This is a genomic window from Ruegeria sp. ABV3_008 (assembly GCF_056161185.1).
This window is the reverse complement of the sequence record NZ_JBSWYP010000003.1, coordinates 225,115-282,785: the sequence shown is the minus strand read 5'-3', so window position 1 is coordinate 282,785 and position 57,671 is coordinate 225,115. Positions and strand designations below refer to the sequence as shown.

The 57,671-nt window shown below is 52.5% G+C and carries 52 protein-coding genes, 1 tRNA gene and 1 pseudogene (1 of these 54 running past the window's edge); 29 read left to right on the top strand and 25 right to left on the bottom strand.

Translation table 11 applies throughout. The annotated features are described in order from the left end of the window. On the top strand, nucleotides 1-319 hold the 3' end of the coding sequence (locus ACXAH8_RS07980; protein ID WP_475217394.1) for a YeeE/YedE family protein. The gene continues 743 nt to the left of window position 1, outside the view; the window shows 319 of its 1,062 coding nt (coding positions 744-1,062); its start codon lies beyond the left edge, outside the window; the stop codon is at nucleotides 317-319. Between the two features lie 441 nt (nucleotides 320-760). Further along, complete coding sequence (gene mgrA / locus ACXAH8_RS07975; RefSeq protein WP_475217569.1) at nucleotides 761-1,792, top strand: L-glyceraldehyde 3-phosphate reductase; 1,032 nt, start codon at nucleotides 761-763, stop codon at nucleotides 1,790-1,792. Between the two features lie 595 nt (nucleotides 1,793-2,387). Here the strand turns inward: mgrA and ACXAH8_RS07970 are convergent. The 9 genes from ACXAH8_RS07970 to ACXAH8_RS07930 form a co-directional block, all read right to left on the bottom strand. Next, nucleotides 2,388-2,969, bottom strand: a complete 582-nt coding sequence (locus tag ACXAH8_RS07970) for a molecular chaperone TorD family protein (protein WP_475217392.1) — start codon at nucleotides 2,967-2,969, stop codon at nucleotides 2,388-2,390. After that, on the bottom strand, nucleotides 2,966-5,431 hold the full coding sequence (gene torA / locus ACXAH8_RS07965) for a trimethylamine-N-oxide reductase TorA (protein WP_475217391.1): 2,466 nt from the start codon (nucleotides 5,429-5,431) through the stop codon (nucleotides 2,966-2,968). Before torA ends, ACXAH8_RS07970 begins: the two co-directional genes overlap by 4 nt. A 10-nt stretch (nucleotides 5,432-5,441) precedes the next feature. Continuing rightward, complete coding sequence (gene torC, locus ACXAH8_RS07960; RefSeq protein WP_475191888.1) at nucleotides 5,442-6,629, bottom strand: pentaheme c-type cytochrome TorC; 1,188 nt, start codon at nucleotides 6,627-6,629, stop codon at nucleotides 5,442-5,444. Nucleotides 6,630-6,659: 30 nt separating this feature from the next. Beyond that, complete coding sequence (locus ACXAH8_RS07955) at nucleotides 6,660-6,833, bottom strand: periplasmic nitrate reductase, NapE protein (RefSeq protein WP_411353637.1); 174 nt, start codon at nucleotides 6,831-6,833, stop codon at nucleotides 6,660-6,662. A 543-nt stretch (nucleotides 6,834-7,376) separates the two neighbouring features. Then, a complete protein-coding gene (locus ACXAH8_RS07950; protein ID WP_475217389.1) occupies nucleotides 7,377-7,721 on the bottom strand; it encodes a hypothetical protein in 345 nt (114 codons plus the stop codon). Between the two features lie 290 nt (nucleotides 7,722-8,011). After that, nucleotides 8,012-9,625 (bottom strand): mechanosensitive ion channel family protein, encoded by a 1,614-nt coding sequence (locus ACXAH8_RS07945; RefSeq protein WP_475217387.1) that lies wholly within the window; start codon nucleotides 9,623-9,625, stop codon nucleotides 8,012-8,014. Then, on the bottom strand, nucleotides 9,622-10,944 hold the full coding sequence (locus tag ACXAH8_RS07940) for a mechanosensitive ion channel family protein (RefSeq protein ID WP_475217385.1): 1,323 nt from the start codon (nucleotides 10,942-10,944) through the stop codon (nucleotides 9,622-9,624). The genes ACXAH8_RS07945 and ACXAH8_RS07940 overlap by 4 nt, the downstream gene beginning before the upstream one ends. 198 nt (nucleotides 10,945-11,142) lie before the next feature. After that, entirely contained in the window at nucleotides 11,143-11,508 is a 366-nt protein-coding gene (locus ACXAH8_RS07935) for a cupin domain-containing protein (protein WP_475191875.1), read from the bottom strand. Between the two features lie 78 nt (nucleotides 11,509-11,586). Beyond that, a complete protein-coding gene (locus ACXAH8_RS07930) occupies nucleotides 11,587-12,759 on the bottom strand; it encodes an AI-2E family transporter (RefSeq protein ID WP_475217383.1) in 1,173 nt (390 codons plus the stop codon). A 258-nt stretch (nucleotides 12,760-13,017) separates the two neighbouring features. Here ACXAH8_RS07930 and ACXAH8_RS07925 point away from each other — a divergent pair, with 258 nt between their 5' ends. Next, nucleotides 13,018-14,079, top strand: coding sequence for an HlyD family secretion protein (locus ACXAH8_RS07925; protein ID WP_475217382.1), 1,062 nt, complete (start codon nucleotides 13,018-13,020; stop codon nucleotides 14,077-14,079). Continuing rightward, nucleotides 14,069-15,112, top strand: a complete 1,044-nt coding sequence (locus tag ACXAH8_RS07920) for a hypothetical protein (RefSeq protein ID WP_475217381.1) — start codon at nucleotides 14,069-14,071, stop codon at nucleotides 15,110-15,112. Before ACXAH8_RS07925 ends, ACXAH8_RS07920 begins: the two co-directional genes overlap by 11 nt. A 371-nt stretch (nucleotides 15,113-15,483) precedes the next feature. On the opposite strand, the gene ACXAH8_RS07915 is transcribed toward ACXAH8_RS07920, so the two are convergent. Together ACXAH8_RS07915 and ACXAH8_RS07910 are read right to left on the bottom strand one after the other, a co-directional pair. After that, nucleotides 15,484-15,900: a c-type cytochrome gene (locus ACXAH8_RS07915; protein WP_475191867.1), complete on the bottom strand. Its 417-nt coding sequence runs from the start codon at nucleotides 15,898-15,900 to the stop codon at nucleotides 15,484-15,486. Between the two features lie 418 nt (nucleotides 15,901-16,318). Beyond that, entirely contained in the window at nucleotides 16,319-16,657 is a 339-nt protein-coding gene (locus ACXAH8_RS07910; RefSeq protein ID WP_475217379.1) for a c-type cytochrome, read from the bottom strand. A gap of 320 nt (nucleotides 16,658-16,977) precedes the next feature. Here ACXAH8_RS07910 and ACXAH8_RS07905 point away from each other — a divergent pair, with 320 nt between their 5' ends. The 3 genes from ACXAH8_RS07905 (at nucleotide 16,978) to ACXAH8_RS07895 (ending at nucleotide 19,168) form a co-directional block, all read left to right on the top strand. After that, the gene (locus ACXAH8_RS07905) at nucleotides 16,978-17,526 is read left to right on the top strand and encodes a DUF6512 family protein (RefSeq protein WP_475217377.1); all 549 of its coding nucleotides are present in this window, start codon (nucleotides 16,978-16,980) and stop codon (nucleotides 17,524-17,526) included. Between the two features lie 104 nt (nucleotides 17,527-17,630). After that, nucleotides 17,631-18,668: a PLP-dependent cysteine synthase family protein gene (locus ACXAH8_RS07900; protein WP_475217375.1), complete on the top strand. Its 1,038-nt coding sequence runs from the start codon at nucleotides 17,631-17,633 to the stop codon at nucleotides 18,666-18,668. A gap of 20 nt (nucleotides 18,669-18,688) precedes the next feature. Beyond that, nucleotides 18,689-19,168 (top strand): hypothetical protein, encoded by a 480-nt coding sequence (locus ACXAH8_RS07895; RefSeq protein ID WP_475217373.1) that lies wholly within the window; start codon nucleotides 18,689-18,691, stop codon nucleotides 19,166-19,168. A gap of 308 nt (nucleotides 19,169-19,476) precedes the next feature. Here ACXAH8_RS07895 and ACXAH8_RS07890 read toward each other — a convergent pair whose 3' ends face one another. After that, nucleotides 19,477-20,376, bottom strand: coding sequence for a sterol desaturase family protein (locus ACXAH8_RS07890; protein WP_475217371.1), 900 nt, complete (start codon nucleotides 20,374-20,376; stop codon nucleotides 19,477-19,479). A gap of 371 nt (nucleotides 20,377-20,747) precedes the next feature. After that, nucleotides 20,748-22,388, bottom strand: a complete 1,641-nt coding sequence (locus tag ACXAH8_RS07885) for a L,D-transpeptidase family protein (RefSeq protein WP_475217567.1) — start codon at nucleotides 22,386-22,388, stop codon at nucleotides 20,748-20,750. Nucleotides 22,389-22,552: 164 nt separating this feature from the next. On the opposite strand from ACXAH8_RS07885, the pseudogene ACXAH8_RS07880 reads away from it, so the two are divergent. From ACXAH8_RS07880 to ACXAH8_RS07845, 8 genes and pseudogenes are all read left to right on the top strand, one after another. Beyond that, a pseudogene (locus tag ACXAH8_RS07880) lies at nucleotides 22,553-22,813 on the top strand (transposase); the annotation flags it as partial. Nucleotides 22,814-23,378: 565 nt separating this feature from the next. Continuing rightward, nucleotides 23,379-23,678 (top strand): hypothetical protein, encoded by a 300-nt coding sequence (locus ACXAH8_RS07875; protein ID WP_113790467.1) that lies wholly within the window; start codon nucleotides 23,379-23,381, stop codon nucleotides 23,676-23,678. A gap of 243 nt (nucleotides 23,679-23,921) precedes the next feature. Further along, a complete protein-coding gene (locus ACXAH8_RS07870) occupies nucleotides 23,922-24,341 on the top strand; it encodes a hypothetical protein (protein WP_475217369.1) in 420 nt (139 codons plus the stop codon). Between the two features lie 55 nt (nucleotides 24,342-24,396). After that, nucleotides 24,397-25,011: a hypothetical protein gene (locus ACXAH8_RS07865; protein WP_475217367.1), complete on the top strand. Its 615-nt coding sequence runs from the start codon at nucleotides 24,397-24,399 to the stop codon at nucleotides 25,009-25,011. 408 nt (nucleotides 25,012-25,419) lie between these two features. Then, nucleotides 25,420-25,593 carry a hypothetical protein gene (locus tag ACXAH8_RS07860; RefSeq protein WP_475217365.1) on the top strand — a complete coding sequence of 58 codons (174 nt, stop codon included), beginning with the start codon at nucleotides 25,420-25,422 and terminating at the stop codon, nucleotides 25,591-25,593. A 118-nt stretch (nucleotides 25,594-25,711) separates the two neighbouring features. After that, nucleotides 25,712-26,356, top strand: a complete 645-nt coding sequence (locus tag ACXAH8_RS07855) for a protein-tyrosine phosphatase family protein (RefSeq protein WP_170408627.1) — start codon at nucleotides 25,712-25,714, stop codon at nucleotides 26,354-26,356. Between the two features lie 19 nt (nucleotides 26,357-26,375). Next, the gene (locus ACXAH8_RS07850) at nucleotides 26,376-27,809 is read left to right on the top strand and encodes a hypothetical protein (protein WP_475217362.1); all 1,434 of its coding nucleotides are present in this window, start codon (nucleotides 26,376-26,378) and stop codon (nucleotides 27,807-27,809) included. 61 nt (nucleotides 27,810-27,870) lie between these two features. Further along, entirely contained in the window at nucleotides 27,871-28,740 is an 870-nt protein-coding gene (locus ACXAH8_RS07845) for a metallophosphoesterase family protein (protein WP_475217360.1), read from the top strand. On the opposite strand, the gene ACXAH8_RS07840 is transcribed toward ACXAH8_RS07845, so the two are convergent. After that, on the bottom strand, nucleotides 28,741-29,559 hold the full coding sequence (locus ACXAH8_RS07840; protein ID WP_475217358.1) for a DUF4956 domain-containing protein: 819 nt from the start codon (nucleotides 29,557-29,559) through the stop codon (nucleotides 28,741-28,743). It abuts the gene before it with no gap. Nucleotides 29,560-29,739: 180 nt separating this feature from the next. Here ACXAH8_RS07840 and ACXAH8_RS07835 point away from each other — a divergent pair, with 180 nt between their 5' ends. Next, nucleotides 29,740-30,648, top strand: a complete 909-nt coding sequence (locus ACXAH8_RS07835) for an SdiA-regulated domain-containing protein (RefSeq protein WP_475217356.1) — start codon at nucleotides 29,740-29,742, stop codon at nucleotides 30,646-30,648. Nucleotides 30,649-31,492: 844 nt separating this feature from the next. Here the strand turns inward: ACXAH8_RS07835 and ACXAH8_RS07830 are convergent. The 3 genes from ACXAH8_RS07830 to ACXAH8_RS07820 are packed head-to-tail and all read right to left on the bottom strand — an operon-like array spanning nucleotide 31,493 to nucleotide 36,309. Further along, nucleotides 31,493-32,617: an ABC transporter permease gene (locus tag ACXAH8_RS07830; RefSeq protein WP_475217354.1), complete on the bottom strand. Its 1,125-nt coding sequence runs from the start codon at nucleotides 32,615-32,617 to the stop codon at nucleotides 31,493-31,495. Beyond that, a complete protein-coding gene (gene rbbA / locus ACXAH8_RS07825; protein ID WP_475217352.1) occupies nucleotides 32,618-35,317 on the bottom strand; it encodes a ribosome-associated ATPase/putative transporter RbbA in 2,700 nt (899 codons plus the stop codon). Continuing rightward, nucleotides 35,314-36,309: an HlyD family secretion protein gene (locus ACXAH8_RS07820; protein ID WP_475217351.1), complete on the bottom strand. Its 996-nt coding sequence runs from the start codon at nucleotides 36,307-36,309 to the stop codon at nucleotides 35,314-35,316. The genes rbbA and ACXAH8_RS07820 overlap by 4 nt, the downstream gene beginning before the upstream one ends. A gap of 270 nt (nucleotides 36,310-36,579) precedes the next feature. Between ACXAH8_RS07820 and ACXAH8_RS07815 the strand changes: the two genes are divergently transcribed. Beyond that, nucleotides 36,580-38,283: an alkaline phosphatase family protein gene (locus ACXAH8_RS07815; protein WP_475217348.1), complete on the top strand. Its 1,704-nt coding sequence runs from the start codon at nucleotides 36,580-36,582 to the stop codon at nucleotides 38,281-38,283. A 525-nt stretch (nucleotides 38,284-38,808) separates the two neighbouring features. On the opposite strand, the gene ACXAH8_RS07810 is transcribed toward ACXAH8_RS07815, so the two are convergent. Then, on the bottom strand, nucleotides 38,809-39,294 hold the full coding sequence (locus ACXAH8_RS07810) for a GNAT family N-acetyltransferase (protein ID WP_475217346.1): 486 nt from the start codon (nucleotides 39,292-39,294) through the stop codon (nucleotides 38,809-38,811). A 393-nt stretch (nucleotides 39,295-39,687) separates the two neighbouring features. Between ACXAH8_RS07810 and ACXAH8_RS07805 the strand changes: the two genes are divergently transcribed. The 5 genes from ACXAH8_RS07805 (at nucleotide 39,688) to ACXAH8_RS07785 (ending at nucleotide 44,401) form a co-directional block, all read left to right on the top strand. After that, the gene (locus ACXAH8_RS07805) at nucleotides 39,688-41,142 is read left to right on the top strand and encodes a metal-dependent hydrolase family protein (RefSeq protein WP_475217344.1); all 1,455 of its coding nucleotides are present in this window, start codon (nucleotides 39,688-39,690) and stop codon (nucleotides 41,140-41,142) included. Nucleotides 41,143-41,293: 151 nt separating this feature from the next. Next, nucleotides 41,294-41,785, top strand: coding sequence for a GFA family protein (locus ACXAH8_RS07800; RefSeq protein ID WP_475217343.1), 492 nt, complete (start codon nucleotides 41,294-41,296; stop codon nucleotides 41,783-41,785). Between the two features lie 258 nt (nucleotides 41,786-42,043). Then, nucleotides 42,044-42,820, top strand: coding sequence for a 2-keto-4-pentenoate hydratase (locus ACXAH8_RS07795; protein WP_475217342.1), 777 nt, complete (start codon nucleotides 42,044-42,046; stop codon nucleotides 42,818-42,820). Nucleotides 42,821-42,880: 60 nt separating this feature from the next. After that, entirely contained in the window at nucleotides 42,881-43,159 is a 279-nt protein-coding gene (locus ACXAH8_RS07790; RefSeq protein WP_475217340.1) for a hypothetical protein, read from the top strand. A 69-nt stretch (nucleotides 43,160-43,228) separates the two neighbouring features. Beyond that, nucleotides 43,229-44,401: a DUF2779 domain-containing protein gene (locus ACXAH8_RS07785; RefSeq protein ID WP_475217338.1), complete on the top strand. Its 1,173-nt coding sequence runs from the start codon at nucleotides 43,229-43,231 to the stop codon at nucleotides 44,399-44,401. 85 nt (nucleotides 44,402-44,486) lie between these two features. Here ACXAH8_RS07785 and ACXAH8_RS07780 read toward each other — a convergent pair whose 3' ends face one another. After that, on the bottom strand, nucleotides 44,487-45,461 hold the full coding sequence (locus ACXAH8_RS07780; protein ID WP_475217336.1) for an adenylate/guanylate cyclase domain-containing protein: 975 nt from the start codon (nucleotides 45,459-45,461) through the stop codon (nucleotides 44,487-44,489). A gap of 466 nt (nucleotides 45,462-45,927) precedes the next feature. Between ACXAH8_RS07780 and ACXAH8_RS07775 the strand changes: the two genes are divergently transcribed. The 6 genes from ACXAH8_RS07775 to ACXAH8_RS07750 all read left to right on the top strand — a co-directional run bounded on the left by ACXAH8_RS07775 (nucleotide 45,928) and on the right by ACXAH8_RS07750 (nucleotide 48,875). Beyond that, nucleotides 45,928-46,021: transfer RNA gene (locus ACXAH8_RS07775), tRNA-OTHER, on the top strand. A gap of 19 nt (nucleotides 46,022-46,040) precedes the next feature. Then, nucleotides 46,041-47,144, top strand: a complete 1,104-nt coding sequence (locus ACXAH8_RS07770; protein ID WP_475217334.1) for a hypothetical protein — start codon at nucleotides 46,041-46,043, stop codon at nucleotides 47,142-47,144. After that, a complete protein-coding gene (locus ACXAH8_RS07765; protein WP_475217332.1) occupies nucleotides 47,128-47,325 on the top strand; it encodes a hypothetical protein in 198 nt (65 codons plus the stop codon). Before ACXAH8_RS07770 ends, ACXAH8_RS07765 begins: the two co-directional genes overlap by 17 nt. Beyond that, nucleotides 47,325-48,101, top strand: coding sequence for a hypothetical protein (locus ACXAH8_RS07760; protein WP_475217329.1), 777 nt, complete (start codon nucleotides 47,325-47,327; stop codon nucleotides 48,099-48,101). Before ACXAH8_RS07765 ends, ACXAH8_RS07760 begins: the two co-directional genes overlap by 1 nt. Beyond that, the gene (locus tag ACXAH8_RS07755) at nucleotides 48,094-48,246 is read left to right on the top strand and encodes a hypothetical protein (RefSeq protein WP_475217327.1); all 153 of its coding nucleotides are present in this window, start codon (nucleotides 48,094-48,096) and stop codon (nucleotides 48,244-48,246) included. The genes ACXAH8_RS07760 and ACXAH8_RS07755 overlap by 8 nt, the downstream gene beginning before the upstream one ends. Before the next feature lie 65 nt (nucleotides 48,247-48,311). Beyond that, on the top strand, nucleotides 48,312-48,875 hold the full coding sequence (locus ACXAH8_RS07750; protein ID WP_475217325.1) for a hypothetical protein: 564 nt from the start codon (nucleotides 48,312-48,314) through the stop codon (nucleotides 48,873-48,875). Between the two features lie 324 nt (nucleotides 48,876-49,199). Here the strand turns inward: ACXAH8_RS07750 and gyrB are convergent, their stop codons facing one another. After that, nucleotides 49,200-51,617 (bottom strand): DNA topoisomerase (ATP-hydrolyzing) subunit B, encoded by a 2,418-nt coding sequence (gene gyrB / locus ACXAH8_RS07745; protein ID WP_170643552.1) that lies wholly within the window; start codon nucleotides 51,615-51,617, stop codon nucleotides 49,200-49,202. A 102-nt stretch (nucleotides 51,618-51,719) separates the two neighbouring features. After that, nucleotides 51,720-52,292, bottom strand: a complete 573-nt coding sequence (locus tag ACXAH8_RS07740; protein WP_475217323.1) for a TetR/AcrR family transcriptional regulator — start codon at nucleotides 52,290-52,292, stop codon at nucleotides 51,720-51,722. Nucleotides 52,293-52,392: 100 nt separating this feature from the next. Between ACXAH8_RS07740 and ACXAH8_RS07735 the strand changes: the two genes are divergently transcribed. After that, on the top strand, nucleotides 52,393-52,959 hold the full coding sequence (locus ACXAH8_RS07735) for a carboxymuconolactone decarboxylase family protein (RefSeq protein WP_475217321.1): 567 nt from the start codon (nucleotides 52,393-52,395) through the stop codon (nucleotides 52,957-52,959). Here ACXAH8_RS07735 and recF read toward each other — a convergent pair. The 4 genes from recF to rpsT all read right to left on the bottom strand — a co-directional run bounded on the left by recF (nucleotide 52,956) and on the right by rpsT (nucleotide 57,630). Beyond that, complete coding sequence (gene recF / locus ACXAH8_RS07730) at nucleotides 52,956-54,053, bottom strand: DNA replication/repair protein RecF (RefSeq protein WP_475217319.1); 1,098 nt, start codon at nucleotides 54,051-54,053, stop codon at nucleotides 52,956-52,958. The genes ACXAH8_RS07735 and recF overlap by 4 nt on opposite strands. 59 nt (nucleotides 54,054-54,112) lie before the next feature. Continuing rightward, a complete protein-coding gene (gene dnaN, locus ACXAH8_RS07725; RefSeq protein ID WP_170351930.1) occupies nucleotides 54,113-55,234 on the bottom strand; it encodes a DNA polymerase III subunit beta in 1,122 nt (373 codons plus the stop codon). Between the two features lie 225 nt (nucleotides 55,235-55,459). Continuing rightward, nucleotides 55,460-56,836 carry a chromosomal replication initiator protein DnaA gene (dnaA, locus tag ACXAH8_RS07720; RefSeq protein ID WP_475217317.1) on the bottom strand — a complete coding sequence of 459 codons (1,377 nt, stop codon included), beginning with the start codon at nucleotides 56,834-56,836 and terminating at the stop codon, nucleotides 55,460-55,462. A gap of 530 nt (nucleotides 56,837-57,366) precedes the next feature. Then, nucleotides 57,367-57,630, bottom strand: a complete 264-nt coding sequence (gene rpsT / locus ACXAH8_RS07715; RefSeq protein ID WP_142638226.1) for a 30S ribosomal protein S20 — start codon at nucleotides 57,628-57,630, stop codon at nucleotides 57,367-57,369. Between the last annotated feature and the right edge of the window lie 41 nt (nucleotides 57,631-57,671).

Below are 57,671 nucleotides of genomic sequence, written 5' to 3'. Positions count from 1 at the left end.
GGCCTCCGGAAACACTTTGTCCTTTGCGGTCGGATCAGTTTCCGGCGTTCTCATTGGCGCATTTTTGGGGTCCTGGTCGAAAGGTCATTTCCGATGGGAAGCATGCGAGGATCCACGTGAACTCAAGCGTCAGATGCTCGGCGCGGCGATTATGGGGCCAGGCGCGATCATCGCGGTCGGTTGCAGCGTCGGGCAAGGTATATCTGCCTTCTCACTTTTGGCCTACAGCGCGCCCGTAACATTCGCTGCCATCTTCGCCGGCGCGGCGATTGGGTTGAAACAACTCGTGTCTGGGCTGTCCTTCATAACTGAGCGTTGACGTCACAGTTCAAACAAGAATTCACGTGTGAAGGACGGTTTCAGTAGTTCTCTCTTGTTGAGAAACCGATCGCTTTTGAAGGACAAATAGTCCGCAAACAATGCCCGTTAGCAGTTCGAAAAGTCAGATGACCATCGCGGTGCAAGCCGCCGATGTCTAAACGACAGACCCTCAACTTCCGGTTTACGCCTCAAAACCTTCCCGTTTGTTTTGCTTATCGCTGCGGTGTGGTTCACCATAGGAGACATTCGCTGCGTTTGAGAGTTGGCGATGAATCCGAATGATCGGATCGTGAAATCTTTCACACGTAGAGCAAGGCTAACCACCAGGACGAATATGAGATCGCGTCGATCTTGCTGGAGGTGATCCGTTTGACAGGCCCGACAATCCATTGATTATGTGCGCATGACCAAAGCTCAAAGACCGCCAAAGCCAAAACCCATTCCCTACACCCCGGAGCCGAACCGCTATGTGCGGATGGTGTATCGGCGATGTGGGCGGTCCGGAGTGAAGCTTCCTGTTGTCAGCCTAGGGCTGTGGCACAATTTTGGAGCGGACTCGACGCACGAAAACAAGCGAGCAATGTGTCGGGCTGCGTTCGACCATGGGATCACTCACTTTGATCTGGCGAATAACTACGGTCCGCCACCCGGATCGGCCGAAGAGGCATTTGGCGAGATCCTCAAAACGGATTTCGCGGGTTACAGGGATGAGCTGATCATTTCCTCCAAAGCAGGCTACGACATGTGGCCGGGACCCTATGGAGAATGGGGGTCACGCAAGTACATGATTGCGTCCTGTGACCAATCACTCGCGCGCATGGGGCTTGATTATGTCGACATCTTTTACTCCCACCGCTTTGACCCCGATACCCCGCTCGAAGAAACAATGGGCGCGTTGGATCATATCGTACGATCGGGCCGCGCGCTCTACGCAGGTATCTCGAGCTACAACTCCCAACGCACGCGCGAGGCGGTGAAAATTCTCAACGACCTTGGGACACCTTGTCTGATTCACCAGCCTTCTTACAATCTGCTCAATCGGTGGGTGGAGCGGGACGGCTTGCTCGATACTCTGGATGATCTTGGGGTTGGGTCGATTGCGTTCACGCCGCTGGCACAAGGCATTCTGACTTCCAAATATCTGACCGATATTCCGAGTGGCAGCCGTGCCACGCAAGGGAAGTCATTGCTCGATGGCATGATCAACGAGCGGTCATTGGCAAGTGTCCGTGCTCTGAACGACATGGCTGAGGCACGCGGGCAGACTCTGGCGCAAATGGCGCTGGCCTGGGTGCTCAGAGGTGGACGGGTGACGACCGCTCTGATTGGAGCGTCCCGGCCGGAACAGATCGTAGATTGCGCAGGCGTCGTTGATAATCTCGACTTCAGTGCTGACGAACTGAGAAAGATCGATCAAATAAGTTCAGAAGAAGATATCAATTTGTGGGCGCGCTCGTCAGAAACAGAGTGACCATCCTTAGAACGTACGCAAAACCCTAGTCCTTTGACGCTTGCGATCTTTGGCGGATTGAACGTTTTTGGTTCGGCCTACCTGCTAACATGAGCCATCGGCCCAATATGCTCATTGGCCAATGAACCACTCTTCTGCAATTTGGGCCTCCCAAACTACCATTCGCTGCAGCAGCATGAATTGATGAGGGACGAATGTCGGGAGCGCGGACGAAACGGAATTTCATCCGGCTCGCCCGCCTCTTGTCAGCTACAACTGGAACAGACCCGGGGCATCAACCACATGCCGCCTTTTCGCCTCGGTGCGCCCTCGCTCCCGTTCAATGCTTTTTTTGATCACGTCAAGAATGTATCCCCGGTTCTCGAAGAGTTGTGTCCTACGCTCGCGAATTGGGGAGGCCCTAAGCGGGATTGAGCAACGCAAAGGGCCATAGCCGCAACGACTAAGCCAAAAAATGTTTGAATTCATCGCCAATGCAGACAATCACGCAGCGCATAACTTTGCACGATTTGCCCAAAAGTTTGCACAGCTGCAATTGGATACTTCATTTAGTTGATCAGATTTCGCGAAACTGTCCCAGTTGACAGGTCGAAATCTATTTAGTTGCTTCCGAAACCAACATGCATTGTTCCACTACGGATTCTGTAAACGATACAAGTGACTGATAAAACGGAGCGGACCAAATATGCCCGTGCACCTTTGTCGCGAAGGCACAGTACCAAGGCAATATGTAGTCGGAAGCAAATTGTGCGGCGTCGATTGTCCCATGATGCCTTTCCAAACACAACGCGAGATACTCCAACATTACGGCGAGGTGATCAGCAGGCTCCGAAAAACCAGTGGCTACTTCTTTGCCAGCTTGCTTTAGCAGCAACTGCATTCTCCAATGAGGGGTGGACATAAGTGTCCCGTTCCCTTGCCACGCGGAAGCATAGAGCGGAGCGGCCTCCCTTCCACCAGAAAGAAAGACACTTCCATAGCTCGTTGCGAGCGTTTTTTGCGTTTGCAGCGTGTCGGACCAAGTCCTCATTTCTTCGATCAGTCGGTCTGCTTGGGGTAGATCACGCAATAGTTGGTCTGCGACACCATTGTGGCACGCGGCGATGGTTGCCGCGTCAAGTTCTTGGGCAAACGCATTCGACAGAAAGCGCATCAGTTCCGGAGAAACATCTTTCATATAGAAATCGGCCCACCAAAAGCGGTCACTAGTGGAACTTCTCCTTCAAACTTCTCCATCTCAACAATACAGGTATTGGCTGAAGTCGCTTGTGACAGTTTTGAAGCCCCTACATCCAATGTGACTGTGTTAGGGTCACCATACGTATCGAGGGCACCGGGTGTAGCGTCGACTGGCCCGTACCAAGCACCCTCATGAATGCGGATAACGCCGCGCGGATAATCTTCACTCAGAACCGCACCAGCAAGTAATTGACCACGATCATTGAAAACACGCACGATATCCCCGTCTTCAATTCCTCGTTCTGCCGCATCTTCTGGGTTCACATACACAGGCTCTCGATCTTGCACTGAATATGTTGCGCGATACGGGTCGCTCTCACACATTTGCGAATGAAGGCGTTGATCAGGGTGACAGGATTGTAGCCACAGCGGAAATTTTTCTGACCCTGGGCCTCCATGAGATCGCTCGATTTTTTCCATCCACTTAGGATGTTCGCCGCAATCATCGTAGCCATAATTACCAATAGTGCGGCTGGAGATTTCAATAAAACCAGAAGGCGTTCCAAGTGCGTTTATTTCCGGGTCTTCGCGGAAATCAGCGTGCCTGACCCAGGGTTCGCCCCTCTCAAACCGAACCATTCCCGTTTCCCAAAACTCTTCAAAGGGAGGCATCTCATAACTTCCCACGTTTGCATTTCGGGTCGTTTCATAGAGGCTCTCGACCCATTCCATTTCGTCCCAGCCGCGGGTGTATTCTTCTTCACGACCAAAGCGCTGGCAGAACAGAGAGAAGATTTCAAAATCGGTTTTCGAGTGGAACAGCGGATCGACCAGTTTCTTCATCGCAATCACGCCTGAGCGTGAGTATGAACCATAACTGTCGATATCGTTACGCTCAAATTGCGTACAGGCTGGCAGAACTAAGTCAGCGTGTCGACATGTAGCAGTCCACGCATAGTCAATCGCGACGATGGTCTCCAGCTTTTGGATAGCCACCCGCATCTTGTTGTGGTCCTGATGATGATGGAACGGATTACATCCGGTGAAAATGGCCATTCGGATGTCCGGATATGTAACCATATGCCCGTTGTGTTCTACCGTCCCGCCAGGATTCATCAGGCAATCAATCCATCTGGCGACAGGGATTGTACTGCTGGCACCAAGGAAGTTGTCATCCGTTCGCACGGGATCAACTCCAATATCCAAATTCAGAGGAAATGCTCCGGGCATGTTAGCGCCAGATGGTGCTACGCCAATGCCGCTATAGTGATGAGAATAACTGATACCACCGCCAGGAAGCCCAACTTGTCCTAGCATGGCTGCTATAATCGCGCCCATCCAATAAGGTTGCTCACCATGCTGTTGGCGTTGTACAGACCAACCGAAGATTAGCTGCGTTCGGTCTGATGCAAGCAGTCGGGCAAACTCCTTGATCTTATCGACTGGCACACCGCAAATTGGTGCTGCCCAGTCAGGCGTCTTTTCGACACCATCTTCCGCCTCGCCCATAACGTAAGCTATGAATGGTTCGAACCCGAGCGTATAGACGCTCAGGAATTCTTCATCATGCAGGCTTTCAGTGTAGAGCGTGTGAGCTAGCGCCAGCATGAAGGCAACATCCGTCATCGGGTTGATATAAAGCTGCTCTGCTCCGATGTGTTTTTGCGTTTTCGTACGCACGGGATCCACGCTGATCGCCCGGATGTTTCCCGCAGCGATTTTGTCCCGTAATTGATCAAAGTACTCAAAAGTTTCGTGCGTTTCGCATGTCCAGCCGACTTGCAGATTTTTAAGCGGGTCATTTGCCCAGAAGACAACAGTCTTGGCGTTGTCCAAGATGAGCGGCCAGCTAGTGCCTTGGGAGTATACTTCGGTGGAGCCCAGCACATAAGGAAGGATGGTTTGGCCGGCACCGGTCGAATAGTCGCCCGCTTTTTTGACATACCCGCCATACATCGAAACGGCGCGGTTCATGTGATTGATGCAGGAGTGGAACTGACCGGTCTGCCGCCAACCTGTTGCCCCGGCATACAGTCCAGAAGGTCCATGAGAAATCTGAACGCGCTCCATCTCTTCGAAAAACAAGTCTAGAGCCTCGTCCCAGGTAAGGCGAACAAAACGATTGTCGCCCCTTGTAGTCCGGTCAGCGTCCTTACGATTATCGAGCCATTCTGCACGAGCCATCGGGTAGCGGACTCGGGATGGCGAATAGATCAAGCCTTGGATGCCGTTCACCATATCGGTCGGGTGCGGATCGTCGGCGAGTGGGCGAACTTCGGTAACTTGCCCGCCTTTTACCAGGGCTTCAATTGCACCCCAATGTGAACCCGATGTTTTCCAAACACCGGCCGATGTCAACTGCTCGGCGCTGGCGGCGGCCGGTTTAAGAAGGCTGGGACCCAACAGTGCGGATAAGCCAGCCGCCCCAGTGCCTTTCATAAAATCACGGCGCGTGGACATTGGTTTCTCCTCAGTGAGAGCCGCCGTAATCGGCGGAATGCTTTTGCAAGTAGGTTAGTACCAAATTGGCCTGAGCTTCATCCATGTTTGTAAATCCAACCATACCATTGAACTGTGCGGGCCATGAGTTGGTGCCGAAGTGATCCGGATCGGGTTGTGCGTGGCACGTGGAGCAATTGGCAGCATAGCTTTCTTCAGCCACAGTCCAAAGCTCGTCTATCTCATCCACGTATCCTTGTTTGTCCGACCAGAGCGTTACTGTGACAGGGGCCCAATCAAGCCCCGTCGCTTCGTCAGTCTGAGGAGCGGAAGCCTTGACCAGCTCTGCGTTCTGAGCCGTATCCTTAGACAAAACGGCAACCCGAATATTATGCCCAAATTCGTCAAATATTACGCGCCCGAAGCCTTTGTCTTTTCGCCACGCCTTAAGTGCAACCTGAACGCGGTCACCACTTTCATCCAGAATTTCGACGGCAGCACCAAGTGTTAGGTTGCCAACCGGCTCTGCACCTTCGGCGCTGTCATAAACTGGGATGTCGCGAATTGCGAAGTAGTCCTCTCCGACGGATACACTGCCTGAATTGGCTTTGTTTTCGAGCTTGGCCATTGCTGGGCTGCCGACCGCTACATTGTCAGGCAGGTGATGGGCGATGCCTTTATGACACTCAATGCAGCCCGTATTCAATGCAGCAGCCGGCTCCATGTAAAACCGCGCTTCGGCCGACATGGCATCCCAATCCATGCTGTCATAGTCATGACAATTCCGGCATTCGAGAGAGTTATTTGCCTCCAGCCGAGCCCATTCGTGTTTCGCCAGTTCTGCGCGTCGCGCTTCGAACTTTTCACGGGTGTTTATGGTGCCAAAAGCGGCCGCCCATACTTCCTTCGACGCCTGCATTTTTCTGGCAACTTTGTTGGTCCACTCGTGTGGGACATGACAATCAGGACATGTGGCGCGCACCCCTGTGCGGTTCTCCCAGTGAACCGTAGATTGAAGCTCAACATAAACATTGTCACGCATCGCGTGGCACGAAACACAGAACTCTTCTGTGTTGGTAAACTCCATAGCGGTATTAAACCCGCCCCAAAAAATTATCCCGGTTATAAAGCCACCAAGACTGATCACGCCAAGACTAATCGTTGTGGCGGGTCGCGAAACCGTATTCCAAAATGACGACAATGTGGACTTCAGAGACATGAAAACGTGCTCCTCGGTTCATTTTCTGGGTTATAGAGAACCAGTTGGTGGGCCGTAGATCATTTGAAGGATCCAAACAGTAAAACCGTAAGCCCCCACTCCCAGCACTGTAATTCCGGGCAGTAGAATTAAAGTGATAAACAAGAAGGACAGCCACTCACGTTTGGCTGCGCCTTTCGAACTGCTGACGTACTGGTCTGTCATAGCTATCTCACTCGGCTAAGATGAGTACAATCACGGCAATGTTACCATCATAGGCATTCATGATTTAAACAAACGGTATGTCAGAATGTCGCACCCAATAGGCCAGGCCGAGGCCAACTTGATCAACACAGTATCGATGGTCGTGCAGGCTAAATTTTTAGTATACTATCATCAAGATGTGCAAATTTGTTAGCTTCAAGGTTACACCGACATCTCTTGCGTCGTGGCCCCTATTAACTTTGAAACCGGGCGGGTAAGCACAAACTCCATCGTCATTGAAACAGCTTCAGTTCAGTTGGTGGCCCGTGGGCAGGTAGATTGGGTGAACGATACAAAATCGATATGAGCAGAGGCACGACGTGTCGGCAAACCTCTGTCCCGCACCGCTTGGCCATTTGATGTGACAGGCCAGCTTTCATCACCGAAGTTCAAGCTGGATGTGGGTGGGTCTAGGAACAAGGCTCCAGAGGGCGCTGATGCAATGCCAGTAGGCAGGCAACCTTGCGTGCCAGACATCAACCAATTGCAGTAGTCGGTCGCAACCTAATTCTTCAGCGGTTCTGGCTGTTCGGCCTGGCACTCTAGAACGGCCTCAATGGCTTTTGCGGATCCGCTCAAATCGAGTTCGACTTCGGTTCCGCTTTCGCCAATGATAGTAACGCTTTGGCGTTTTCCAAACTCGGTTACAAACGCCGGGTTGTCGAAAAAGGCGTAGCCACCGGGCACGCCATTCTTGTAGACACCTACGGCCTCACCTTCGAACTGCGCATCACCAAAATCAAATCTTACTATGCCTGTCGCACCGTCCTCGACTTGAACCCAGGCCGGATTGTAGGCGGCAAAAAAGCCGCCAGCCTGGTTGGGTGCAGCGCCAATTTCTACTGTCATGTCGTCTTCAAAGGCTCTCCGCGCAAGACAACCGTTGCCTTTTTCTGGATCGATGAGGATTGTCCAGTCGCCAGCCTCACCCCACCGTTCCATCCCGGCTGCATGAACAAACCCGGGAAGAAGCAATACAGTCGCGGAAAGTACCCACTTGATCATTCGGAGCGTCGCTGAGTTCTTAAGATTACTTGTTTGTTTCTAACCATTGCCCAATGTCAATCAATCCAATCCAATCCAATCCGACGACGGCGGTGTTGCGTATTTGAAGTTTCATAGATGAGCCTTACGAGTTGTTAATCAGATATGTGAGCAAGCTCACCATCCCAATCAGCTGAAGGTATTTTGGGTTCCGGCGGATCGGCGATGTAAGACGGAGTCATTATTTGAGTTTCGTTTTCATTAAAAACATCGACAATGTTCTCACGAAGATCCGACAAAATCTTTGGCAAACTCGATCCACGAGAAGTGTACGCGTTGATTTCATAGTTGATCGCGTAGTCTGCCAACTGGGTCCAAAGCACAAATGGCTCCGGGCTCTTTCTCAGCCCTTGAGTTCGGTGTGCCGCCTCAATCAGCATCGCTTTGATTTTCTTGGGAGGCTCCTCGTAGCCAATCCCCACCGTCGTGTGCACCAATAGCCCCCGACCATCCACTTTTCGTGAGTAGTTCACAACTTCGGAATTCAGCAGCTGGGCATTTGGAATACTTATCATCTCGTTTTTGATCGATTTGATGAGTGTTTCCATCAGTTTGATCTCTGTTACGTCGCCGATCTTGTCACCGACCTGAATTCGATCACCCACGTTGGTGCTGCGTCTGTAGATGACAAACAGACCGGCCATCATATTTGAAACGACAGTGTTGGATCCCAGCGACACCATGATGCCGGCAAGAATAGTCAAACCCTGGAAGGCGCGAGAGCCGGATCCGGGAATGTATGGATACGCAAAAACCAACGCGATAACAATGAGCAAGGCCCTACACAGCATTTTTGTTGGGGCAATCCAATGATCCTCGAAGTCCTTTAGCTCAAAGGCGCCGCTCTCAATGTTTTCAAATAAAAGGTCGAGGCCTCGGATTCCCAGCCGGGTCACCGCAGCGATGATCGCAAGCATGATCAGATTGGGAATGTATCCGACAATGGCCAAAACCACAGTGACCAACGGTTCACTGACATATTTCAACAGGATTTGGGCTATGCCCTGCGTTTGCGCGAAAGAAAGCAGAACAAGGGAAAGATAGTAGTAAAAGAAAAAGAGGAAGAAGACCCACATCAAAACGTGGATTACGTAAACGATGATGGCGGCGATAGCCTTGCTTCTCAGTATCGATTTTGTGGCTTCCTCAAACCCTTCTGCTCTCTTTTCTAAGTTTCTTCTAATGTAGTCCAACAGCTTGCGTCGTTTGGCGAAGAACGCATATGAAACCAGAGCAAAAATGACTGTCCATGCAACGGCAGCAATTGCACTGTCGACTAGGCCCTCGTTGGATCGCGCTTCGCGATATTGCAGGATCGCGGTTTCAATCGCTTCGGCCTGTAGTGCGGCCAAACTCTCGACGTCCATCTGTTCGTATTCGGCATCCGCTTGGGTCGTCGTTGTAATCATCTGGCCATCGGCTCTAATGAGTTTACCGAACTCAGAGTCTGTGATTTCAACATTTACGCTCGAACTCTGTGAAGCGCTGCCGACCTCAGAAAGGCGCTCAGCTACCTTGTCGGCCCGCTCAGTTGCTGGAAGGGCACTTGAACCACGAACGACGAACAACTCCTCTCCATCGACAATCACTGGAGCAATGAACTCGGAGCTTTCTTCATTTTCAGGTGGAGTGAGAATTTCCTCTGACTGTGCGAGCGCAACGCTGCTCGCAAACAAGAGAGTCGTAAACCAAATGGCAAAAGCTTTCATGAACTTGCTCCCCCTACGGGTATCAGATGAACATCGCGCTGTGGGAAAGGTATCGAGATTCCCTCTTCGTCAAACCGTTCTTTCGCTTGACCTGTAAGATCCCAGTAGACCGTCCAATAGTCGTTCGAATTGGACCAGGGGCGACAGAAAATATTGACAGAATTGTCTCCCAACTCACCCACGAAAACTTCAGGCTCGGGTGTCTTCAAACAGAGCTCGTGTTTCGAAACCAGTTCTTTGAGAACGTCGATTGCTTGCGCCGCGTTGTCTGAATAGGCGATGCCAAACACCAAATCGACCCGGCGTTCTTCTGAGGCGCTGACGTTTGTAATCACGTCGCCCCAAATCTTACTGTTCGGGACGATAATGATTTGGTTGTCAAATGTACGTATCTTCGTTGAAACCACAGACATCTCATCCACGAAGCCGGATGATCCTCCGACTTGAATGTAGTCGCCGGTATCAAATGGTTTCAAAACCATGATCATCAGACCACTCGCAAGGTTGCCTAGGGTTTCCTGAAGCGCGAAGCCCAAGATGAAAGACAAGCCACCAAGAACGGCAAAAAGCGGAGTGACGTTCACTCCAAACAAGGCCAAGACCACGAGCATCCCAAGAACGAACACAGCCCAGAAAACTGCTGTGGCGATGAATCTCTTCAGCATCCTCGAAATAGTTGGATTTTTTTCTAAACCGCGTTCGGTGACGCGGCGCACCATTCGGGCGACAAACATCATGGCCCAGACGGCCAGCAAAACACCCAAAATAGCCATCAAAAGGCCCACACCTCCCTCCCAGGAGAACAACCAGGCCCAAGCATTTTGAAATAGTGTCTGAAAGTCAGTTGTTTTGAGAGCCCCTGCCTTTAATGCAAGGATGTAATCGGTATGGGGTTGCAGGTCTTCTGCCTTGGCCCCTTTCAATGTCCACGCCTCAAGCACCAACCGATAGTTGTTCAAAAGCGCCGATCCCGTGTCACCTAAGGACGCCAATTGTGACCGGAGGTCGTCTTCTTGCTTCCCACTTGCTGTCCGAAGGCCGAGACTAATCTGAGCGACCTCTTCGAGTTGCGAGCGCACAATACCTTGCCAAGTGCCTGCGACTTCGGAAAGCTCTTCCGCGGTTAGCGGGACAAGTAGAATTTCCAAATCTTCGCCCGAAATGGATGTATCAACGACCTCATCAAGAAGTTCGTCTTGCTCTACTTCGACGGCTTCCGGCGCATCCGTCGTCTCTTGGGCGTTGGCAGAAAAAGCGCCTGTGAGGGTCACTATGCAAAGAAATAGCCAAACTGGCCCGATATTGAATAGTCGTCTCATTTATCCATCCCCCTCTTTAATCGCTAAGGAGAACATACCGGGCCGCCATGAATCCACTTTTATATCCAAAATCGAATATTCTGTTGTGACAAATACCGTCTGAAAAAACAGCTTCACATCCACTTGGTTCGGAAGGACAGTTGTTCAAAAAGCGGATTACCAATTCACTGCAAATCGTCGATTGCCTGCGCCGGGCGGTCAATCTGTTTGAACGATCAGAAGTTTTACGGGTTCCTCACTCTTCACCGAATACGCGTGCCCACTCCCTGACGTGTTGTCCAACCACAGAACATCTCCGGGTCCCAGTTCCAGCTTTTCATCGCCTGACGCCTCTACTTCAAGCTGCCCGGATAGGCATACACAAAGCTGAGTTCGCGTAGCCGGGGCAAATCCAGTCGATGTTCCCGGAGGCAGCTCCGCAAAGAAATACCGTTCGCAACTCTCTGCATCAGATACCAAAGTCGAAACGTCCGACATCATGTTGCCGTTGCCGCGCAGCGTCTTTTTTGATTGTCCGAAGACTGCTCCACCGTTTTCATCTTCACGCAAAGTATAGATCTGCATCTAAGAATCCTTTCAGACAGTCCAGCCACATTGATTGATGTCAGGCATCTATCTCGGGCCGTCGTCAAATCGGTTTTGCTATCTCGGTTGAACGTCTGGGGACGCATTCTCAGCCGAGCCTGCATCGACCCATCCCATAAACAGCTGGTAACCGGCGGCCAGAAAAGAGGCACCAATGAACATTCCCAGAAAACCCCCTGACATCATTCCGCCAAGAGCCCCAATCAGTATCACTGGCATAGGGACATCCAGACCCCGCCCGAGAACGATTGGTTTCAAAATGTTGTCCACCATACTTCCTACAATCATTAAGACCGTGAAAATTACATTGAACACCGACGAATTATCTCCACCGGTGGACCAAAGCAGAGCAACACCAACCAGGGCGATCAACGTAATGGGGATTTGCATGATCCCAAACAATAGAGCGAGAACAGCCAGGATCCCGGCGCCCGGAATTCCTGAAAGGAAGAAAATGATCCCAAGCAGGAATGCGGTCACAAACGCAATCCCGATAATTCCAACGGCCACAGAGCGAACGGTTTTTGTCGTTAGATCTTGAAGCCCCAGACCTCTTTCTGGCCCCGCAAACCGCGAGAAAATCCGGCCCATCGCTCGACTACCTTCTTCAGACCAGGCCAGCATGATTCCGGCGACAATGAGGGCACCAAGAAGTTTGAAGACACCGCCAGCAGTCCCCGCCGCGACGCCTGCGATCCAGCCGCCAAAAGATTTTAGTTGAGGAGCCATTTTCTCAAGGAACGCTGGCAGATCTGTTGCGGCCGCCGCCCAAGACTCGTGAAGGTTCTCACCAATTAACGGAAGTTCGGCAACGTCCTGAAAAGGTGCAGGCACTTTGATTGTACCTTCGGACAAACCTTCAGCCAGCACAATGAGCTGTGTTGCAAATGCACTGCCCATTAAGACTGTGGGAACTCCAATCAGAAGAAGACCAACCAGAACCAAAACGGTGGCAGGTCGTCCTGAAGAGCCACCCATCTTTGCCTTCAACGCAAGGTAAACCGGTTGAAGGGCTATGGCTAAAACCAAAGCCCAGAGCATAATTGGCAGAAAAGGCGCGAATGCCCAGGTGCACGCCAAAACGATGAAGGCAATTACTGAAAACTGTATCAGCGATGACGTCAGTGCCTCTGAAATGGCCTTGCTCAGTTGATCTGTTTCCCGCTTCAAAGTTGGATCCCCCATTTTCTTCTTCGTGCAGGTCGCGAATTCGGTCGAGACCCAAAGCAAAGCAGCTCATTCTTTCGTCTTTCATTCAATGTTATCTATATATTAGATTGAGTCGAGTATGCATTCCGGCCCGCGTCACTAAATTTAGGATTAACCGCTAGTATCGAGCGGAATTCCGATGTGAACCTCAGGCTCAAAAATAGGGGGAGCTATTTTGGTCAGTATTCAGCCAAATCTTGCGTTGCACTGCCGAATGCGTTCTCGAAGGATGCTTCTCAAATCTATTCAGCGAGCGCGGGAGTTTGAATTTTGATTTCCATGAAGACTCTATTCAGAACCGCTACAGCAATCGCTGTTTTAATTCTGGTTTGGTATCTGGCAGCCGACAGAAACACTCCATTCACTTCGAACGCACGCGTCAAGGCCATCGTTACCCCGGTGGTCCCCAAGGTTTCGGGGACAGTGATTGAAGTGCCGATTGCGAATGCTTCGTTTGTTGAGGCAGGGGAACTATTGGCTCGAATTGATCCCCGCCCCTTTGAAATCAGCCTAACCCGGGCTGAAGCGGAACTTGAAAGCGCAACTCAGGAAGTTGGCGCGAGTTCAGCCGAAGTGGAGCGGGCTCAAGCGCAGTTGGTCCGAACCCAGACCGAGCTGGAAAACACCCAACTTCAGTCTTCCAGAGTTTTGGAACTGGAAAAAAAAGGGCTTATTGCGACCGCTAGAGCAGACGACGCACGAACCGCCCTCTCAGATGCCGAGGCCGCGGTCGATGTTGCCAGAGCGGAACTGGAACGCGCGCGACAAAACCTTGGCTCTGACGGTGAAGAAAACCCGCGAATAAAAGCCGCATTGGCCGATCTGGCGGCAGCTCAACTCAATCTTGCCTATACCGAGCTTCGTTCTCCGACAGAAGGCGGCGTGGCAGATTTGACGATTTCAGAGGGAGCTTCCGCACAGGCAGGGCAACCATTGATGACATTTGTGGACGCCCGCAATGTATGGGTCGAAGCCTATCTGAAAGAGAACAATCTGGGGAATCTTACAATCGGAGACACGGCAAAAGTAGTTCTTGATACCCATCCGGGACGTGTCCTTGTTGGACGCGTCGAGAGCATTACAGGAGCAGCCTCTTTGGGAAACCCAACTCAAGATGGACTGCCTCGCCCACCATCCGACTCGGGTTGGCTGAGGGCGGCGCAACGTTACCCTGTGCGCATAGTCCTGCCTGGGTATGAGACCGGTGATCAGGACGATGACGTAATGTTTCTTTTGAACGGGCAGGCTGATGTAATTGTTTTTACATCAGGAAACTCGCTGTTGAATGCGATAGGAAACGCATACATCCGCGTTGTTTCGTGGTTGAGCTATGCCTACTGATGCTGACAAACACTCTTTGGCGCAAATAACTCCTCCCGAGAATGTTCGTCATGGACTTAGGTTGGCGCTCGCCCCTTGGATCGTCTTTTCCCTCGGCATAGTCACTAACTTGCAACTCGCTTTTATTGGATCGGTTTTCGCGGCTTTGTTTACACTCGGCCTAACGCCGGTGCCAGTGTCCTATGGGATTGCGCTGCTGACGAAATCGGCAGCAATCCTTTTGCTCGCGTGGGGTTTATCTATCTGGTTTCTTCCCTATCCTGTTGTTTTCTTAGTTTTTGTTTGCCTCGGTGTTTTACTCGCATACAGATTGCAAATAAAAACTGGCGACTTGTTGCTTTCGGTTTTCGCGGTCATCGCAGCACTTCTTGTTCCGTTCCTTGCGAGAATGGATCCGGAACTCGCTGGGACCATCGCCTATTGGCTAATTGCCAATGTGGCAGTGGCCATGATCGTTTCGTGGCTGGCTTTCCTGATCTTGCCTGAACTCGATGCATCTGAGCAAGGGACAAAAAAAGCGGTTGATGAAACAAACGTCACTGATACAGAACTACAAATGCTCCGTCTTGCTGCGGTTGTCATTCCATTTGTTTTTTGTGCTTTCGTTTTTGATTTTATTACACCCTTTGTGCTGGTCTTCGTCGCTATTCAGTCATCCCAGTTTGTAGCTGATACAAGTTCGCAAAGTCGCGCCAGTCGGGATATGCTCACTGCAAACGTAATTGGCGGTATTGCCGCTGTGCTCGTTTATGAATTGTTGGTCGTGGTTCCATTTCTGCCTTTCGTTTTGGTAACACTGTTTGCTGCATTGGTTTGGTTTTCTCGTCAGTTCATTGCCGGTGATACGCGCATAGTTTCCGCGATCACCGCTTTTTTGATTTTGATCGGAGGAACACTAATGCCGTTTTCTGACGACGCTCAAACCAAAATGATCTTCCGACTATGGCAACTCGGCGCGGCATTCGCTTACCTCAGTTTAGCTTTTGCAATCGTGGACCGGTTAGCCCCTGAACGCGTGAGCAAAACCACTTAAGATTCAGCAATCCAAGTAAGTCGGACAAGAGAGCTCCGATTTTGATGAGCTGGATTATGGCGCATGGCGACTAGTTCATGACACATCTCACGAGCACCAAAACCAACTCCTACGTTGCTCAACAAGCGACGTTTGGAAGTGCCTTGGTAGAGTGGGATATGTGCTGTTCCTCACGATTGTATCAAACAGAAGATAGAAGCGCTGCTATTCCTCACATTGACCTGTTAAAAACTTGAGCCAGATGAAGAGTCTCGGAAAACTCGAAAGAGTCTGCTTCGTAAGGTCTATTCGTTGCTTCTTGGTAATTACGGCACCCGCCCGACACTGCACAATGCAGCGCTTTTTAGCGTACCCAGCTGCGGAGCAAAGCTTCACGGAACATATCGTTCCGGCTTCGGAGACTGAATACTCTCCAAATACTCAGCAATTTCGATAAGTCTGGAGGGAATACGCGTAACCAAACCATTCCCCGTATCGAATTCGACAGTAGGGCCGTCGTTCAACTCGGTGATTATAGGCATGTCATCGCGAGGTTCTTGTACTTTCAAATAACCGTCCAAGATCGACATGACCTCCAACATGGGCCACACGCCATCCCTGCGGTCGGAAATCTTTGTTAAATCAGCAGGATCTGTTTTCAAATCAGTAGCGTCAGGCCCATTTCCTGTCGCATCGATTCCGTGACATCTGGCGCAATGCTCAACAAAGAGGTCTTTGCCAAGGTCCGAAAATTCATCGGCGGCAGATATCGTCGCAACCGAAGAAATGCCCATGCTTGCAACGATCATAAAGTGCCTCATCAGCCGGAGGTCCTTTGCAATACGAGAGTTTACTGCACCAGAAATGGACCGACATCTTCCCCCGGTCAACGTCGGTCCTTTACCAAATAACATTTGCTATCCTGTGGCCCAAAACCGATTGATGGGAACAGGCAGCAGCGAGCTCAGAACAGCTTCACCATTTAACATTCGAAATTTAGCATGTGAAAACGCTCGGCTCTTTGACATAAATCATATCTCACCTCGCAGTCTGCCAGAATTGGGCTCGACACGCCAATTCAGCCAAAAGATTTTGAGTGACTGCTTACGCCTAGCAGACCACGGCGCTTCACAATGCTAGGCCTGCAATAGTCACCGGGTCAAAAAAGGTGCAAGTCCAGAGCACCGGCAAACGGTCAATTGCTGACCTAGCGCCAAGAGCACTAACCTACTGTTGGATGCTTTCTAAGAAAAACAATAACCCTGCTAACTCGCGCGGGGTGGGCGTCAAAACACCCTCGATTTCAACCGGAACCAGGTCTTCCGCCATTTCCCCGCCAAACTCCGGCATAACCAGAGCAAGATGGCTGTTTTCTGGGTCACCATAGATGTAACTTAGTGCACGTGCTTGAGGGAAAGTGCCTCCGTTCTTCGCGCTCAATGTTGTCAAATCTGTTGGCGCAACGGAAAGGCCGCTGCTTGCCGGGCCAACGCCTCTACCATCCACACCATGACAAGAAGTACAGTTTTCTGAGAAAAAGGCCGCCCCATCAGCGCGAGTGGGCATGACGTCGGCGTCAGGATACAGATCTGTACACGACGCTGTGGCCAGAGCAAACAATCCAGCCGATAATACAACCCACCTTGTAGCGTGCATGCTCTACCCCGGTTTTTAATCCAACCTACGGTCTATTGTAGCACATGGCAATGACAGCAACTGCGGCTTTAAGGTCAGTGAGGGTCAATTTTATAAAATCTTACAAGGACTTGGACATTGCCGCTCACTATGGGCGGTGAAAGCTATTTTTGGACCTTCTATGTCTTTGGGCATTTCACTTTTGAGAAACTAAGCAAATTATACGACAATCTGGATTGGGAGATCCAAACATGCTGGAAACCACGTCCCGAATAGTTTGGCTCGAAGCGATAGGGGCGATCCTAATGATCCTACTCGGGTCCGGGCTGCACTTTGCATTTGTTTTGCTAGGAAGTTGGACGCCAATGGCGCTTGTGGCGGCTGTCAACGAGTCAATCTGGGAACACTTAAAGCTGGCTTTTTGGCCAGGCTTGTTTTGGGCCTGCCTAATGCCGCTTCCCCCCCGACTTACAAGAAGGGACGTATTTAGTGCTAAAGGAGCTAGCCTCGCAATTACTGCTATTTTGATTGTAATAGTATTCACAGCGTACACAGCGATATTTGAGTGCAACTTTTTGTTGATTGATATTGGAATATTTGTTGCAGCAATTTGCATCGGCCAGATCGTGTCAATTCTGCTGCTTGCCTACGAAGATCAAATACCTGCACTCATTCATGTATTCGGCCTGGTTCTCCTTGGGGTTCAAGTAGTCGCCTATACTACCCTAACATTTTTTCCTCTTAATCACTGGCTGTTCATTGAAGCACAATCTGGCACGATAGGTATTCCTGCCCGTTAGATGGACAGACGGTCCTATTGGTGACGCATGCTTGCATCCCCATGAATTCCAAAGACGGTTTTCCCAAGCTTGACGGGCCCTAAACGGGGCGTTTGAGTAGAGGCATGGACCGTTGGATTTCGGATTCGATTGCCAAGATCGATGCAGATGCTCACCGCTCTGCCGATACGCACCTTTTCAAGCTTCCCGTCCGGGGGCTGAAGGGCGTAGACATCTATCTCAAGGATGAAAGTACACATCCCACTGGCAGCCTCAAGCACAGGCTGGCGCGCTCGCTTTTCCTTTATGCGCTGGTAAACGGGAAGATAAGGGAAGGGACACGTGTAATCGAAGCCTCGTCAGGCAGCACTGCCGTTTCAGAAGCTTACTTCGCCCGTATGATCGGAGTGCCTTTTACCGCGGTTCTCCCAAAATCTACCGCCAAGAGTAAAATCGACCTAATCCGGTTCCAAGGTGGCGAAATCCACTTCGTCGATGCGGCGCCGGACATGCACCAGGCCTCGGTTAAACTGGCTGAAGTCGGTGGCTACTTCATGGATCAGTTCACGTACGCCGAGCGGGCGACGGATTGGCGAGGCAACAACAACATTGCAGAAAGCCTTTTTCGCCAAATGGAACGAGAGCCACATCCAATTCCATCGGTAATTGTGGTGAGCGCGGGCACCGGCGGAACTTCAGCAACGTTGGGGCGGTACATTCGCTACAAAGGCTTTAACAGTGAATTGGTTGTTGTGGACCCCGAAAACTCAGTGTTTTTTGATAGCTTTCGAACCGGAGACAGGACCCTGACCCGCTCCTGTTCAAGTCGTATCGAAGGTATCGGACGTCCCAAAGTAGAGAAGTCATTTTTGGCAGATGTAATCGACCGTATGATCCAAGTGCCAGATGCGGCAAGCATTGCGACAATGCTCTGGCTTGAAGATCGGATCAGGCGGCGGGCGGGCCCATCAACAGGCACAAACCTTTGGGGGGCTTTGCAAATTGCGCAAGAGATGGAGGCGGCCGGACGATTTGGCTCCATCGTCACTATTCTGTGTGACGACGGAAACCGTTATCTCGACACCTACTACGATCCGGAATGGGTGATGGAAAACTTCGGCGAAACCGCCTCTTACGAAGCTACTTTGGCGGGATATCACTGAATTCAAACGAAGAGGACATTATGAAAAGGGTGAAATTTGTGTTTGCAGCGCTTCTGGCATCAATGGTCGCCGTGATGTTTTGCGCCACAACAGTTTTCGCTGCCTCCCAGGAAGCGCAACAAATCATCGAAAGAGCGGCCGCTGATTGCAAAGACTTCGAGAATGGAGAGTTCGATCAGGGTGACGCTGTGACCGATATCGAGCTGCGCTCCCAGTTTGGCACGGTTAAGGCTGAACTCGTAGATGAAAGCCAGTTTTCCTGTTCCTCTGCTGCCTCTATGTACTGCGGAACAGGGGGTTGCATTCTCAATCTTATCGTCGACGGTGAGATCATGTCGTGGCAGGCAACGGGTTGGCGTCTTATTGACTGGGGGCCTGACCGTATACTGCTTATTGGACGAGACGGTGGTTGGTGCGGAGGCGCAGGAGCCGAGGTTTGTTACGAGGCGCTAGTTTGGAGTGATGGAAAGATTTTAACCGTTGGTTCGGCGTCAGAGTAAGCCCGCGCAGCGCTAGCGGTTGTTTTACGCGCCTGGCCTAGGGTGCAACGCCCTGTTCGGTTGGGCTGCGGCTGAAGTAGGGAACCAGGCCGAAACAGATTGAAGCAAAAAGAACACAAATAACCGCAAATGCGTAAGGGATGGGCGTTCGATTTCGCGCAGATGTCGTTGCCATAAACTGGAGCTATCACGCATTTGCATCTTCGTCTTTGGAGATTCTACGAGCGACCGCTTCGAGCCCAATTCGACCGATGCTGAACGCCGCGTGAATGACACTCAAGCGAGGCAAAGCAGTCTTTGGTTCAGCGCTATTGGTCTATTTGGTCAGTGCCAAGCTTGGTTTGCCCGGGCGAGACAGATGAAGATCGCCTCTGTTGGCTCGGGGTGTCGAGGGCACCTCCGCTCGCAGGGCCGCGCAGCGGCTGAATCAGCATTCGGTCGAGCCAGAGGTCTCGGCGTGTGCGAAACTGCTTAATGCCGATTTCCATACCCTTGTGCCCCTTTTCGGGTTGCGCAACGTAAGTGCCTAGAAGTCGGTCCCACCATGGTAGATTGAAGCCAAAGTTCGAGTTGGTCTCACTTGGATCGACTGAATGGTGGACTCGGTGCATGTCTGGAGTGACGACGATCCACCTGAGAATTCGATCCACGGGACGCGGCAAATCAATGTTTGCGTGATTGAAGAGCGCGGTAGCGTTCAGGATCACCTCGAAGAGGAGCACGGCGACAGCGGGCGGCCCTAAGGCTGCTACGACCGCTAGCTTGATCCCCATCGAGATGAGAATTTCTACCGGATGGAAACGCAAGCCAGTGGTAGCGTCAAAATCGAGGTCGGCGTGATGCATCCGGTGCTGACGCCAAAGCCCCGGTACGGCGTGGAACATCACATGCTGAAGATAGATTGCAAGATCGAGAAGCAGCATGGAGACCACGATGGCAACCCAAACCGGCGCCTCGATGTTATTGAAGAACCCCCATCCGCGATCCTCGGCCATGGCTGCGAGACCAACTGCGAGGATTGGAAAGGTCAGCCGCAGGATGGCGGTGTCGAGCACCACGAGCGCAAGGTTGTTTGTCCATCGGATAACGCGCGGAATATCCCGTCTTCGCCGGGGTGCGGCCACTTCCCAAAGTGCCATCGCTGCCAGGACGGATAGGAAGGCAATAAGGCGTATAGTATGTTCAGCAGAAAGGATTGTGTCGGACATGGACATCCACTATTCGGGTTTCCGTCGCGATAGAATTGCAAGCTGTTCTAGGCGACATCCCCTCCAATTTAACGCGGACATTCAAGCGATACCATCTGAGGGCAGCTTGGTCCGCAAAGTGGACATATATCGCGATTTTGCGAATGATTGCGTGGAGCCCACTTTGACCGATGCTGCTCGATGCCCCAATGACGGCAATGTGCAGAAACCGGACATTGCAAAGTCTAGTAGACCGCCCAGAGCTGCCACTCGGCGCCGCTCCACGCGTTGAGCGCTTGCGAGTCCTGAACGCAGCTGCACTGGTTCATTTTGGTGACGACAACTATTGCAGTTTGAAAATGGGATTGCGCATCTCTTTGAGTATGACTTGTTCATCGGTCCAAGGCAGCAAGAATTCGAGCATCTCGTTCGTATGGATCCTCACGGAAATGAACGGCCCCATCTTCGACCCAAGCAGTCCAATAGGTCAAAAGGACCGGCATGGGCTCGGGTAGGTTAACTCGCGTTGTCTGACCACTATCCAATATGGATTGCATCTTTTGCCGGCTCCAGTCAGGCTCTCCCTCCATCAAAAGGCTGGCAAATTCGAACGGATACTCAAGACGAACGCAGCCGGAACTTAGGTTTCGCTCATTTCGGTCGAAAAGACTGCGGTCGTTGGTATCATGCAAATACACAGCGTATTTATTGGGAAACATGAATTTGACTAAACCTAACGCATTGTCTGGGCCTGGCTGCTGAACCAAAGTGACGGCGGGGTTCTTTGCTCCCCAGTTCACTGTGTTGGCAGGAATTGTCTGCCCGTCTTTGTTCCGAACTACGTAATTGTTGCGCGCCAGATAGGCTGGATCCTTGCGGATGCGCGAAAGCTTGTCTTTCCGAAAAATCGAGGCGGGAACGGTCCAAGTCGGATTGAACTCCATGTATTCAATTTCATCTCGGAACACTGGGGTTTTGCGGTAGGCTGATCCTGTGATTGACCGGGTGGTCCAAAGCGTCCCGCCAGATGTGACCAAGTAAGTACGAGCGCCTGCAATATTTACCAGCACGAACTCCTCGTCGATTTCCCGCATGAGCCAACGGCCTCGTTCCAGGCTGAGGCGCAACTTATTTATGCGATCTTCGACAGGTTTGTTGAGAGACGCGAAGGTCTTACCACCAACGACGCCATCTGCCTCCAAGCCGTGACGATTTTGAAAGGTTTTTACCAGTTGCACCAAGTAATCGTCATAAACCCAAGCTGGATTTGTGCCGTTTTGGCTGATTTCTGGCAATTCATTTGTTCCCTCGTAGCCTTCTGTCGCTAACCTTTTACGCAGTTCGGCGACGGCAGGATCCACTATTTCCGGCTTCAGAACCGTTTCTTCGGGGACTTTGTTCCAGCCTCCCTTTGATGCAATAGCTCTGTATTTGCGCAACGCATCAACGAGCATCGTGTATTGCGCATTGTCGATATCGATGCGTTCAATCAAAGCGCTGAAGCCTTCACCTTGAAGAAATTGGCTCAATACAATGGAAGGGTCTCGTTGAATTACTGGTTTTGAGAAGTTCCAATCGTCATCCAATGCATTTGGATCGACTTTTCCAAAAACCAAATGATGCACGAGTTTTACTGCGGCATCGGTCGCCAAAATATCGAACAGCGCTTTATTTGAGGCATCGCCACCCTGTGAGTCTTTGAAAGCGGTTCGAAGCTCCTCTAGTTTGAAGTCACTCGGCGTAAAGCCCTGATCAATTGCTCCATCCAACTCCTCAAACAGCTCGTCAACCAATTCAAAACTTGTCCAAGCTGGCGCAAATTCTCTGTCTGTATAGAAACGAGGCACAAGGATTCCTGCGTCCAGACTCTTATTGTTAGAAAGTGTGCTACTCGCATTCGTATTTGACCGTAGCAACGCTTCTATCTGCTCCGAGACTTGGTCCGCTGCGCCTAAATTGGGGCATGTCATCAGCGTTGCAGTCAGTACAGTTGCAACCGCTGATTTAAGACCTTTCACCATCCACTCCGTCACTTTCAATCTATATGTCGTTTCTTCGTCGTAAGATACTTCAACATTATGTATAATCAAATTGGAATTTATTAGTCTCGGATCTTGCTCGCTCCGCATCGACGACAAATATTTGCGAATGTCCGCGTTGCCCATAGAACAGACGGTGGGTGAAAACTTGGGAACGTCTTCTATGGGATAGCGGATATGAAGCTGATTGGTTCCGGGAAGCGTTGAAAGACAAAGGGATACGCGCGTGCATCCTAGGCCGGAAGCAGCGGAAGAAAGCGGTGAAGTACGACAAGCGTCGCCACAAACGTTGCAATCGGATAGAGATCATGTTCGGGAGGCTGAAAGATTGGCGGCGACTGGCAATCCGATACGACAGGTGCCCAAAGGTCTTCCTCTCAGCCGTCGCACTGGCGGCTACCGTCATCTATTGGCTATGAGTCCTGACCCTAGGTTTCCGTGCGGCCTCTACTCGCTTCGCCGCTCAGGAGACCACACTCGTACCCATGGGTGCTCCCACCGACCTTTTTGTTCGAAAGCAGAGGCGTATCGTACGAGAGCGTAAAGAAGTTTGCGCGCGGAAAAATGTTGATTTATTTAGAATTAGATTCAAACATGCGAATTCGATGCAACTTTCATTTTACCTCTGTTGTTGTCGTTGCTGCTCGCTTCGCCGAGCCCTTCCGGCCGCTGGAGTGAGTGCTGGCAGCCGGAAGGCACTTTACACGGATCAGTCGTTGGGAGGGTGCGATGCTTAGACTTAATGTACTCGCCCTCTTTCCAGAGTTTGCTCTAGCTTTTGCCAGTGATTTCATTCGGCCATCCCACGTTGTTGGAGGTCTTGGCAGTCAACGTAATAGTGCTCTGCCCGCCAAGCCCCCCGCGGCAAGTTTTAGGAAAGGCAGTCACAGGATCGAGGTATGTTCTATTGGCTGCCCAGACGCGAGAGCTTCAAACTAGTGCATCCAATTTTACAAATTTTAAGGGAACCAGAGGGAGAAGAAAATGACCAACAAGATGGTGATGATTGCGGGCGCAACTTGTTTCGCACTGCTTGCGGCCTGCGACGATACGAGTACATCAAGCGCGTCCGCCGAACTCACGCCGGCTCAGCAAGCGTGTTTGCGAGATGTAGCAAACACGACGAACAATTCGCAAGTCGTTGTGCTCTCATCCGCGTTTAGCGAGGCCGGAACACAAGTCACTGTCGGTGTTGGTGAGGATCGCGCTCCTTGGAATTGTATTGCTTACTCTGATGGCGCCACAGCTGGTATCGAGTTCCTGGGCGACGAAGGCGCATTGTGAGCAGTCTGATGCGTGGCCAATAATGGCTGCGCAGCACTGGCTTGATCTGCTGAGGTTCGACTTGGTTTGTAGAACCACCATCATCGTATTCTCGATCCTGTACCTGTTGGCGTTGATTGCATTCTTGACCGGCACATTCGGCTGGCTGGGACAGGAACGAGACCCCTTGTCCGGGGTGTTCCTTTTGCCGTTGGGACTGCCTTGGATAATTCTAGTGGATTTGGTCTCAGAGTCAGCCAAACCGTGGTTCGCGGCGATTGTTCCGGTGCTCAACCTGTTAGCGCTGGTCTTGATTTGCAGATGGGTACGCAGTTTGCGCCAGAAGAGAAGGCCGAGCTCTTTCTCACCCAAAAGGAGGAAAACATGGGAAAAGTAATCTTGGGAATTGTGATCGGGCTCGTCCTCGGCGTGGTTGGAGCGATGACCTTGGGTGGCGGGGCCGCAATGGGGGTCGGCGTTGCGACAGGCTTGTCCGCCGGTGTTTGCACCACATTGAAAGGAGCACAAGCCGAGAACCTGATCACCGCCGAGCAAGCGGATCAAATCCTCAATCGCGTAAATTCCGAGATGGCATCTCTGCAAGGAATTGAAACGACAGATGAGATCGTCGGCAGCGCACAGGCATGCGATGAATTTCTGTCAAAGTTACGAGAAGCAAAGTGAGGTTCCGCTTTGTACGGAACAAAACTGTAAGGACAAGCCAACAGGGAACCATCTGATGAAACTCGTTTTACTCAAACTCCTCACACCCATGTTCGCAATCGCGGGCACTGCTGCTCTTGCAATGTCAGAAGCCGATGACGCGTGTATCGACCAATTGCGGCAGGTTGGAGGACCAGACGGTCAATCAGGTACGATTGAAAGCTCAGAATTCTCAGAGGCGGGTACACTCGTCATGCTACGTGACGCAGGCGGAACGCTTTGGCGCTGCATCGCGTACAAGGATGGAAGCATCGGCGAGATGTCGGTTGTCGAAGCGATGGATGATGGCGGTGGAGCAGTGGCAGGCGCCGCCGGTTCTACCGGTAGCCAACGTGTCAAATTCGATGCCGGGTACACCGGTGCCGAGCTCGCCGGCCAACTCGCGCCCGGCGCCTCTCAACAATATGTCCTTGGCGCGCAGAACGAACAGTTTCTGTATGTGCGCGTCGCGCCACGAAACGGGTCGTTGGACTACGTCATTCGCAACCCTGATGGCTCGGAGCTTCTGGAGTTGATGTCGGCGGACAAGGAATACCGGGGCCAGCTTTGGCAATCTGGTGACCATGTCGTTGAAGTTATTAACCGGGGAAATGCGCAAGTTGACTACAACGTCATATTTGGAATCGAGTAAGACCATGCGTGAGTTGTACTGAATTTTTGGATTGCTGGAGACCAGAAAGGGAGAGAAGAAGTGAGAACGAATCTATCGCTGCTTGGAGGCGCAGTTTGTGCCCTTGCTTTGGCGGCATGTGACGATAACGGTGGATCAGTGGATACTGGGTCGCCAACCGTCGGCAGTTCAAGCGACCTTTCGTCTTTTGAAGGTGCGCGCGCCGGTCAGGCTGAAATGGGGATTCAGAATCTTGGCTTTGAACTCATCCGCAGCGAAGGGCTGACATCGTACTGGTTCAACCGGAGTACAGGCGCTTGCGCGCGCATTACTACATCTGAGGGTCGGTATTCAGATGTCACCATGCTTCCTTCCTCCGACTGCTGAATTTTGTCCGGATTAGTTTATTAAAGTGAAGGAGGCTGAGAAATGCACTTCGATCTTGCACACGCTGCGGTGACTATTGCAGCTTTGATAGTCACAAACCTCGTATTGAAATCTGCCGGGGTGATCAACGAAGAAAACAAACACCAATGGAACTGGAAAGTTGTTCTGGCCTACTTCGTAGTCGTCTTTATCATCAATCTGGTGTGGCCAATTTGAAACTTCAGGACGGGAAGCCAACCGCCCACCTTACATGGTTACCGTGAACGAGCCTCTCCGCGGGACTCCCGGCAAGAAAAGCGTGAGCATCGCTGACTGAAAACAGAAAGGAATACGCATGCGGTTTTTTGCGTCCCTCATATTCATTGGTGTTCTCGCAACCGCTGCGAACTCTGACGTGACCAGTCGAAATGGCGGTCCAACCAACAGTCAAATGCTTTCAAGGGGGGGTGACGGAGGCGTTGATGGTGTCGCTTTCTTTCGCCCAGTCTTAAGCGGAGTATTGTATCGCTCTGGTTTCAAAGGCGGCGACAAGGACCGAACGGGCCTGAGTGAAAAACAACGCGAAATTTTGTGCAATGAAGGGTTTTCAACCGGGTTTTATGCTGACTTTGGCAAAAACACTGAATACGGTCGCACCAGTTGTGGAAACGGATCACTTGACTATCAAAGCGCCAGATCCTCCCGACCCGGTGCTGTTATGGCTTCCATACACGAAGTGATTGAAAACCCTGGAAAAGGCCCTGTCCTGGTGCACTGCATGTGGGGCGTTCATTCCTCGGGGGCATTGTCGGCAATGGCGCTCGTTCAGTTTTGCGGTTGGACGGAAGAAAGGGCCAAGGAATATTGGAATGATGCCCGAAACGGGGCGCCTTGTTCGGGCGGGTGTGACCAGTGGATTGATTCAAAATTCTCCAATTTCAGTGTCGACCCAAAGTTGAAAATCTCCGCCGAACAACAGGCAGCGATTTGCCCTAAATGATACCAGGAGGACTATCCAAATGAAGTTCAATCTTCTGGGGTCACTTGCTTTCATTACACCCACTGTCTTGTGGGCGAGCGACGATGTTCTCGGTGAAGCCACGACATTTGATAGTCCCAATGGTGTTACGGAACGCTGCATTCGGATCGAAAAAGTTCCAACGGGCGAGTATCGAAAAAGCGATCTTGAGGAAGAAACGGCCTATTGCGAGATCGATTTCTATGCCTCTGAAATTGCCATTTGCCCAAAAACCTGGAGCACCAGCCCAGGAATGGCCGTCTACGATATTTCGGAAGGACCTTACGTGGGGAACCGTTCTGAATTCGAGAGAAACGCTTGCAAGGAGGGGAAGGCGGCAAAAGATCTGGCCAAGGACAGGGTGGCTAAATTCAAGTCAACCATGAACCAAAAAGGCACCAGTGGAACTTTTTCCACGTCTTCACTGCTTTACTATCATTTGTCCAGATATTTCGACGCGACTGTAAAAGTTCCAGTCGCCGTTTGGCGTAGCATGGACGCCCAGGCGCATTTTTCCGAGGTCGCCGAGCCTGGCCTTGCGATTTCTAGTGGCTCTCATGGCGGGCGCATGAACCGCGAAGGCTGGCGGGTCTTCGCAGCTGCGGATGCTGACCCGAACTCATACCAGCCAACCGACGATCTGTTCACCGCAGATCGAACGCAAATATACGGTGTGCTGCTTGATAGCCCTGGGCATCGATACGGCTCGGAAATCAACGGCACCCGTAAATCTGGTTGGGGGAAAGGTCAGAACCGCGATTTTCAGGAAACTCCTGCTTTCTTGGCTTTGCGTTCTTCAAAACCCTTGCCAGAGGCCATTATAGAGGGCGTCAGGGAAGGTCGAAGAGACCGGATGATCAACAAGGATCTCGGCCCCGATGTCAGCGACCAACAGATGGCATTTTGGATGCAAGAACTTACCGAGATTGTTCTCCTCGATTTCATCTTTAGCCAGCAGGACCGCGTAGGAAACATAGACTTCACACCCTATTGGTATTGGGTCGAAGACGGAAAACTGAAGCAGAAGAAAGCCAAGCACCATGAGCCAAACGATGGAGACGTTCCCGCCGACGCGTTATTGATCCGTCGCAGCAATCTAAACGACAACGATGCCGGCGGGCGTGTCGAGTATGCCAACTTCGCGAAATCTACTCAAATGCTGGAGAAAATTCGCCACTTCTCTCCAAGCACGTACCGGCGCTTGGTTACATTGAATAGTGACCTTCAAACCCAAGGCCCGGTCTATGACTGGCTATCGCAAAGCTTTGGGTTATCAGACAGTCAGATTGCACAAGTTGTCAAAAATACTGCGCTGGCAACGTCCATCCTCCAGAGCAATTGTTCAAATGGCGATTTGATGTTCGACTTGGATCCTGTCGTATTCTTTTTGAGAAACGGCACCGAGGTAGAGGCCGTGGACTGTTATGAACCGTAGGTGTTCTGCTCTTATTGCGGTGTTCATTTGGACCGCTCTGCTCGCCTGCAAAGCGGCGGCATTGGATGTCATCGTCATATCGGATCTGAATGGAAGCTATGGTTCGGTAAAATACGATGCCCGCGTCGACAAGGCGATTGAGCGGATAGTCGAGATTGATCCCGATTTGGTTATTTCGACCGGAGATATGGTTGCGGGACAGCGCATTCCCAACTTGTCCGACAAACAGGTCAGGGAAATGTGGAAGGCGTTTCATGAGGCGGTATCAGATCCTTTAGCGGCTGCCGGAATTCCGTTTGCGGTCACGCCTGGAAACCATGACGCCTCCGCTTACCGAGGGTTCGAGCGCGAAAGAAAAATATACGCAGAAGAATGGGAACCAAGAAAACCAGACGTCGACTTCCTGGTTTCGGATGACTACCCGTTCTTCTACGCGTTTGAGATGCAGGGCGTAACGTTTGCATCTTTGGATGCTACGACCTTAGGGCCGCTATCCGGTGATCAACAGGACCGACTTGTGGAACTGGGTGCAAATGGAGACCCGATTGTGACTTTCAGTCATCTTCCGCTTTGGCCCTTCGCGATCCAGCGCGAACGCGAAATCATCGGTGACTCAACACTTGAGAAAATCTACCTGGAAAGCGGTGTCGTTCTGCACCTGTCAGGCCACCATCATGCCTTCTATCCCGGTTGGAAAGACGGTGTAGCTTACGTCTCTCAAGCTTGTTTGGGAGGTGGTCCGCGGCGGCTAATTGGCGATAACGCCAGATCACCTCACAGTTTCACTCATGTTAAGTTCCAGCCGAACGGAGAGTTTGGGATTGCGGTATATCGAGGGCCTGATTTCGAAAGATCGGTAAACTTCAAGTCGCTCCCGAAAGAGATCAGATCCCCGAATGCGGTGTTGAAGCGCTTGGACCTTGTGAAATGACTAGAGGTTGAGTTTCAGCTCAACTTTTTCAGGGACCAGATCGTTTATCATCTCTTCTATCCGGGCTTCTGAAAGTCCTCCCGAGGTGATGAAAAGCAAAGAGACGCGAGATTTTCCGGGGACGTGGTGTTTTCTGACCAGCTTCCAGCCAGCGTCTGCGGCCATGGCTTCAATTGCGCCGCTGACGTTCAATGAGTGCTCTTCGTCAGATGCCTTGAGCGAAACTTCCACGCCCTTGTTTCGCCCTCCGAGCCAAATGAAGCACCAACACACAATCGCCACCAGTGTGGCCATCAGCGGCAAGCCCAACCCGACCGCAAGACCAAGAACCGTTACGATTATCATTTCGACTGTATCGACCGGATCATCCAGATTGGAGCGGAACCTGAGCAACGCACCAATGCCAAAGACAACGAAACCAATCATTGACCCATGTTGAACAACTAGGAATCCCACAGCCATTCCGATCAGTGCATATAGGAAAAACAGTCTGGGCATAACCAGATCGCTGACACTTCGGCGTGATTTACGTCGTACGGGATGATAAACAATCAAAGCGGTCAAAATGATGGTTACGATGACGTCTAACGTGAAGAAGTAGAGTTCCTGCTTGCCGCGGAACTGAGTCCAGCCTCGTTCAATCACTATCTCTGACTCGGATGTTCCTGCAAGAAAGGAAGCAGGATCAATCTGAGAATAGCTAGTACTAGGCAAAAGCACCGCCAAAAGGACCAATACTATCGAAAAGAGCTTACTCAACAGTCTTTCCCTCCCGCTGAATTCTCGAATAGTCGCTTTGTAGTGAGTAACTTGGCTCAATCGCTCCACCTTCCGCGACTAAGCCACACTCCTAAAGACTAATTCAACCTTATGAATTTAGTTCCGGTAAAGCCTTGCGGGATCAAACGCCAAACTTCCTCAAAATACTGTGTTAGGTTGGACAACATCGATTTTTGATCGAATATGAGCCAAGTCCACACGAGCGCAGAATTAACTCGAATGAGCCAGCCAACTGACCGGTACAGAGTAGGAGTCGCGAAGGTACTTTTCGCGAGCCTTTCTGTGGTCGCCAACACCTTAGCTTCAATGAGCCCAGTGAGAGCGCAGCCTGATATGTTGGAACTTATTGAGTCTTATAAAGTTGCAGATAAATCAGAGGGATTTTCTGAGCCATCCGGATTATCGCTTTCAAGTGTCGATGGATTCTTGTGGGCCGTAAGCGATGAAGCATCGAAGCTGCACCTTCTAGGAGTAGACGGAGAACTAAAGAGTTCTTTCAAACTTCCAGAATACTTGGGCTCAGACTTGGAGGGCGTCGCCGGAAGAAAGGATGGGTCTGTATTGCTGCTACAAGAAACTGACCGATCCATCGTTACGGTCCAAGCTACAGACCCAATCAAAGTCAATTCTACTCCAATTTCTTCACTCAGGGGCTACGACAAAGTTGCTGCAATGCTTGCAGAGAACCCTTTGAACAAGGGGCCGGAAGGGATCACAGTAGATCAAGACTCTGGGCAAGTATTCGTAGTCATTGAGGGTCAACCAAGACTTCTGCTCGTCATTTCCTCGGAAATTGATGAGATTCTTGGAGTAGCTCCATTAACGGCTGAGGCTGGCTTCGTTTCATCTCGCGCCGACGATGACGAACTAGACATCAGTGGGATCGCCTGGTCCGGCAAGACCAAATCTTTATGGATACTAAGCGATGAAGGGCGCCGAATATTCGTTTTTGATCCTGAAGTTCAAACAGTCAAATCTATCGACTTAATTTACTCCAAAAAGGATGAAGTAAAGGAAGTGAAGAACCCGGAGGGTATAGCTTTGGATGAAAGTGGTGGCGTTCTCTACATCTTGACTGATGATGGAAAAAAGTCACGGCTCTACGCATTTGTTTTGCCGCGAGTTTGATTGCCGTAAGAAACTTGCACTGGCTTGTCGCATTCAATTGCAGAAAAACGAAATGGCCACCTCTTCCTGCATCTCGGGAGCTACGAATCCCAGTATCGAATGTCCGGTTTGGGCTGTCTGCGGTCCTCCGGTGAAAACGGGCCAATGGCGGCAAAGTCCGCTCTTTACCAATTCGGTCGGCGCGCAGCGAAGGTCAGCTTTTCTATGACCAGCCGTTCGTACACCGCGCAGAGAACGGCCGGTGAGAGCCCATATTGCCCAGCGATTTTTATTGCGCGTGGACATGAGAATGCGACTCGCTTGCTCCTCTCAGGTTTTGTTTCAGAGTTGGAAGAGCTTCTCGACAGAGAGATCTTTATTCGTGAGATTGGAGCAATCTCAGTGACCGGTCTTGGAACTCAATTGTGCGAGGATCTTGGCCTCAAGTTTCTTGGAACTCACCAGAGATACACTGGTTTCGGGGTCTGGACTTTGCATTGCTCGGATTTAGCCAACTCAATTGTTGGACGTCGAAGTGCTAAACTTCGTGATGCTTACCTAAGTGCACTCCCGCCAAGTTGACACTGAAAGTTTCCGGTTTCGCTTCGGGCTGAGGTGCTCAACCAAACGAACGCGCGCTGCTGCGAAACATCCGGGCGTCTTCGCCTGGAAGCTCACTCTCGTCATCATGAGCAATGCAAAGGGCCATAACCGCGACGACTAAGCCATAAACTGATTGAATTCGTCGCTAAGCTAACGCTTAGACAATCGCTGATGCCCTGACCTCTGCCGAGCAGATTTCCAAACTGTTTTCTGAGGCAGATCAGCTAGCGCTCCAATCTGTCACAGCCAACAGATTGGAGCGCTAGCTGATCTGAGCAAGAGAACGCCGAAAAAGCCGTAGGCTCATTAGTAACAAAGCAATTCCCAACAAAGTCATCCAAACGAATTCCGGCCAGACAGTCTCAATACCAGCGCCTTTAAAAACAATAGCCTGACTTGCTGACATGTAATGGCGTGACGGCAAAACCAAAGTACCTGCCTGCAACCACGCCGGCTGACCTTCAATTGGGGTCTCTCCACCTGACAGCATTAGCATTGGCAGCACAATCAACATGACCAGAAGCGCGAACTGCGCCATAGAGCGTGCAATGGTTGCCAGAAACACCCCAAGCGCCGTCGCAGTAAAAAGAAACAACGCCGTGCCAACCAAAAACAACATCTTGGATCCAGCGATACTGATGCCCAAAGAACCCTGCATCACAAAGGTTAGTGAAAGACCAGCGGCGACCAAAACCACTGCTGCATTCGCCCAAATTTTGGCAATGGCAATGTCAAAAGGAGCAAGCGGCATGGCAAGGAGATGTTCAATAGTCCCGTGCTCTCGTTCTCTGATCATCGCAGCTCCGGTCAAAATAGTTGTGAGCCACATGATCTGGCCAATCAAGGCAACGATACCAGCAAAACGTACAGTATCTCTATTTGGGTTGAAGGCGCTTCTTAGAATGACACTGATTGAGGGAGCATCAACTAGATCGATACCAATTGCATAGCGATGTATTTCAGCGTTCAAGATACTGGTGATGTAGTTTGCACCAATACCGGCTTGTTCCATAGCGGTTGCGTCAATAAGAACTTGAACCTCCGGACTGCGCCCTGCGCGCAGATCCTTTTCGAATCCGGGGGGCACAGCCACAACGAAAATAAAGCGCCCGGCATCCATGTACGCCGGTCCTTTTCCGGGTTCGATTTGGACGACCGGTTGGAACTCTGGTGGGAAAAACGCTGTGGCAAGTGCTCGAGAAAGTGGCGAGTCGTCTTCATCCGCAAACGCTATCGAGGCATTGTTTACAGAACTTGCCACTCCCGTTGCTTCCATGATCGGGGCCAGCGTGAAAGACCAAACCAACAATGCCATCATCACCCAATCACGACGCAGGCTCATCACTTCCTTCAAGCCTAGCCAGAATATGCAGTAGAAGCGCTGCATTCACTTCTCCTGCGCCCGAAGGCATAGGGCTGCGATCAGTGTCAGAACTGGTCCGAAGCAGGCGAGGGCCAGAATGTCTGGCGCGAGGGCCTCCCAACCCAAACCTTTAGTGAAGGCACCAACGTTTAGGTGTAGGAAATATGAGGAAGGCCAAAGAGAGCCCACCACTTGTGCGCCTCCTTCGAGCGTTGAAACAGGTTGCAACAGACCTGAGAACTGGATTGTTGGGACAACTGAGGCGATGGCAGTTGCAAATGTTGCGGCCACCTGACTGGATGTCATTGTAGCGATAAACAGCCCGTAGGATGTCGTTGCCCAAACGTAAAGAAGGGCACCAACAGCCAAAGGGAAAGGATTTCCTTTTAACGGCACCCCGAAAAGAAAAACGGTCATTCCGGCCAAAAGCAGAAAATTTGCGTAGGCGATCAAAATGTACGGAATTTGTTTGCCGACTAGAAATTCAAGCCGCGTGGTTGGTGTCACGTAGAAATTGACAACTGACCCCAGCTCTCGTTCCCTTGCTACGCTTACGGCAGTCAAAACAGCTGGCAGCATAATCAGTAGGATAGCAGGCATTGCCGGAGCCATCGCGGCGATGCTTTCAAAGCTCTGATTGTAGCGAAACCGGGGTTCGATCCTGGCGATATCTATCTGGCTTTTGCCGTTGTTAAGGGCATATTCCTCTAGAAATGATTGGTGCAATCCGGAAACATAGCCTTCAACCGTCTCACCCTTAAATGGGATAGCACCGTCTACAGTCGCAAGTATCTGGGTCGGTTCCCCCGTACTCATCTTTCGGTCAAAGTCAGGTGGCAACTCAACTACCAGAGAGACCTCACCTGCCACCAGACGGTCGCGCCCTTCGCTGGCGCTTTGCAGCGGCGATGTGGCTTTAAAGTAGGACGATCCGGCGAATTCAGCCGAATAAGCACGACTCTCCGGCCCCTGAGAAAGGTCAAGTACAGCGAATTCAAGCTCATCGATATCCAGCGTAATTCCAAAGCAAAAAACTAACATTAGAATAGCAGAACCCAGAAACGCGAAAGCCAGACGCACCGGGTCGCGAGCTACTTCAACGGTTTCGCGCCGCGCATATGCCAATATACGAGAAAACGCTCCTCCCCCGGCGTGGGATTTGGTTCTAAAACCCACCTTTGGCGCGACAACAGAGACTGGTTTTTCTGCTGCTTCCAATACCGAAATGAAGGCGTCTTCAAGGTTTTCCGCCCCTTCAACAGCGATCAGTTCAGCCGGAGTACCTTCCGCTAGAACTCTACCAGCATGCATAAAAGAAACGCGATCACAGCGTTCCGCCTCACCCATGAAATGAGTGGACACAAAGATTGTAACCGACTCGTTTCGAGAGAGCTCAATCAGCAAGTCCCAGAAGGAATCGCGCGCTTCTGGGTCCACACCGGATGTTGGTTCGTCGAGTATTAGCACCCGCGGACGGTGGATCACTGCTACGGCTAGCGACAGTCGCTGTTTGATCCCTAAGGGCAGTGCCGTCGCCAACGTATGCCGGTGCTCTTCGAGCCCAAAGCGCTCGGTGAGTTCCGAAACACGTTGTTCTCGGTCGGCAATTGCAAATATCCGCGCATGCAATTGTAGGTTCTGATGGACTGACAACTCGCCATACAAGGAAAAGGCCTGGCTCATGTAGCCTATTTCACGCCTCATTTTTCGGTCATATGCATCGACAGGGTTGCCAAACAGCAGTGCTTCACCTGAGCTGGAAGGTAACAAGCCAGTCAGCATCTTCATTGTCGTGGATTTGCCGCAACCGTTTGATCCTAGAAACCCGAATATCTCTCCGCGATTGATTGTGAAGTCGACGTCGTCTACGGCCGTGAAATCACCAAAGCGTCGTGTCAGTCCACGCGCAACTATCACTGGGTTTGCTTCGATCTGCCCATTCGTTTTGTTTTTTCCCGCCGGTTCGACAGGCAACTCCCGTGCTCTCAGACGCCGATATGCAATTTCGAGGTCGACATCACTCCCTTTCAATTCGGCGGGCTTCCCATGAAAGATGACTTGACCCGCGTCCATCGCGACAATCCGGTCAAAACCCTCGGCTTCTTCCATGTACGCCGTTGAAACCAATAACGACAGTTCAGGGCTTTTTGCTCGGATTGCATCAATCAAAGCCCAGAACTGCCGACGCGACAACGGGTCGACCCCGGTCGTTGGCTCATCCAAAACCAAAAGTTTGGGGTCATGGATTAACGCACAGCAAAGACCTAGTTTTTGCTTCATCCCACCCGAGAGCTTGCCCATCAGACGGTCTTCAAACTGCGCAAGCCCTGTCGCAGCCAATAGCGCCGCTATACGTTCGTCCCGCTCTGAATGTCCTTGAGCAAAGAGACCTGAGAAGAACTCAAGGTTCTCGCGTACAGATAGCTCCGGATACAGGTTTCGACCCAGCCCTTGCGGCATGAAAGCGATGGCTGGGCAAATGCTGTGTCGATGGCCAGAATTGCCAATCGGGCCGCCTAAAACGTCGATATTGCCGGATTGCAGTTTCTTTGCGCCGGTGATCAAACCAAGCAGTGTAGACTTTCCCACCCCATCCGGCCCGATAAAGCCAACAAGCTGGCCGCCTGGCAGTTCTAACGAAACAGAATCCAATGCGACATGCTTGCGATAGCGGTGCGTAACACCTGAAATTCGAATATCGCAGGTTTCATCCTCTACTCTCATTCGAACAGCTCTTCTGGGATGCGTTGTTCAAGCGCCTCAGGCCAAGCAGCGGCTGGGTTCAGCCGGATCACCGCGACACCGCGCAGACCGGTTTTGACATGCTCAATCCGACTTTCAACCAAGTCTATTGGGATACGGACGCGAACGCGAAAAACCAGTTGCTCTCGCTCGTCCAGGGTCTCGACCTGTTTGGGGGTGAATTGTGCCTCCGGAGAAACAAAGCTGACATATGCTGGTATTGCATATTCCGGCAAAGCGTCGAGCACGATGCGAGCCTCAGCTCCAATGGGCAAAAGTCCGGCTTCAAGCGCCGGAAGAAAAACTTCCATGTAAACATTCTCAAGGCCAAGAATAGTCAGGATTGGTTCGCCCGCGCCAACCACTTCTCCGGGTTCTGCAAGCCGGTAAAGCACGCGTCCGGGCAAAGGTGCCACTAGAGCGCTGTCTTCAATCTGTGCCTCAATCCTGCGCACTTCCGCCTCAGCGGCAGCAATACGGCTTTCTGCGGTTGCAACTCGGGCTTTGGCGGCGCCCAATACTGCTGTCGCAACCTTATGAGTGGTATCGCGATCTTCAAAGATAGTTTTGGAGATATTTTGTCCTGCCAGCAACGCCGTGGCACGATCAAGCTCTTGCTCAGCCCTGCGCTGCTCGCTTTGGCGTTGCACTACGAGCGCTTCTGCTTCGGCCTTTGTTTGATTTGCCAATGCTACTTCGGCTTTAGCCCGGTCCAGAGCCGCAGATAGCTCGTCTATGTCCATTTCGGCCAGGATTTGACCGGTTGCAACCATACTGCCTTCTGTTGCCGTTACCTTCGCAACCCGACCTGCACTAGTTGGTGCTATTTCGACTTGTTCCGCTTCAACCCGCCCGTTTCCTTGAACAAACCCAATCGGCAATTCATCGCCATCCTCGGCAACAACGACATACAGCAACGCACCAGCAATTACTAAACCAGCCAAAATAAGAAAAACAGATAGGTTTTTGGTCATAGCGTTTCACCTGAAACAGGGTTTCTGGCGCAGAGTTTAGTGTCTCAAAAGACTCAAAGCCTTGTTTTGGATCAAAACCGATCCGGGCACCTCAGTTCCAAGCAATTGTTTGGATGAACACTGGTTTGGGTGTTGCAGGCTCTTTCGCGATAGGTCGGAAGAAGTAGACTTGAAGCGTTTTTGTTATCAGTTTGGTATTGAAACGGGTTGTTCTAACGCGCAATTGCGGTCGCCGCCAACCTGCTACGCAATACAGCGAAAGGAAGAATTATGACCAAAACACTGAGAGCTTGTTTGTCTTTGTGGTTGGTTGCAATCGCTCCTGCGTATGCGCAAGAACCTCCTCGTCTCGTTTTGCAGCTGACCGTTGACGCGTTTCGGGGCGATCTGCCGACACGCTACTTTGAGAATCTTGGGGAGGGTGGCCTTAAGTATTTACTAAAAAACGGTGTACACTATGTGGACGCCCATCATTGCCATGCCAATACAGAGACGGTTGTCGGGCACGCCACATTGGCGACCGGGGCAACACCGGCAGTGCACGGGATGATCGGAAACATTTGGTTCGACAGAACCTTGGACCGCGTTGTCTACAACGTTGAAGACAGCACCGCTCCGCTTCTTGGAGATGGCGCTGGCGTCAATGACGATATTGAAATTGACCCAACACAGGCGGCAGCTGGCACAGATGGGCGGTCACCACGCGCCATGCTTGTTACGACGCTTTCGGACGAGTTAAGCGCTTCCACTGCTAGCGCGGCCAAAGTCTTTGGAGTTTCAATCAAAGACCGTGGGGCTATTACAATGGCGGGACAAAGCGGCAAAGCCTTCTGGTTCTCAAAAGCCGCAAATCGTTTTGTCACAAGCTCCTATTACTACGACAAATACCCGGATTGGGTTTCCGCATGGAATGACGCATCGCCGAGCGCCTCCTTTGAAGGAACCTCTTGGGAGTTGATGCACCCAAAGGAGACCTATCTCTTTGGCGACCGCGACAACCAACCATGGGAGACGGATGTCGCCGGGTTCGGCACAACCTTTCCTCATCGCTATTCTTCGGCGCAAAATGGGTTTGACCCGCTGGAAGATCCCTACTTTACGACCTTTTTAACGCTTAGTCCCGCTGGTGACGATCTGACGGCGCAATTTGCCAAACGATTGATTGCTGCCGAGGATATCGGGCAAGACCCGGTAACGGATTATCTGGCGATTAGCTTCTCGTCCGTGGATTACGTCAACCATGTGTTTGGCCCCTCCAGTCTTGAAGCCGAGGACACGATATACCGCCTCGATCAGACTCTCATGAATCTCTTCGCGTTTATCGACGAACGGATTGGGCTGGAAAACGTTTTGATCGTTCTATCGGCGGACCACGGCACCACCGATGCGCCGGGCTATTTGGAGAGTGTTGGCATCCAAACTGGCCTTGTTGCTCCGGACACATGGGACCCGACGGAACAGATAGCCAGGCTTAAGGAGCGGTTTGGGATCACCGGGAAACTGCTTGAGGGTTATAATCACCCCTATCTCAATATCGCCCCCGAAGTATTGGCTCGCCGTGATATTGATTTACCCACGCTGGAGTCAGCTATTGCAGAAGAGCTTCTATCCTTTCCCGATGTGGCATTCGCCGTCCCCAGTACGGCTATCGAAGCAAACCTCCTGCCCGATACCGACATCATGCGCCTGATCCGCAACAACTATAATCCGACCCGATCCGGGAACATATACGTAGTCTTCAAACCCGGCTGGTTCATCGCAGACTTCGATGGTCTGTCCGTCACATCCACCCACGGGTCAGCGTGGCGCGGTGACACACATGTGCCGATTATCTTTGCTGGACCGAACTTAAAACCACAACGGGTTGCACGCCGTGTTTGCACGACTGCTCTCGCATCCACACTGTCTGCATTATTAAGTACGGCACGTCCTAACGGTGCGAGCGGCGAAGTGTTACAAGAAGTCTTGGATTAGACCGCTGTGAAGCGCGAGACCTGATACTGAAGCACGCTAGTCCAGACCGCGACGACATCGTCCACAAGGCGTGCATTGATCGAAATTTACTAAACCGCCACCTCACTTCCAGGTATTACAGTGCAAAAATTAGTCTCCGGGCTAATATATGATGTGGAAGAAGGCATTTTGGGTAAGCCCACAATTCATGTAGGTGCGCGCATAACGCTGCATTCCTAACACTGAATTTTTTCAGAAAATCTGGGGGGCTTCGCCCATAATTTTGCGCAGCATTTGCGCATAAGTTTGCACGATTTGCCCATAAGTTTGCACGGTTCGCTATACACGCTCAAACTTCGATTGTTGTAGCGTAATTCGATCAACTTTAACGCATCAAAACTCAATCAAAAGTGCATTCTGACTAGTAAAGTTCAACCCAAAACGAACAACAAAGCTCAATTGCGAGGTCGCGGCAGATCCCTTTCAATGTAGCGCGGCTCGGTCGGCCCTGAATATCCACTCACCGTGGCTCAACCAACCAACGTTTTAAAGTTGCATAGACATTTCGTGCCAAGTCATTCCTCCATGATCAGAGGTTGATGGACGCAGGTAGTTGTACCCAAATCTCTGATAAAGCGGGACGTGATGCTCTTTGCACATAAGGTAGATCGCGGATTTGCCCATTTTTCTCATGCGGCCAGCGAATTCTGTCATCAGTGCCCGCGATAGGCCTTTTCCTTGATGCGCCGGATCTAAGACGACAGACATGATAACCACATTTGGCGCATCGGGGTCATGCCCCACAAGTTCTTTGAATTCCTCATCAGACATTTCGACGTCGTATGCACATCCGCAATTCACAAAGCCGACGATCTCGCCTTCGACCTCAAGAACAAGGAAACCATCGGGATAGACCTCGATTCTCATTGCTATCTTTTCGAGGGTAGCCGCTTCGTCACCTTCATAGGCAGCAGTCTCGATCTCAAAGCATCGAACTGCATCAGAGGGTTGAGCATTTCGGAATCTGTTCATGCATTTACACTATGAACGATGGGTCAAGTTGTATAGCCGCCGTCGGTTTTGCTAGCAGCATTGCTCAATCTGCGCTCGGCGCAGACATTCTCTGCACTTACCCCTAGCGGCAGCTGTGCGTGCAATGTTGCCCTAGGCGCAAACACATGCTTTTCATTCCATAACAACGCAGCGCGCTCTTGCGCGAGCGGTCAATCATGCTCATCGCAGAAAATGGCAGCGCTGAGCCCAAAGCGGTCAAAAAACCTGTCGACAATCCACGAGATTTTGCCCTTTGGAGTGCACGTCAGGCGATTTCTCTTTTGCGCAGCACGTCGCCTGACATGCTAATCATTTATTGTTTAGTCGAACGGGCGCATGGTACTCGTAAGAGAGACGGGGGAGAAAACTATCATGACCTTTTCAAAATCGGGTTTTCTGGTCGCTCTTGCAGCCAGCGTTTCGCTATCAGCACTGGAGGCCGCTGCGCAGTCGGACATTTCCAGTGCATATGCGCCCGGCGAATTGCCTGCGATGATTTTCGACGCAGAGCGGCCTGAGAAAACGCTTATTACAAACATCAATATCTTCGATGGCGTTAACGATGGCTTGAAAGCAGGAAGTGTGCTTGTCGAAGGCAGCCTAATCAGTGAGGTTTCAGAGGGAACCATCGATGCACCGGATGCTGTTGTAATCGATGGCGGTGGCCGCACTCTTATGCCGGGTATGATAGATGGCCATGCTCATGTCATGATCAACGATGACTTCGGGCCAGTAGAGCGCGACCTCGACATTACTGACATCAGCTACAACGCGGTTATCGTTTCTGAACGTTTTGTCAGAGATGGGTTCACGACCGTGAGGGACATGGGAGGTCCTGCGTTTGGCTTGGCCAGAGCAATAAATTTAGGTCGCGTAGTCGGCCCGCGCTTGTATCCATCTGGCGCTTTCATCTCACAGACTTCTGGCCACGGTGATTTCCGTGACCGCGCTGACGCAGGTTTTTCGATCAACGATGCTGGCGACCTGTCGAATTTTGAACGTATGGGTATTGGTAATGTTGTAGACGGAGTTCCCGAGGCACTGAAGGCCACACGCCTGAACCTGCGTAACGGTGCCACACAAATTAAGATTATGGGCGGCGGCGGGGGCTCATCGCGCTTTGACCCAATCGACACGACGCAATTTACCGAAGATGAAATCTGCGCAATTACCGGCGCGGCGGCGGATTGGGGAACATACGTCGCGGCACATACTTTTACTGACCGCGCCGTTAACCGACTTCTTAACTGCGGCGTGAAAACTTTTGAACACGGGTTCTTCATTTCCGAAGAGACCATGCAGCGTATCGCAGCAGAAGGCGGGTACATGGTTCCACAAATGTGGGGCATATCTCCTGACCTTGCACGCAACCCTCTTATGCCAGCAGATAAAATCCCGTTGGTGGAAGAACTCGGCCAACAGTACGCTGATTTTGGTCGCAACCTTCTCAAGAACGGCGTCAAAGTCGTCTTTGCCTCTGACTACGTCGGCAAGTTCGCCGATGCAGAACGAGCGCGACGCTATGAAATCTGGTGGCGGACGCAGACATTCGACAGCAATTTTGAAGTGTTGAAGCAGTTGACTTCGACCGCCGGGGAAATGATCGCCATGTCTGGGCCAAGGAACCCATATCAGGCTGGCAAGCTCGGCGTGATCGAGGCTGGAGCCTATGCTGATCTTATTCTGGTGGATGGAAACCCGCTCGAGGACATCACCGTAATTGGCGGTACTGATCAGTGGTTCGACGCACCAGAGGAGTGGGAACCAATCGACACGATTGACTTCGTCATGCTCAATGGGGCGGTGTACGTGAACGAATTGGATTAGAGTGTCCGCCGACTGACCAATTTGGTGGCGGTACACAGCTTGCTTTCACTTCGATTGCATATGGCTGTTTTGTCCGCATCGTGGTCATCGCGAATTTCAGCCAACGTTCGCACCGAGCCAAAGTGACCTTCAACTCCGACGTTTTCTGCTGATGAAACGTCCCAAAACTTCTATTTCAAAACCCATCTGCGCCCTATGTTGCGGGAGGTTTGGAGGAAAGTCGAATGGAGGGTATTGTCTTTGTAAAAAAACAAGCTGGGTCTTCCAGGGTGATCAAACATGGGCATGCTATTGCCACTGTGATGACTGTCGTCGGAATTGCGCAGCGCCGGTGGTTGCTTGGCTTGGTGTGCCGATGGAGAACTTTGAGTGGACCGGTGATAAACCCCGCACTTACGAAAGTTCCAAAGGCGTTTTCAGGCACTTTTGCGGGACGTGTGGGTCACCCATTGGATTTGAAGCCGATCACTATCCGGGTGGTATGCACCTCTATGCTGCGTCACTCGAAAACCCGGAAGATTTCAAACCGACTTTTCATGTAAACAAGCAAAGCAAGCTGCCTTGGCTTCAAATGAATGATAATCTCGACGCCTTTGAAGGCACATTACTAAACACTCCTAACGACCCAGACGGATATCAGTAGATGGGGAAGTCACCCGATTTCCCATATGGCAGCTTAGTCCGCATAGCAGTCGTTCGTCGCAACTCGCTCCAATGTCTGCTCCGCCCGCAACTAAGTCGTTGCTCCGATTATGTCGAACATCCGCTGATAGTAGAAACTGCCGTTTAAATTCGAGACACTTCATAGGTCCTGAACCCAGATTTAGGCGGAGATCACCATCCCGGTTCTTCAAAACCTCGCTTGCATCGCAATTCAGCCGTCGGCGCGTATAATGCGAATATGACAAGAGATTTTGAAGCTAACGCTAAGACAATCGCTGATGCCCTGACCTCTGCCCAGCAGATACCTAAACTGTCTTCAGATGCAGTACAGCTGACGCTGGATGACGCTTATTCGATTGCAAGTCGCGTCCGAGAACTTCAGGGCAAAATGAGAGTTGGCCGGAAGGTCGGCTTCACGAACCGCACGATTTGGCCTGTTTATGGTGTGGATCAACCCATTTGGGGAGAGGTCCACGCCGATGGGCTGTTTTCGACTGATAAGCCGATAGACTTGGCAAGGTATTCTGAACCGAGAATCGAGCCAGAAATCGTACTAGGCCTTGGCTATGCGCCAACGGCTGAAATGAACAATGAGCAGTTGGCAGGTTGCGTGGATTGGGTTGCCCCGGGATTTGAAATTGTTCAATCGATTTATCCCAACTGGAAATTCTCGGTCGAAGACTCAATCGCAGCACAAGGATTGCACGGCTGCCTTGTTCTTGGCGACAAAATCGCGGCGACGCATGATGTCTTGACCGGCTTGGCGGAGGTGCCAGTAGCATTGTTCAAGGGCGCCGAGGCCATCGAGACCGGCAAAGGTGAAAACGCGCTTGGAGGCCCAATTGAAGTCCTGGCTCATCTTGTGTCTCTGCTCTCCGAAGCCGACCAGCTTCAGGGAGGCGAGCTGGTTACAACCGGAACTTTGACAGACGCATGGCCAGTGTCTCCGGGTGAAGAATGGTCAGCTGGTTTTGGTGGCGTGATGGACACCGAGCTATCGGTACGATTTACATGAGGCTTTGGTAGAGTGGTGACGCCGACTGCGCCAAAGAAAAGTTGCTCTCAATAGCTGACCATGATGGTCTTTCACTGGTTTCATCAATTCTGGGAAGCAAATTACACGATGCTATCCAAATCAGATTACATGATGTTTCTCAGGCACCCTGCCTGGCTATGGATCAAGAAACACGCCAGGCATCTGTTGCCGCCAATTGACCCCTCATTGCAAGCACGCTTTGACGAGGGGCACGCGTTTGAACCTTATGCAGAGGAGCTTTTTGGTGATCTCGTTCGCCTCGGTTTTTCAGATTTTTCAGAATACCTGGCTCTGCCCGCGCGTACTTTGGAGGCTTGAAGAAACAGTGCAAACGCAGTGGCGCAGGGACGCTATGAAGATGGAACCATAACTTGCATCTCCGACATCGTGAGCCGCAGTGACGATGGGTACGTTCTGACAGAGATCAAGAGCGGGACTTCTGCAAAGCCCGAGCACACTTTTGATCTCGCATTCCAGCGTGTCGTGCTTGAGGCGGCCGGGTTCCCCATTTCGCGCTGCGAAGTGGCACATGTGAACCGTGACTACGTCAGAAACGGCGAAATCAATCCGCAAGAGCTTGTCGGCATCACTGACATCACGGATGCGGTGACTGAGCAGATCGAAAAAACACGCACGCGTATCGATCAGGCATTGAGCGTCGTTGCCAGCGGTACGATACCTGATCCGTCCCCCGAACGTACGCGCCTTAAATCCTATGGTGAATGGCTGGAGATCCGCGAAAAACTCGACCCACCTCTCGCGCAAGACAGTATCCACCGCCTTTCGTTCATGAATGCGGAAAAAGCCTCGGAACTCATCGCAAATGGGATCACAAAGATTGACGAGATCACTGATCCATCAGGGTTGGGCAAGTCGACGCAACGCTACTTGAGAGCTACGGCGAATGGTGGGCGCACAATCGATCATCAGGAATTATGCAGGTTTCTGAGCGAGATTGTCTATCCGGTTTATTATTTTGACTACGAGACGTCTCAGAGTTTGCTACCACCCTGGGACGGAACGCGTCCCTATCAGCAAGTGGCTTTCCAGTATTCCTTGCATATCCAGCATGAGCCTGGCGGAGAAATAGAGCACAGGGAGTATCTCCACCGAGACGCCAGTAACCCGATGCCAGCCTTGCTGAAAAGGCTTCGTGAGGACATAGGAGACGTTGGCTCTGTAGTGGTTTGGTATGCTCCGTTCGAGAAATCGCGCAATACGAAAATGGCGGAAACTTATCCAGAGCATGCAGAGTTCCTGGAAGGCCTAAACGCCCGCGTTGTAGATCTTATGAAGCCGTTTGCGGATGAAGTGATCAACGATCCCGCGTTCAAGGGAAGCGCCTCTATCAAGGCCGTTCTGCCTGCGTTTTTGCCAGAACTTTCATACGATGATCTGGACATCACAGAGGGGGCAAGCGCGTCTCGTCTTTGGAAGGACGTGACACTGACCCAACCAGACGATCCAGCGCGCGAGAAGGTATATGCTGATCTTGTTGCGTATTGCACGCGCGACACCTGGGCAATGGTCGCATTTCATCGGGAATTGCTGGCGATGTGAGCTGTGCTGCGAACCTCAAAACAACTGGCAGTGCTGCTCCCCTAGGAGACAAGGCGATTTGCCGGAGTTATGGCGCTCCCAACACTCAATCTTGCCACTCCAACCGATACAAGACGTGGTGACCGCGTAGACCTTTCAGGAGTCTGGGTTCTAATTCAGAAAATGAGAAATCGGTTCGTCCTCCGACCATGGCGCGAGTCGCATCTGAAACGAGTATCTCGCCTTCCGCACCAACGGTCGTTATGCGTGACGCTTTGTTGACCACAGTACCGAAAAAATCTCCACGAGATTGCACGACATCACCGGTGTGAATCCCAATCCGAACACCGAAAGATGGCTCCCCGGTTGCCGATGCAATGGCCTTCTGAATTTTGATAGCGGCCATTAGTGCTTCTTTCGCAGACGAAAAGACGGACAACGTTCCATCTCCAAGGGATTTAACGAACTGGCCATGATGCTTTTCAATGATCGCCGATAAGACTTGGAAGTGGTTTTCGATCAACACCGACCAACGCTTATCACCCAACGCTTCCGCTAAAGTTGTACTGCCCTCCACATCAGTGAAAAGTACCGAAGCTAAACCTTCGGTTTGGATCAGCTCGGGTCCCTCTTCACGCGCAGCATCAACCAGTTTTTGGATGGCCGGCTGTTCTTTACCCACGAGTTCAATATTTGGCGTTGGCACTGAAGCGTGGCGATTAATGATCTTCCAGGCCGCTCCCTCCAAGACAAAAATCAGGACAGTGCGATAAAAGACGGCTTCATCAAAGCCGACAAACTGAATCTTATGGACGAAGGACGACCATCCCGTTTCTCCGTTTTCGAAGGCTTCCGCCTCAACTTCTTCGAAAACGACTGGTGCCGGAATCTCCGCGAAAAAGCTGCTAACCCCACCGCGAACTGCTCGCCCGCTCCAAAACTCACCTTCGCCTGTTCCAACGAACCTTAGTTCATCTGCTTTCGACAGAAAATCCTGCAACTCGTCAGTATTCTTCTTGGTTCTGAGTATTTCATACCAACGCCTCGAAACCGCCAGTAATTCAGGTGAGGAACGTATCATCACAAATGACTCGAGACGCTAAATGGAATGAGGCTTACAAGGTCTTGCAACCGGGATCTCCATTTTTCGAAAGATACAGGTCAATGCTGCCGCTGAGGTTTGGCCAGATCAAGACTTTTGTATTTTTCCAGAACAGAGCGCATCAGACGCAGATCAAAAGACGCGCGTCGGTTCAGAGCGAACTATCGACGGAGTTTCTGAGTTCGCGTCCGGATCACAGGGGATCGAATCGTTTCGCTATCTAAGAGCTACTCGACACTGTGGTTGGAACGGAAAATAAGTGACTTCATTCTTTTGGGCACACGCTAAACTAGAAGGTTCCCAGAACTACGCGGTGAATTTCGAAGTGCAGCACGCTCCGTCTTGACATGGTCATACGAACTGGGTCAGCTTCGTTTCATGACGAACACACGCATCCACTGCCATCGAATATCGGCCTGAGGTCGATAACCCACGCGAAATCCGCGGGAGGCAGCATTGGTATGCGGGCGAGGCTTATATCCTTGTAATCGCTCCAGATTAGAGTGCACGAGTCGGTTCGATTCCGACGCCTCCTACCATCCTCAGGAGGTGTCCGACATGGCGGGCGACGTCACGAACGCAATTGATTTCAAAGACATCAAACAATCGGTCGAGGAGAGCCTCGGACGCACACCCGAAGGCTGGTCCGGCTTGGTCACGGCGCTCTTCACAGAGGTTAAGGAATACTGCAATCTGAAGGGTGCCACCTACCCCTTTGTCCTTCAGATCAAAGAGAAACTCGGCGAGCACCGCATCTACCACCGGTGCGATAATCGACACATCCAATCGATGATCACCGCCACGATTGAACGAGCAAATCGCAGCTGTGAACGATGCTCAAACGCTGCCGAGACCCAGCTGTTGGACGGCTGGTACACGACCCTGTGTTGTTGGTGCGCGCATGATGTCGCGAGCAAGCGCTACCCTGAAAGGAAGAGGTTCTTTGGCGTTCGGAAAAACCCCGTTCGGGACAGGTTGACCTGCTCAGTTTGTGGCTACTATGGCCAAATCGACCGATCTGATGATCGCGGACGTTGTCCTGCGTGCGTGGCGAAAGGCTGGAGAACGATGCTTAAAATCGTTGTCTACGTGAATGAGAGCGAAGTCGCCCGGGCCCATGCCGGGAATGTCAGCGACGATCTTGACGGACTCTGCGACTACGAAGTGCGCGTGAACGAACGACAGTCCGAGCAGCTCGGTATCGAAGAGAAAGCAGTACGCTTCGAGATCTCGCAGCATGATCGCACGCAGACCGTGTGGGCACTGGTTGAGAAGATCGCCTCAATGTGGCTGGAGAAGACAAGTGCTCGAGAACCCCGCACTGACACTGACAAGGTGACGAAGGCGTTCCTGACGCTGAAGAAGGCCGAGTTTCTCGCCGGGCGAGCACCGCTGTCTGTTCCGATCACCAGCGCAGAGGAGTTTGATGCTCTCATTGCGGACGTCGAGATTGACTCACTGACCAGGGCGCTTTTGGCACTGCAAGCAGCGGAGATCGCATTGGGCCATGCAAAACTGTCTGATCCGGTCAGTGCAGACGAAATCAGAGCGCGCAAGGTGAATGAGAGTGACAACGAATTGCTGTCGCAGATCCGGGCGAGCATTCGCGAGTTGGATGATCGCATCACTGACGAAGAGAACGATAATGACGAGGACAATTGAGCCGGTTTTCTCGAATACTGAAGATCCAAGGTTCCTGATGCTGTCGCTCGCTGTCCACGACATTGAAAGCAGTGTTGTGATCCCAATCTCGCCTGCCGATTTCGAAGGTATCGAAGATCTCACTTTTGAAGAGATCATGCGCGCTGTTGATGAAAAATCTGGCGCGCTGAGGGATGTGTGATGAAACAGGTCGTCGACTGGAATGACATCCATACAAGCGTGCTGAAAGCCCTTGGAGAGCATCGTGTGGGCTGGGCTGACCAGCTCGCACTGGCACTTGAGGATGTAAAACGTAGCGTTGAGCAACGTCCTGATATTTTTGGGAGAAAACTACCGGTTGTCGTGCAGATCAAGCAAAAGTTGGGTGGATTGCGCGTTTACACACGAGAATGCAATCGAAATATCTTCGACGAGCTGGAGACACGTGTCGAGGAGATCGAGAAGACATGCGAATCCTGTGGAAACGCCGCGCAGGTGCAGAACATCAGAGGCCATCTGACGACGCTTTGCTGCTGGTGCTACAACACCTACCTTGAATATAGATTTGAAGACGCTGAGGCAAAATGGCCGAAAGATCTTGAGCTAAACATTGCAGATCGCTTTCCAGACTTGGTGAGCGCTGATACGGCATCACTGTGGCCAAGTATTGGGCCGGGTCGGCTAGTCTTGCTTGGTCAGTTCCTCGCAGAGGCGGAACATGTGGTTCGAGAGACCTGTGAGACACCGATTCAAGTGCAGATCTCTGATGTGACGACAGGCGAAGACGGTTCAATCCAGATCAGCTTCAGTCGGTACGATCAATGCCTGGACCCCCTGCTCAAACGTGTCCGGCTGGACAGTAAGCGCACATGTGCAAGGTGTGGCCATGTCGGCGATATCGTCCGGAAGAAAGACAGGCCAACCGCTCTGTGTGCACACTGTCAGGACCAAGGTGATTGGAACCCCTTCGATGAGTGATGAGTTTTCAGATGAAGCGATCTCTGGTCACCCATTGCACGATATTCCTTTGGATAACTTGATTGCAGAGATCCGAGCGCGCTTGAAAGAGGATTCAGATGCATGGCCGGCACTTCTGGCGACTGCGCAAGAACACATCGCGTAGATTGAGCCAGCTGATGGTGTAGCGGAGTGGACCGACCGATGAATTATAGAGAACAAGTGGCCAGAATGAGTGAAAACGATAAAATCACTGAAGGATCTGGCAGCGTCTACAAGGATATTGGCCTGCCGGAACCGGTTGTCAGTATGCTGTTCTGCGACCTGAGGATCGTAGCCGTAAGAGGACAGTTCTACCCAGTTGAAATTGCGGTCTTGAGAGTGATCGATGACGAGCCATACGCCTGGTCATCTCGCATCTACCCTGCCCTGAACTGGTCACGTCAGGTTTTGGACGCATCTCCAATCAACCTTTCGGCGGCTCCACCTGCCGCGGATGTTGCAAGCCAGGTTTTGGGCATCATCGACCAATGCCCAGCGGGTTGGATCTATTCAGATTCTTCTTCAACGTCAGGACTACTGGAGCGCTTGCTGGCAGAAGCAGAGGTTGAATACGTTCAAAAAGTCGATGTGTTCCGTGCGGACCAGATCATGCAGGATGTTGCATCTCGTCAAGCGATGAAACAGCAGCTGAATTCACACAAGCGGTCCACTGAGGATCCGCTCCATGAGGTGGAGCGGTTGTGGACCTGCTACCAAGCAGCGAAGGCCTCAAAGGAAGGAGATGAGCGATGATTTTGGCGGACGATGCCTGGCGTAGATAGTCAGCCCTAGGCAGACATTCGCAACTGGACTTTGCAAATCCGGATAAGCGGACGGAGCTGACATTCAAGATCACCGAGTCTACCATAGCGGCATAAGTTAGGGAGGCTTCAACATGACCGATCCCAATGAAGTCGCGCACCACTACCAATCTGGTCACTTGCTAAGGCGAATTTCTGATGGTTGCGCAGCACTGGACTTGACCCCACCGATTTCTCGCGACGCTTTGGCGCCGGTTGACGAGTTTCACATTGGCGGACGCCTTGCGACCGAACCTTTTGTGAAGGCTTTAAGTTTTCAGAAATCCAGATTCTCAACGCTCAGGGCGTTTTGCTGAATGAACTCTCGGCGGGGTTCGACCACGTCTCCCATCAGTTTGGTGAACAGATCGTCGGCCTCGACCATGTCATCCACACGCACTTGCAACAGAGTGCGCGCGTCCGGGTCCAGCGTGGTTTCCCACAGCTGATCCGGGTTCATCTCACCCAAGCCCTTGTATCGCTGAAGCGACAGGCCCTTTTCGCCCTCTTCCAGAATGGCGCGCAAAAGGTCTAGCGGGCCGTGGATCGCCTGCATCCGATCACGGCGGATCAGGGTAGCCGGGGTGTTGTAAACCTCTTGCAGGCTTTGCGTGAAGCTGCCGGTCTTGCGCGCCTCGCCCGAGCGCAGCATGGGGCCGTCCAGTGTGCGGACCTCTTCGACGCCGCGTAGGATGCGTGCCAGACGGATGCCGTGATCTTGCGTGATACGGCCCTGCCAGCCGCGTTCATATTCCAACGCGATCAGGTCCAAACGAGCGGCAACCTTGTCGGCAACACCTTGCAAGTCGGCATCGACAGCACCGGGGACAAAGGCACCGGCCACGGCGGCCTGTTCCAGAATGTGACGCGGGTAGTGAGTTGGGAAGGCATCCAGAACGCGTTTCAACTGGCGCGCTTCGTCGACGACGCGGGTCAGGTCTTGGCCGACGATTTCCTCGCCCGAGCCGAGTTTCAGAACAGCACCCTCGACCCCCTGATTGATCAGATAGTCATCCAGTGCGGCCTGGTCTTTCAGGTAAACCTCTGATTTACCACGCGAAACCTTATAGAGCGGTGGCTGCGCAATGTAGAGGTACCCACCTTCAATCAATTCCGGCATCTGACGGTAGAAGAAAGTCAGCAGCAGGGTACGAATATGCGCGCCATCTACATCCGCATCGGTCATTATGACAATCTTGTGGTAGCGCAGCTTTTCGATGTTGAACTCATCGCGTCCAATGCCGGTGCCCAGCGCCATGACGAGGTTCCCGATCTCCTGCGACGACAACATTCGGTCAAACCGAGCGCGTTCGACGTTCAGGATTTTCCCGCGCAGGGGCAAAACGGCCTGAGTTAGACGGTCGCGACCTGTTTGGGCGGACCCACCCGCCGAGTCACCCTCGACGAGGAAGACTTCGGTTTTGGACGGGTCTTTCTCGGAACAGTCTTTCAGCTTCCCGGCCAGATAGTTCACATCCATCGCCGTTTTGCGGCGGGTCAGCTCACGCGCCTTTCGGGCGGCCTCACGGGCCAATGCGGCCTCGATGATCTTGCCGACGATACCCTTGGCTTCATTGGGGTTTTCTTCGAACCACTCGGCCAGCTTTTCGTTCATCAGGCCTTCGACTGCGGGACGGACTTCGGACGACACCAGCTTGTCTTTGGTTTGCGACGAGAATTTCGGGTCCGGCACTTTCACCGACAACACGCAGGTCAAACCTTCGCGTGCATCGTCGCCGGTGAAGCTGACCTTTTCCTTCTTCGCGATCCCACTGGACTGCGCATAGTTGTTGATCGTCCGGGTCAGAGCGCCCCGGAAACCCGCCACATGGGTCCCGCCATCCCGCTGCGGGATATTGTTGGTAAAGGGCAGAACCGTCTCGTGGTAGCTGTCATTCCACCACATGGCGATTTCGACACCGATATCGTCACGTTCACCCTTGATATAGATCGGCTCCGGCATCGCAGGCGATTTGGATCGGTCGAGGTATTTGACGAATTCCTTGACGCCGCCTTCGTAGAACAGCTCGGTCTCCAGACGCTCAGCGGGCCGTTCGTCGATAAGGATGATGCGCACGCCCGAGTTCAGGAAGGCCAGCTCACGTAGGCGCTTCTCCAGCGTCTCAAACGAATATTCGAGGTTCGAGAACGTATCTGTCGAGGCCAGAAAGCGCACCTCGGTCCCGGTGCGATCGCCGCATTCGCCGACGACTTTCAGATGCTCAGCGGTCTCACCACGCTCAAAACGTGCAACGTGCTCTTTGCCCGCGCGCCAGATGCGCAGCTCCAGCCATTCGGACAGAGCATTCACAACCGAAACGCCCACGCCGTGCAGACCGCCCGACACCTTGTACGAGTTGCTGTCGAACTTACCGCCCGCGTGCAGCTGGGTCATAATAACCTCGGCCGCCGAAACGCCTTCTTCAGGGTGAATATCCACCGGGATACCGCGCCCGTTGTCACTGACCGATACGCTGGAATCGGCGTGAATTTTCACGGTCACATGGTCAGCATGACCGGCCAGAGCCTCATCAATTCCGTTGTCCACGACCTCATACACCATATGGTGCAGACCCGAGCCATCATCCGTATCCCCGATATACATACCGGGACGTTTGCGAACCGCCTCTAAGCCTTTGAGAACTTTGATGGAATCTGCGCCGTATTCCTGGGGTGCCTGTGCGTCTTCGGACATGCCGTTAGTACCTATATTATTTTGGTAACTTATACGTTTTCTGGTGGGGAATGTCACGCGCTCCCCCAAGATTTTGTGGTTGAGATCCGATTTATCTGCGGATCAAAGCCGATCGAGGTCTGCCGCGATATCAGCTGCAATTTCGGTGGCGTTGACGCCGTCCCGTTCGGCCGTCAATCGCAGGCCCAGAAGGTCCGACTGATAGCGCGCAGCAAGGCGTTCGGGATCGTGATCTGGGCTTATCTCTCCGGCCTTCTGGGCGCGGCGGAACAAGTCTGCGAAACAGGATTTCATAGCGATCATATGCGCACCTGCCTGACCGGCCAAATCGTGATCCTTTGACTGCAACTCGGCATAGGTCTTGGCCAGCATACAAGCTTTAGTCGGCAGATCAGAGGCAGCAATCACGCGATAGGGCTGCGCCTTGAGCGCCCCGAGCGGCCCCAGCTCTTCAGCCAAGGCCAGCATACTGGCAACCCCGTCCTGCGCGTAGCGCTCTAGCGCCAGCGCATATAGGGCATCTTTCGATCCAAACGCCGCATAGAAACTACCCGGCTTCAGCTTCAACTCGCGCTCAAGGTCCTTCAGCGACGTCCCCGCCCAGCCATGACGCCAGAAGATATCACGCGCCTGCGCGATCAGCGCGTCTCGGTCATATGCGGGTTTACGTGGCAATAGATCACCAATTCTTGAGTGCTTGCTCAAATATATACTTGAGTGATCGCTCAAGAAACCCTAAATTCGACTCATCGCGCCAGAAATCAGGAGTTTTGACATGGCCAACTTCCCGTCTCACGACCTCGAATCCGCCCCTGAGGGGTCCAAACCGCTGCTAGAGAAATCGCAAGCTGCCTTTGGCCGCCTGCCCGGTCTGCACAAGGTGATGGCGGAAAGCCCACAGCATCTTGAGGCCTATCAGGTTCTGCACGGTCTCTTCCTGCAAACCGATTTCGACAATGATGAGAAAACCGTCGTCTGGCAGACCATCAACGTCGAAAACGAATGCCACTACTGTGTCCCCGCCCACACCGGCATCGCCAAAATGATGAAGGTCTCGGACGAAATCACCGAAGCTTTGCGCAACGAAACCCCGCTGCCGACAGCCAAGCTGGAGGCCCTGCGCACTTTCACCCTGCAAGTCATGGAAACCCGCGGCAACCCGACCGAAGAACAGCTGCAGGCGTTCTTTGACGCAGGCTATTCCCACCGCGCAGTTCTGGATGTTGTTCTGGGTCTGGCGCAGAAAACCATGTCGAACTACGTCAACCACATGGCTAAAACTCCGGTCGATCAGGTCATGCGCGGCTTCTTGTGGGAACGCAAAGTCAACGAACCGGCCTAAGCCGACACGACCGAGCCCTCATCGCCTTCGGCAACAACCAGCGTTTGGGCCCGGTCGCCCAATTCCGCAAACAGCTCAGGCCCGGTGCCCGTCATCCAGGCCTGAGCGCCCAGCGCACAGATCTCATCATAGAGCGCCGCGCGTCGCCCGGCATCCAGATGCGCAGCCACCTCATCCAGCAACACAATCGGTGGCGCGCCAACCATTCCCGCTAGCGCCCGTGCGTTTGACAGGATCAGGGACACAAGCAACGCCTTCTGCTCACCCGTCGAACAATCCTTGGCCGGAACCCCCTTGGCAGCAAACACCCCATACAGGTCCGAGCGATGCGGCCCGACCAAAGTCCGCCCCGCCGCCAGATCGCGGAAACGGCTTTCGCTCAGCGCCTCGCGCAGATCATCCGCAGTCTCGGGCATCGCACCTTCCGTTTGAATCAACTCCAAGTCTGCTGAAGGAAACGCCGTTTCGGCCTTTTCCTGCGCGGTACGCAAATGATCCAACGCCGCAAGACGCGCCGCGTGTATCCGGTACCCTGTCTCGGCCATCTGACCTTCCAAAGCCGTGTACCAATGGGCGTCCCGGACCTGATCCTTCAGCAGCCGGTTTCGCTCCCGCATGGCTTTCTCATAGGTCAGCGACGCTTCGGCATGCGCGGGATCAAAGCTCAACGCGATGCGATCCAGAAACCGCCGCCGCCCCTCGGCTCCTTCGATCCACAGCCGATCCATCGACGGGATCAACCACACCACGCGCGCAAGTTTGCCCAGATCGATCTGACTGGCAGCCTTGCCATCAATCCGAACCTGACGCGCCGCGCCGCCTTCGGACCATGTCTCGATCTCATACCGCCCGCCCCGCGCACTCAGCAGGCCGGACAGTTTCCAGCCCAAAGCCTCAGGCCGCCGGGTCATCTCCGCCGCGCTGGCCCGCCGCATCCCGCGACCGGGCGAGAACAGCGACACAGCTTCAAGGATATTGGTCTTCCCGGCCCCGTTCGGCCCATGGATCGCAACCGGGCGCCCATCCAAAGACAAACGCGCCAGTTTGTGAGACCGAAAATGCGAGACCGTAAGCTCGGTCAGGGCCAATCCCATGACCCCTCCCTTCTTCTGTTCAAAAATACCTCCGCCGGAGGCATCGCGCGCCAGCGCGATCAGACGCGCATCGGCATGACGACGTAAACCGCGCTCAGATCATTGCCTTCGCGCATCAAAGTCGGGTCACCGGCCGAGTTAAACAGGAATACCGCGTTCTCACGATCCACCTGCGACGCGATTTCGAGCAGGTATTTCGCGTTGAACCCAATCTCGAGACGTTCATCGCCATAAGCAACGGCCAACTCTTCCTCAGCCGCGCCGCTATCCGGGGCATTGACTGACAGCACCAGCTTATCCGCATCCAGTTGCAGCTTAACAGCGCGCGAACGCTCTGACGAAACCGTTGCAACCCGATCCACGGCTTGCGCGAACTCGGCAGCATCCACTTCCAGTTGGCGCGTATTGCCCTGCGGAATGACGCGTGTGTAGTCGGGGAAGGTGCCATCAATGACCTTCGAGGTCAGCGTGATATCCGGCGTGGCAAAGCGTACCTTGGTTTCGCTGACCGAGACAGCGATATCCATCTCGTCATCGTCCAGCAGTTTGCGCAGCTCACCCACAGTTTTACGGGGCACGATCACACCCGGCATGTCCGCAGCGCCATCCGGCAGGTCCGCATCAATCCGCGCCAGGCGGTGACCATCGGTGGCCACGCAGCGCAGGACCTTGCCGCCTTCGGACCCGTCCGCGACATGCATGTAGACACCGTTCAGATAGTACCGCGTCTCTTCGGTCGAGATGGCGAATTTCGATTTGTCGAACAACCGACGCAGCAACGCCGCCGACGCGGTGAAATTCGACTGGTATTCCGAGGACGCCATGACCGGGAAATCCTCTTTCGGCAAGGTCGCCAGAGAGAAGTTCGACCGCCCCGCCTCTACCGTCAAACGGCCAGCTGCGCTGTCCGCCGTCAGGGTGACAAGCGCGCCATCCGGCAGTTTGCGCACAATTTCATGCAGGGTCGTAGCAGCCACAGTCGTCGCACCCGCCTTTTCGACCTGCGCAGGCGCTTTGTCGACAACCTCGATATCCAGATCAGTGGCTCGGAACAGGGCTTGGTCGCCTTCGGCCTCGATTAGCACATTGGCAAGGATCGGGATCGTGTTGCGACGTTCCACAACGGATTGGGCCTGGGAAACGGCCTTGAGAAGGGTGCCGCGTTCGATGCTGATCTTCATACCCTCTGTTCCTCTGACTTGCGTGCCGAAAATGGGCGGGACTGGAACGTTAGCGTCTCAGCCCTGAGGCACAAGGATTTTTTACCGATTTCTGGGTGGGAATACCCCGGTGGTCAAGAGGTACGCGTGCGAAACGCGTCCTTTCCTCTGCAACCGTGGAGATAAGCGCACAAGAAAATGCCCCGGACGCACTGACCCGGGGCATTTACTGACAATGGGTGCGGCTCAGGCCTCGAGCGAGCGGCGCAGCATTTCCACGTCTTCTGCGATCTGACCATCAGTCGTCTTCAGCTCTTCGATGCGCTTGACCCCGTGCATGACGGTTGTGTGGTCGCGCCCTCCGAACCGACGGCCGATCTCTGGTAGAGAGCGGCTGGTTAGTTGCTTGCACAGATACATGGCTACCTGACGCGGACGAGCATAGGACCGCAGGCGCTTGGGGCCGATAATGTCGGACAGGCGAATGTTGTAGTAGTCCGACACTTTGCGCTGGATCTCCTCGACGGTGATTTTGCGCTCTGAGGCGCGCAGCACATCCGCCAGACAGTCCTGCGTCAGCTCCATGTCTATCTCACGCCCCACTAGCGAGGCAAAGGCGAACAAACGGGTCAGAGCGCCCTCGAGAACACGCACATTGGTCGAGATGCGATGCGCCAGGAACTCCAGCACGCCATCGGCGATGACCAGATCGGGATAGGTGGCGATGTGCTGCTGGACCTTGTTCTGCAGAATGCCCAGACGCAATTCGTAGTCGGTAGGATGCAGATCGACGACCAGACCGCATTGCAGGCGCGATTTCACGCGATCTTCCAGATCCTTGATCTCACCCGGTGCGCGGTCGGCCGAGATGATGATCTGTTTGTTCTGGTCCACCAGAGCGTTGAAGGTGTGAAAGAACTCTTCTTGGGTTGAGTCCTTGCCTGCGATGAACTGCACATCGTCCACCATCAGCACATCGACCGAGCGGAACAGATGTTTGAAATCCATCATCCGGCGTTCGCGCAGAGCCTGAACAAAGCGATACATGAACTGTTCCGCCGACAGGTAAAGCACGTTCAGCTCGGGGCTTTTGGTCTTCAGCTCCCATGCGATAGCATGCATCAGGTGCGTTTTACCCAGCCCAACACCACCATAGAGAACCAGCGGATTGAACGTGACCGGGCCACCTTCGGCTACGCGGCGGGCGGCAGCATGGGCGAGCTCGTTAGGTTTGCCGACAACAAAGCTGTCGAAGGTAAAGCGCGCATCTAATGGTGCGGCCTGCAGATCCTCGAGCGCCGCATTGGCGGACTCCGCAACTGGCGCCGCAGCTGCGGCCAGCTTGGGCTCATCCGTGACAACTGCCGGTCGCGTGGTCGAATTGGCAGCTGCCTTGAAAGCAAGACGTTGCACCGTCTCACCCGCGGTATTCAGTTCATACAGAATCAAATCTGCAAAATTCTGGCTGACGTAATTCCCCATGAAGTTCGTCGGTACCGAGAACACCGCTACACCGTCCTGCAGCTCCTGAAATTCCAGAGGCTCAATCCAGGTGGTGAAGTTGTTCTTGCCAACGGCCTTCAGTAGTTTGTTACGCAGTTGTCCCCATTTCTCTTGTGTCATCAAGCGCCTCACGCATCCCATTTTTTTTGACCTGTCGGTCTTATCAATCGTCGCCGGTTGCCCGGTCATTGACGTTCACGCACAAGGGTACCCTGCGCCGGACTGTCCCATCCGGCGGGTAAATGAATACTCAGCATGCACAAATCGTATCCCGCAGCAGGATCCCGGAAAACCGGGGCACGCGTCGTAACCCAATTGTTTGACAGGGCTGAGATCTTCGGAAAACCCGAGACCCAGAGCAGATCGTTTCACCGGCCAAGGCCGGTTTTCGAACGCTGGTTCCTGATGTCTGACTGATGCCCGTCAGTCAGATGTCTGGAACAGCCTGTCCCCCCAAGCGAGTGAATCGCTGACTCAGTGGTAGCAAGATGTTGCCTGTCGCAGCAACGAAACTCTGATATTGACTCGGGGTTCAGGGCGAAAGAATCTCTCGACTTCGTGAGGTCGCGGCTTTCTGGCAACAAACACGAAAGGCGCCGCAATGCGCGACGCCTTTACGTAGGAAAACGCTTGACGCGTCCTAGCGGGAATCAACCCAGCGCTTTTACGCGTGCCGACAGGCGCGACATTTTACGCGATGCGGTGTTCTTGTGGAAAACGCCTTTGGTGACGCCACGCATCAGTTCAGGCTGAGCTGCGCGCAGAGCTGCGGTTGCAGCGTCTTTGTCGCCCGATGCGATCGCTTCTTCAACTTTGCGCAGGTAGGTGCGGATGCGCGAACGGCGCGCTTTGTTTACGGCGAAACGCTTTTCGTTCTGACGAGCGCGTTTCTTTGCTTGGGGCGAATTTGCCATGTGTCTCTGACCTTTGTTCGGTACGATTGTCTAGGGTTGCG

Excerpts from the sequence above, each read along its gene's own strand:
- ACXAH8_RS07970 (WP_475217392.1), bottom strand. The coding sequence starts at position 2,969 with ATGAAAGATGTTTCTCCGGAACTGATGCGCTTTCTGTCGAATGCGTTT.
- torA (WP_475217391.1), bottom strand. The coding sequence starts at position 5,431 with ATGTCCACGCGCCGTGATTTTATGAAAGGCACTGGGGCGGCTGGCTTA.
- torC (WP_475191888.1), bottom strand. The coding sequence starts at position 6,629 with ATGTCTCTGAAGTCCACATTGTCGTCATTTTGGAATACGGTTTCGCGA.
- ACXAH8_RS07955 (WP_411353637.1), bottom strand. The coding sequence starts at position 6,833 with ATGACAGACCAGTACGTCAGCAGTTCGAAAGGCGCAGCCAAACGTGAG.
- ACXAH8_RS07950 (WP_475217389.1), bottom strand. The coding sequence starts at position 7,721 with ATGACAGTAGAAATTGGCGCTGCACCCAACCAGGCTGGCGGCTTTTTT.
- ACXAH8_RS07945 (WP_475217387.1), bottom strand. The coding sequence starts at position 9,625 with ATGAAAGCTTTTGCCATTTGGTTTACGACTCTCTTGTTTGCGAGCAGC.
- ACXAH8_RS07940 (WP_475217385.1), bottom strand. The coding sequence starts at position 10,944 with ATGAGACGACTATTCAATATCGGGCCAGTTTGGCTATTTCTTTGCATA.
- ACXAH8_RS07935 (WP_475191875.1), bottom strand. The coding sequence starts at position 11,508 with ATGCAGATCTATACTTTGCGTGAAGATGAAAACGGTGGAGCAGTCTTC.
- ACXAH8_RS07925 (WP_475217382.1), top strand. The coding sequence starts at position 13,018 with ATGAAGACTCTATTCAGAACCGCTACAGCAATCGCTGTTTTAATTCTG.
- ACXAH8_RS07920 (WP_475217381.1), top strand. The coding sequence starts at position 14,069 with ATGCCTACTGATGCTGACAAACACTCTTTGGCGCAAATAACTCCTCCC.
- ACXAH8_RS07915 (WP_475191867.1), bottom strand. The coding sequence starts at position 15,900 with ATGATCGTTGCAAGCATGGGCATTTCTTCGGTTGCGACGATATCTGCC.
- ACXAH8_RS07910 (WP_475217379.1), bottom strand. The coding sequence starts at position 16,657 with ATGCCCACTCGCGCTGATGGGGCGGCCTTTTTCTCAGAAAACTGTACT.
- ACXAH8_RS07905 (WP_475217377.1), top strand. The coding sequence starts at position 16,978 with ATGCTGGAAACCACGTCCCGAATAGTTTGGCTCGAAGCGATAGGGGCG.
- ACXAH8_RS07900 (WP_475217375.1), top strand. The coding sequence starts at position 17,631 with ATGGACCGTTGGATTTCGGATTCGATTGCCAAGATCGATGCAGATGCT.
- ACXAH8_RS07895 (WP_475217373.1), top strand. The coding sequence starts at position 18,689 with ATGAAAAGGGTGAAATTTGTGTTTGCAGCGCTTCTGGCATCAATGGTC.
- ACXAH8_RS07890 (WP_475217371.1), bottom strand. The coding sequence starts at position 20,376 with ATGTCCGACACAATCCTTTCTGCTGAACATACTATACGCCTTATTGCC.
- ACXAH8_RS07875 (WP_113790467.1), top strand. The coding sequence starts at position 23,379 with ATGACCAACAAGATGGTGATGATTGCGGGCGCAACTTGTTTCGCACTG.
- ACXAH8_RS07865 (WP_475217367.1), top strand. The coding sequence starts at position 24,397 with ATGAAACTCGTTTTACTCAAACTCCTCACACCCATGTTCGCAATCGCG.
- ACXAH8_RS07860 (WP_475217365.1), top strand. The coding sequence starts at position 25,420 with ATGCACTTCGATCTTGCACACGCTGCGGTGACTATTGCAGCTTTGATA.
- ACXAH8_RS07855 (WP_170408627.1), top strand. The coding sequence starts at position 25,712 with ATGCGGTTTTTTGCGTCCCTCATATTCATTGGTGTTCTCGCAACCGCT.
- ACXAH8_RS07850 (WP_475217362.1), top strand. The coding sequence starts at position 26,376 with ATGAAGTTCAATCTTCTGGGGTCACTTGCTTTCATTACACCCACTGTC.
- ACXAH8_RS07835 (WP_475217356.1), top strand. The coding sequence starts at position 29,740 with ATGAGCCAGCCAACTGACCGGTACAGAGTAGGAGTCGCGAAGGTACTT.
- ACXAH8_RS07830 (WP_475217354.1), bottom strand. The coding sequence starts at position 32,617 with ATGCAGCGCTTCTACTGCATATTCTGGCTAGGCTTGAAGGAAGTGATG.
- rbbA (WP_475217352.1), bottom strand. The coding sequence starts at position 35,317 with ATGAGAGTAGAGGATGAAACCTGCGATATTCGAATTTCAGGTGTTACG.
- ACXAH8_RS07820 (WP_475217351.1), bottom strand. The coding sequence starts at position 36,309 with ATGACCAAAAACCTATCTGTTTTTCTTATTTTGGCTGGTTTAGTAATT.
- ACXAH8_RS07815 (WP_475217348.1), top strand. The coding sequence starts at position 36,580 with ATGACCAAAACACTGAGAGCTTGTTTGTCTTTGTGGTTGGTTGCAATC.
- ACXAH8_RS07810 (WP_475217346.1), bottom strand. The coding sequence starts at position 39,294 with ATGAACAGATTCCGAAATGCTCAACCCTCTGATGCAGTTCGATGCTTT.
- ACXAH8_RS07805 (WP_475217344.1), top strand. The coding sequence starts at position 39,688 with ATGACCTTTTCAAAATCGGGTTTTCTGGTCGCTCTTGCAGCCAGCGTT.
- ACXAH8_RS07800 (WP_475217343.1), top strand. The coding sequence starts at position 41,294 with ATGAAACGTCCCAAAACTTCTATTTCAAAACCCATCTGCGCCCTATGT.
- ACXAH8_RS07795 (WP_475217342.1), top strand. The coding sequence starts at position 42,044 with ATGACAAGAGATTTTGAAGCTAACGCTAAGACAATCGCTGATGCCCTG.
- ACXAH8_RS07790 (WP_475217340.1), top strand. The coding sequence starts at position 42,881 with ATGATGGTCTTTCACTGGTTTCATCAATTCTGGGAAGCAAATTACACG.
- ACXAH8_RS07780 (WP_475217336.1), bottom strand. The coding sequence starts at position 45,461 with ATGATACGTTCCTCACCTGAATTACTGGCGGTTTCGAGGCGTTGGTAT.
- ACXAH8_RS07770 (WP_475217334.1), top strand. The coding sequence starts at position 46,041 with ATGGCGGGCGACGTCACGAACGCAATTGATTTCAAAGACATCAAACAA.
- ACXAH8_RS07765 (WP_475217332.1), top strand. The coding sequence starts at position 47,128 with ATGACGAGGACAATTGAGCCGGTTTTCTCGAATACTGAAGATCCAAGG.
- ACXAH8_RS07760 (WP_475217329.1), top strand. The coding sequence starts at position 47,325 with ATGAAACAGGTCGTCGACTGGAATGACATCCATACAAGCGTGCTGAAA.
- ACXAH8_RS07755 (WP_475217327.1), top strand. The coding sequence starts at position 48,094 with ATGAGTGATGAGTTTTCAGATGAAGCGATCTCTGGTCACCCATTGCAC.
- ACXAH8_RS07750 (WP_475217325.1), top strand. The coding sequence starts at position 48,312 with ATGAGTGAAAACGATAAAATCACTGAAGGATCTGGCAGCGTCTACAAG.
- gyrB (WP_170643552.1), bottom strand. The coding sequence starts at position 51,617 with ATGTCCGAAGACGCACAGGCACCCCAGGAATACGGCGCAGATTCCATC.
- ACXAH8_RS07735 (WP_475217321.1), top strand. The coding sequence starts at position 52,393 with ATGGCCAACTTCCCGTCTCACGACCTCGAATCCGCCCCTGAGGGGTCC.
- recF (WP_475217319.1), bottom strand. The coding sequence starts at position 54,053 with ATGGGATTGGCCCTGACCGAGCTTACGGTCTCGCATTTTCGGTCTCAC.
- dnaN (WP_170351930.1), bottom strand. The coding sequence starts at position 55,234 with ATGAAGATCAGCATCGAACGCGGCACCCTTCTCAAGGCCGTTTCCCAG.
- dnaA (WP_475217317.1), bottom strand. The coding sequence starts at position 56,836 with ATGACACAAGAGAAATGGGGACAACTGCGTAACAAACTACTGAAGGCC.
- rpsT (WP_142638226.1), bottom strand. The coding sequence starts at position 57,630 with ATGGCAAATTCGCCCCAAGCAAAGAAACGCGCTCGTCAGAACGAAAAG.